Below are 57,233 nucleotides of genomic sequence, written 5' to 3' on the forward strand. Positions count from 1 at the left end.
TATGCAGTAACGTCCAGAACCCCGGTGTCTCCGAAAGAGAACCGGGGTTCTGGCGTTTGGGCGTCGTAAACAAGCATTCACGGGTCCACACGCTCCCTGACGAATTCGGCACGGATGCTCATGTGCACATCGTCCCCGACAGCGGAGGACCATTTCGTTAGCCCGAAAGCCGCCCGGCTGAAATGGCCGTCGGCGGAGAAGGCCAGCGTTTGGCGAGTGCCCGCAGGCTCGCGCGGGTCTGAGTCGAAGGTCACAGCGAGTGTGACGGGACGTGTCGTCGTGCGGATCGTTAGGTCACCTGTCAAAAGGCAATTCAACGGACCGGTCCGGACAAGGCGAGTGCTGACGAAGCGAATGGCCGGATAGTGCATCACGTCCAGCATGCCACCGCCTTCAACAATTCCGGTGACAAACGGCGCGTTCGCTTCGAGGCTTGTCGCGTCGATCGTCACCATGACCCGGCCTGAAGCCACGCCCTCGAATCCATCGAGCTCGGCACCTATGCGGCTGAAGTGCATCGTGAGACTCGAGTGCCAGACGTTCGTGACGTCGAACGTCACACCCGAACGGCCGGGATCGAGTCGATACTGTGCCAGCGGAGAAGACACATCGACCGGATCGGCGCTAACCCCGGCCGCCGCACACGCAGTGCAGACAAACGTCGCGATTGCAATTGTGTGTGGCCTGAGACGACCGATGGACAGGCCACGTCGACAGATGGGGTTACGTTCCCGCACGCTCTACCTCCACTTTTCGGGATGCCCGCCAAGCGCGCTGCAGAAGTCGACAGCTATCGTGCGCAATTGACCCTCAGCCATCTGTGCTCGAGTCACTCGCACGGCCCCGTGACGTGCTGAGGGCACCGGGAAAACGCTCCGCATGCCCTCTTTATTCCGTCGCGTTTGAAAGTCGAAGCATTTTGTTGTGAATCTGTAAGGAAAAAATTTTCAGCAGCTGTGGAATAGGCATGCACGTGCGAGGTTTACCCACCAACACGGTGCGACCTCGGAACGAGCGAGCCAGGTCTGATCGCAGACGAACCACTTCCACGAAGCCTGCAAATGAGCCGAACGACAATTCAGCCTCTCTGGGTCCGCACGACACACTGGATCAACGCGGTGGCAGTCGTGCTGATGGTGACAAGCGGCTGGCAGATCTATGATGCCTCGCCTATCTTTGCCCGACTGACCTTTCCCGCGAGTGTGACATTGGGCGGATGGTTGGGCGGCGCGTTGCAGTGGCACTTCGCGATCATGTGGTTGCTGGTCGCGAATTATCTCGTCTACATGTTCCTCAATATCCTGTCGAAGCGCCTCTGGAGAAAGCTTCTGCCGATTCGAATCGGGGCGCTAGCAAGGGATCTTGCCGCCGCGCTGCGCGGCAAGCTGAAGCATGAAGATCTAGCGCGCTACAACGCCGTTCAAAAGCTGGCATACGTGGTGGTTATCGTGGACATCGCGATCCTGATCCTTTCCGGGTTGGCGGTCTGGAAATCGGTTCAGTTCCCCCTGCTGCGAACGCTCATGGGGGGATACGACAACGCGCGTGTCGTCCACTTCTTCGCCATGAGCATTCTCGTAGCGTTTTTCGTCGTGCACGTCGTCATGGTCGCATTCGTGCCGCGCTCGCTGCTCCTGATGATTCGCGGACGGTAATTGCCCATGCGCTCCGGCAAAAGACAACCCAATGCCTTTCTCGTCTCGAACGCAGATTCGATCATCAAGGACGCGCGTAGCGAATTGAAGAGTCCCGCGCGCAGATTGCTCGGCAGACAGATACTCACGCTCGGCGGCATTGCCATGCTTTCGGGCTGCGATCTCTCGAGCGACAAGTCGGTGAACACCATGCTGCGCAAGATGTCGTTCTTCAACGACCGCGTGCAGGCGCTGCTCTTCGATCCGAACAAGATGGCGCCGACGTATCCAGAGTCGATGATCACGCGACCTTTCCCGTTCAACGCGTTCTATGACATCGACGACGTACCGGAAGTCGACCCCGCAACCTGGCGACTTCAGGTAGGCGGACTCGCGAACGGCAAACGCACATGGACGCTCGCCGAACTGCAAGCGATGCCCCAGGAAAGTCAGATCACACGTCACATCTGCATCGAGGGATGGAGTGCGATTGGACATTGGGGCGGCGTGCGCTTTTCCGAATTCCTGCGCCGCGCCGGAGCAGACACGACTGCGAAGTACGTCGCGCTCCATTGCGCCGATAACTACTGGACCAGCATTGATATGCCGACAGCGCTGCACGCGCAGACGTTGCTGACGTTGACCTACGACGGGGACGTGCTGCCGCCGAAGTACGGCTTTCCCGCGAAGCTGCGCATGCCGACCAAACTCGGCTACAAAAATCCCAAGCACATCGTCGCAATCACGGTGACGAACGAGTATCCCGGCGGTTATTGGGAGAACCAGGGATACAACTGGTTTGGCGGTTCCTGAAGGGGAATCGGCCTTTTCCTCAACGCGTATCTGCTATACGGAGTATTCATGACCATTCGACTGAAGGTTGGCGCGGCCATTGCCGCAATGGCGCTTGCCGGCGGCGCGCTGGCACAAACGCCCGATGCCAAGCCAACGCGTATTCGCGGCAATGTCGTGTCTCTCGACGGCGATGTTCTCAAGGTCCATCGCCGCAGTGGCGATACGGTCTCGATCGCCCTCGCGGCAAATGTTCCCGTGTCGGCCGTCAAGGCGATGCAGCTCTCCGACATCAAGCCGGGAACGTTCGTCGGCACGGCCGCGACGACCGGCACGGACGGCAAGCTGACTGCAACGGAAGTCGTCGTTTTCCCGGAAGCCGCACGCGGCACGGGGGAGGGCCACTACGCGTGGGACCTCGGCCCGAACAGCACGATGACCAATGCGAATGTCGATACCGTCGTGCAGGGCACGGACGGCCGCAATCTCAAGCTGTCGTACAAGGGCGGCAGCAATGAGGTAACGGTGCCGCCGAATGTACCCATCGTTACGTTCATGCCAGCGGCGCGCACAGATCTGGCGCCGGGCAAGCAAGTCTTCGTGGTCGCGAAACCCGCGTCACAGGGCACGTATACCGCGCAGCGCGTGGTGGTCGAAAAAGACGGCGTCGTCCCGCCAATGTAAGCGACAGCGTCGCGGCTCTCCCACCTGGGCGATGACTTTTGCCGAAAGCATGCTCATCGCCAGGTCGGAATGAGGGATGCTGCGAGCAGCACGCCCATCGCGAGATTGAGCATGCGCCAGTGACGCGGCGTTCGAAAGAACCGCGCGAGTAGCACGCCGAGCGCACACCAGAGCGCGAGCGACGCGCACGCAGCAACGCCGAATGCCGTGCCGAGCAGCATTGCGAGGCGGTTCGGATTGCTCGCGAACAGCGTGAACGACGCCGCCGCACCGACCGTCATCGCCCAGCTCTTTGGGTTGAGCCAGAGCAGCAGCAAACCGTTGACGAGCGTAACCGGACGCGCGGGGCCGTTGCCTGCACCCGGCGGCCCGCTACGCGCGATACGCCACGCGAGCCACAACAGATACGCAGTGCCGAGCACCTTCACCGCCGTTTGCAGCGACGGGAGGGCGAGCAGCAAACCGCCTAGTCCAAGTGCAGCGACCGCAGCGAGCAAGGCAAGGCCTATCGCGATGCCTAGCATCAGTGGAATCGAACGTACGAAGCCGAAGCGCGCGCCCGACGCGGTGGCGAGCGTGGTAGCTCCGCCGGGCGTCACGGTCGAGACGGCGACGAAAAGCACGAGCGGCAGAATCGAGGTCATGGGTGCCCATCTGTGTGAGTGAGAGGTGCACTGTACGGATCGGCAACGCATCGTGAAAGGTAATAATATTGATGCGCTCCATTACGCGGAATAATGCATCGATGAGCAGGAACCTGGACCTCGACCTCATACGTACCTTCGTTGCCGTTGCCGATAGCGGCAGCATGACGGTTGCCGCGAATTTGCTGCACATGACGCAAGGCGCCGTGAGCCAGCAGGTGAAGCGCCTCGAAGACGTGCTGGATTGCCTTTTATTCGTACGCAAGACGCGCAAGCTGGAGCTTTCGCGCGAGGGCGAGGCGTTTCTCGTGAAAGCACGCCAACTGCTGCGGCTCAACGATGAAATCTGGGCCGACATGACCGGCCAGCCGCTGCGTGGCGCCCTGCGTGTGGGCGTGCCTTACGACCTCGTGACGCGGCTCGCGCCCGCGATGAAGGCATTCGCCGAAGCCCATCCAGACGTTGACATATCGCTGGTCTGCGCGGCCTCACCGGAACTCAGCGATGCAGTCGATAGCGGTCATGTGGACGTGTCGTTGCTCGAATATGTCGCGAGCGAAGCCGAAGGCGAAGTGGTCGGCATCGAGCCCCTGGTGTGGGCCAATGGGCGCGGCAGCGATGCGTGGCGCAAGCGGCCATTGCCACTGTCGATGGTGGACGAGCACTGTGCGTTCCGGCAGGTTGTACTCGGCGCGCTCGCGGACAAGGGCATTGCGTGGCGCACCGTGTTCGAGAGCGGCAACATCGAGGCGACCGCTGCGACGGTGCGCGCAGGCCTTGCGATCACGGCCTGGCTCGCCTCCACGGTGCCGGCCGGTGTGGAGATGCTCACGCCTGAAGCAACCGGCTTGCCTGCGCTGCCTGCGTTCGCGATCTGCCTGCGATTTCCAGCGACAGTTCAACCCGCAGCGCAGGAATTCGCGCGCTACGTACGCGAATCGATGGGGAATGAATCAGGCGCTCGGCGCGTGCAGCTAGCGAACATTGCGTGACGCACCCTACAAGCGCTGCGGCACCGCCTGCGCAAAGAAGTCGGTGACCCGGCGCACTCGCGCAGGCACGAAACGGCGTCTCGGCCAGACGATACTCACGTCGCGAGCGTCCCGAATGAAATCGTCGAGCACGGTCACGATGTCGGGATGCTTGAGTTCGTCGGTAAGCGAGAGCTTCGCGAAGAGTCCGATTCCCACACCCGCGAGCACGGCAGAACGTATCGTCTCGACGCTATTCGACGACAGGTTGCCTCGCACGGGTACGCTGAACCGGCCGCGCGGCCCATGAAACGGCCAGTTCGCCGATTCGAGCAGACCGCCATAGAGCAGGCAATTGTGACTGGTGAGTTCCGCAGGGTCCTTCGGTATGCCGTGTTGCTCGAAATAGCGACGCGATCCGACGCAGACCAGCGGGGTGCTGGCGATACGCCTCACGACCGCATCCGGGTCATTGACGGCGCCCACTCGAATCGCGAGATCGATACGATCCTCCACCATATCGCGCACGAAATCCGACAACACCAGATCGACCTGAAGACCTGGATGGCGCGACAGTAGCTCGGGAATGAGCGGCAGAACATGCAGGCGGCCGAACGTCGAAGCGGCGGCGATCCGGACAAGGCCCGAGACGTCCAGCGTACTGCTCGTCAGTTCGCCGTCGGCCAGTTCGATTTCGTCCAGCAACGGCTTGGTCCGCTCATAGTACTTCTGCCCCTGGTCCGTCAACGTCACGCTGCGCGTGCTTCGGTTGAGTAACAGCACGCCGAGGCGCCTCTCCAGCGCGCCGATCGCCTTGCTGATGGCGGACTGTGACTCGCCCGTTCGACGCGCCGCGGCGGAAAAGCCACCCGCTTCGACAACGGCAATGAAGGCGTTCAATTCGTGAAACCGATCCATTGCATGTCTCTCGTGCCACCTATTCTCTCGAGGAATGGGTCTTATGATAACTCTGCTAATTATCAGCTGCCGGGGCGGGAATTACGATGTCACTTCCGATCACCAACAGGCAGAAGGTTCCAATGTCCACACTCGCAGGAAAGATCGCCGTCGTTAGCGGCGCAACGACGGGTATCGGCCTCGCGATCGCCCAGCGGTTCGTCGCCGAAGGTGCTTACGTCTTTATCTTCGGCCGTCGGCAAGGCCCGCTCGACGAAGCCGTCGAACGGATTGGGCGCAACGTAACCGCGATCCAGGCCGACGCAGCGGACCTCGACGATCTCGACCGTGTTGCTGCAGCAGTCAGGAACGAAAAGGGTGTCGTCGACATCATTGTGTCGAACGCGGGCTACACCGAGCAGGCTTCGATCGACACCATCACGCCCGAGCATTTCGACAAGGCATTCAACCTCATGGCGCGCGGTCCCGTATTTCTGGTGCAGAAACTGCTGCCGATGATGACAGGTGGCGGATCGATCATCCTGGTCTCATCGGCCATGCACGTGATGGGCATTCCAGGTCATACCGCTTACGCGGCGACCAAGGCCGCATTGCGTTCCTATGCTCGCACGTGGGCCGCCGAATTCAAGGATCGCGGCATTCGCGTCAATATGCTCAGCCCTGGTGTCACCGACACTCCGATTCTCGACGCCCAGTCGGCGACACGCGAGGAACTGGTGAGCATGTACAAGAGCATGGTTCCGATCGGCCGACTGGCCCGGGCCGAGGAGATGGCAAGCGCTGCGCTCTTTCTCGCCTCCGACCAGAGTTCCTATATGACGGGCGCGGATTTGATGAATGACGGCGGCATTGGCCAGGTCTGAGGCAAGCAGGTCGCCATCCACGGTGGAGTCGTCTGACGTAGCAGATTTCGGCATGCGTCCGAGCAACTTTGTTATAGAGGATAACTAAAGGAGCATTCAATGAGCTACGCAATCATCGGGCTTGGCAAGATCGGCACGGCCATCGCGCAAGCATTCGCCGATCAAGGTATCGAAGTCGCCGTGGCAGGCAGGCGGCCGGTGGACGCGCTCGCAGCGCGGATTGGGCCGTCGCTCGTTCCAAAGCGCATCGAGGACGCATTCAAGGCCGACATTGTGATTCTGGCCGTCCCCTTCGGTGCTCACGAGGACGTCGCCCGGCTTGTCGGGAACTGGGAGGGGAAAATCGTGATCGACGCAATGAACGCGTACGGCGTGCCCGTGAAGGAGTTGGACGGTCTGCCTTCGAGCGCGGTCGTTGCAAAGTCGTTTCCGGGCGCGAAGCTGGTGAAAGCCTTCAACCACCTGCCTGCAGCCACGCTGGCACAGGGGCCGACGCCGCCGCATGGCGGCAGGCGGGTCGTGTTCGTCTCTAGCGACGACGAAGCGGCTAGCGCCTCGGTGTCGGCCCTCATCGACCGGCTCGGCTTCGCGCCGGTCGAGCTCGGGAAGATCGGCGAGGGCGGCCTCCTCGTGCAGGCGCGCGGCAATACGTGGGCCCAGCTTATCTTCCAGGATCTGGTCAAGTTCGACTGATAGACGGCGCGAAAACGTGCCGGACGGCGTTCTGATGAGCCAAAGTATTCGCGCGGGATGCGGGTCGAGGCATCTCGCCGACTAAGGCGCGATCCAGGTGCCGCACCATTTCCCTTCATCAAACACGAGACTGGCCCGCATATGCCCCGCGGGATTCAGATCGAGGTAGTCGATTCTCGATACGGTCACTTCGACCAGGCAGAAGTTTTCGAACCCGTCTGTTGGGTCGAGATCTTCGCCATGCGCCGCAGCATGCGCTTCAGCGGGAGACGCAACCGGCGTCGCGGGCGCAAGCGGCGTGCGATAGACGATCAACGTTCGAGGTCGGCTTGCGTTCCATGCTGCTGTCGTTTCCGACGGCGCCTCGACAAGTCGTGCAACGCCATAGAGTCGTATTTGCACTCCGGCGTCGAGATCGCAGCCGACAAGCGATATGCGCGAGTCGCGCCGCAATTCAGCCACTTTCGTAGAGCGCACGTCGGTATGAAACATGACTGAACGCTGCTCGCGAGCGGCGCGTCGCAGCACAACCGTCCGCACGGCGGGTGCGCCATCGAGCCCGATCGTCGCGGCCTGCAGCATCGTAAAGGGCGAGCGCTCCTTGCCGGCGTTTGCGCCGGCGTGCAGGCGTGCCCAGACCGCGTCGACGATCTGATCCATATCTGGCGCGTTACAGACCACGCACGATACCGCCATCGACTCGGATGTTTTGCCCCGTGATGTACCCCGCGGCATCCGACAAGAGGAACGCCACCGTTTGCGCGATCTCCTGTGTCTTGCCGAAGCGGCCAACCGGAATGCGGGCGACGATCTCGGGCGTTTCGGGCCAACTGTCGATAAATCCCGGCAGAACGGAATTGATTCGAATATTGTCCTTGGCGTAGCGATCGGCGTAGAGGCGTGTGAACGAACTCAACGCGGCGCGCAGCGCAGAAGAAACGGGCATGGCCTGCTCGGGCGCATCGGCGGCGAAGCTCGAAATATTCACCACCGCGCCGCCGCCTTGTTCGAGAAATGCAGGCGTCACACGGCGCAGCACGCGTGCGACGTTGAGCACGATGAGATCGAGCCCGAGATGCCACTGTTCGTCGGCGATAGAAAGCAGATCGCCCTTCGGTGGGTGCCCCGTGTTGTTCACCACGGCGTCGATGCGGCCGTACTTTTCGAGCGTTTCGCTAACGAACCGGTCGATACAGTCCGGATCGGTTACCGAGCCCGTAAAGCCGAATCCACCCAGCTCTTTCGCCAGCTCGGCCGCGCTGCCAGAGGGCGACATCAAGGCCAGACGGTAGCCGCTGGCTGCCAGTTCGCGCGCGATCGCCGCACCCATGCCCTTGCCGGCCGCCGTGACGAGTGCTACTTTTTCTACTGCCATGTTGCTCTCTCCTTGAATGGATTCAGCGCCGCAACGCTGCGCTGCATGGGACTTCGTGCAGAAACTGTATGGCGTTATGATTGAATTGTCGAATGATGTTTCTTATAGTCTGACAATAAAATTTCTACTGGCTCGCTATTGAATCGCTGCTGGCGAATTGCCGACCTTTCAATAGCCAATATATCCGTTGAAGCACTCATTGAAGCCACGCCACCTGCCGCCGCTGAATGCGCTCCGCGCGTTCGACGCATCCGCCCGGCACCTCAATTTCCGGCTCGCGTCGGAGGAACTCGGCGTGACGCAGGGCGCTGTCGCGCAACAGGTGCGGGTGTTGGAGGAAGCCCTGAATTTGCCCCTTTTCGCAAGGGGGCCGCGGGGGCTCGCGCTCACGACCGAGGGGCATACTTACTTTACTGCCGTCCAGCGGGCGCTCACGATCGTCGCCGACGCGACCGAGGCGCTGAACCGGCGTTCGACGTCCCTCACGATCAGCACGACGCCGTCATTTGCTTCGAAGTGGCTGATACCCAGGCTAGCAGAGTTTGCCGAAACACATCCGGAAATCGACGTCCGGATTATTGCTGATGCAACGCTGTGCAACTTCAAATCCGATGGCGTGGATATCGCGGTTCGGCTCGGCAAGCCACCGTTCGCGAAAGGTCTCGTCAGCGACCTGCTATTTCCGCTACAGGTGTTCGCCGTAGCCAGTCCGCAACTGCTCAAGCACGACTGCCCGGTGCGCATGATCGCGGACCTGGAAAACTATGTGCTGCTGCACGATTCTCATGACCTGTGGCCGGAGTTTTTCAACGCACTGGGCTACGCAAACGGCATCGACACGCTGAAAGGGCCGCGCTTCAGTCAGTCGTCGCTTGCCATCGACGCCGCCATTGCGGGGCAGGGCGTCGCGCTCACGAGCGAGCATCTTGTCGCGCGCGATATCGCAGCCGGAAGATTGCAACGCCTGTTCGACTTTTCGCTGCCACTGTCGCTCGGTTATTACGTGGTCCTCCCCCAGGGCAGCGTCCGATGGGAGACAAGCCAAAAGCTTCGCACCTGGCTGCTCGCCCAATTCCATCTGGCTTCGAAAGCGGCTCCTTAGCGCGTTGACGCAGGCGTTCGCCGTTCGCAAGTTCTGCGCCAACATCCGCAACGCAACGCAACGCAACGCAGCGCGCGAGCGTGCAATGCCTCGCGGTGGGGCAGATCGTGCGCACGCATTCATCGTTCGATCACTTTACCGGTGCATAATGACTGAACCGCCGATGCAGTCGATGACTATCCGCCAAGGAGTTCGTCATGCTAGCGAGGAACGAAGAATTCGTCGCCCATCTGCTCTCCGACGTCGTGGAATTTGCGCGGGCGCGCTTGCCCGAGCCTACGTTCCAGATCGTCGAACCTTTCCTGCGGCACTACTACGATTTCGCCGACGCTGAAGATCTGCGCAGCCGCAGCATTGCCGACCTCTACGGCGCTGCCATGGCGCACTGGCGAACCGCGCAGCGCTTTGTGCCGGGCAGCGAGCGCATGCAGGTCTACAACCCGATCCTCGAACAGCATGGTTGGCATTCGGACCACACGGTCATTGAAATCGTCAACGACGACATGCCGTTTCTCGTCGATTCGGTTTCCATGGCCGTCAACCGCCTGGGTCTTGCGCTGCATTCCGCGCTGCACCCTGTATTCCGGATCTGGCGCGACAAGGACGGCGCAATTGAGCGCGTCGGCGAGGCCGGCGCCAGCGCCGGTGACGGGCAATCGCAACTCGCGTCGTTCATCCATTTCGAAGTCGACCGCTGCGGCGACGCAGCAAAGCTCGACGAATTGCGCCGCGATATAACCAAGGTGCTTGGCGACGTGCGGGCGTCCGTAGAAGACTGGCCGAACCTCCTCGAGGCCGCGCGCACCACCATCAAGACGATGAAAGCGCGCGAAACGAGCGCAGAGGACATCGAAGCGCGCGCATTTCTCGAATGGATGGTGGCCGACCATTTCACGTTCCTCGGCCAACGCGATTACGCGCTGGTTTCGCACGACGGCGGCTATGCCCTGCGCGGCGTGGAAGGCTCGGGTCTAGGCATTCTGCGCGAATCGCTGCGCGCGCCGGGCACGCCCGACATCACGCCGTTGCCTCCCGCGGCGCAAGAGATCATCGCAGGCGCGTGGCCCATTTTCCTGACGAAAGCGAACTCGCGCGCGACAGTCCACCGGCCCGGCTATCTCGACTACGTGGGCGTGAAGCTCGTCGGCGCAGATGGCAAGGTCTGCGGCGAGCGCCGCTTCGTGGGCCTCTACACGTCGACGGCCTATATGGTGTCCACCGCCGAAATCCCGATCGTGCGGCGCAAATGCGCGAATATCGTGCGACGCGCGGGTTTCCTGCCCAAAGGCCATCTCGGCAAATCGCTGGTGACGGTGCTAGAGACCTATCCGCGCGACGAGCTGCTGCAGGCGAGTGAAGACGAACTTTTCGACATTGCGCTCGGCGTGCTGCGCTTGCAGGAACACCAGCGCACGCGCCTATTCGTGCGGCGCGACCGTTTCAATCGCTTCGTTTCGTGCCTCGTATATGTCTCGCGCGACAAGTACAACACCGATTTGCGGCGGCGCATTGCGAACCTGCTCGTGGAGGCGTTCAACGGCGTTTCCGTGGAGTTCACGCCGCTGCTTTCGGAGTCGGCCATTGCGCGGATTCACTTCGTCGTGCACGCCGAGCCCGGCACGATGCCCGAAGTCGACACGAACGAACTGGAAGCGCGGCTCGTGCAGGTCACGCGCCGCTGGCAGGACGATCTGGCCGACGCGCTGCTCGACGCATTCGGCGAAGAGCAGGGCACACGTCTGCTGCATCGCTACGCCGATTCATTTCCGCCCGGCTATCGCGACGACTACCCCGCGCGCACGGCGGTACGCGACATCGAACTGATCGAGCGCGTGCAGGGAACGCAGCGCATCGCCATGAATCTGTATCGGCCCATCGAGGCGGGGCCGCGTACGTTCCGCTTCAAGGTGTATTGTGCGGGCGACGCCATTGCGCTCTCGCGCAGCCTGCCGATGCTCGAACATCTCGGCGTGCGCGTGGACGAAGAGCGGCCCTATGTGATCGAGGCGCCGTCCTGTGAGCCCGCGTGGGTCCACGATTTCGGCCTTGAACTTGCGGACGATGCCGAATTCGATATCGAACGCGTGAAGAGCCTGTTCGAAGACGCGTTCGAAAGCGTCTGGACCGCGCGCATCGAAAACGACGATTTCAACCGGCTGGTGCTGCGCGCCTACCTGAGCGCGCGCGAAGTCACGATCTTGCGCGCCTATGCGAAGTATCTGCGTCAGGTGGGCTCGACCTTCAGCGACGCCTATATCGAGCGCGCGCTAACTGGAAATCCGGCGATCGCAAGGCAGTTCGTCGAACTGTTCGTACTCCGTTTCGATCCGCGCGATGCAGCGGCGCGTGAGGAACGCACGGCGCTCATGCTCAAGGCCATCGAAAGCGCGCTGGACCAGGTGCCCAATCTCGACGAAGACCGCATCCTGCGACAGTTCCTCGGCGTGATCAACGCCACGGTGCGCACGAACTATTTCCGGCGCGAAGCCAATGGCGCGGAGCGGCCCTCGCTCTCGTTCAAATTCGATCCGTCGAAAGTGCCCGGCCTGCCCGAGCCCAAACCCATGTTCGAGATCTGGGTCTATTCGCCGCGCGTGGAAGGCGTGCACTTGCGCGGCGGGCGCGTCGCGCGCGGCGGCCTGCGCTGGTCGGATCGCCGCGAGGACTTCCGCACTGAAGTGCTCGGCCTCATGAAAGCCCAGATGGTGAAGAACGTCGTGATCGTGCCTGTGGGATCGAAGGGCGGCTTCGTCGTGAAGAATCCGCCGCCGGCGAGCGAGCGCGAAGCGTGGATGCGTGAAGGCGTCGCGTGCTATCAAACCTTCCTGCGCGGCCTGCTCGATCTCACCGACAATCTCGTGAACAACGCGATTCAGCCGCCGCCCGATGTCGTGCGCCACGACCCCGACGACCCGTACCTCGTCGTGGCCGCCGACAAGGGCACGGCGACGTTCTCGGACTATGCGAACGCGATATCCGTCGAATACGGCTTCTGGCTCGACGACGCCTTCGCCTCCGGCGGCTCGGTGGGCTACGACCACAAGAAGATGGCGATCACGGCGCGCGGCGCGTGGGAGTCGGTCAAGCGGCACTTCCGCGAAATGGGCGTGGATACGCAAGCCACCGATTTCACCGTGGTCGGCATCGGCGACATGTCGGGCGACGTGTTCGGCAACGGCATGCTGCTTTCGCCGCATATCAAACTCGTCGCGGCGTTCGATCACCGGCACATTTTCCTCGACCCCAACCCCGACCCGGCCGTGAGTCTCGCCGAACGGGCGCGGCTTTTCGCGCTCGAACGCTCGAGTTGGGCCGACTACGATCCCGCCACGATTTCGGCTGGCGGCGGCGTGTTCGCGCGCACCATGAAAACGATCCCGCTCTCAGCCGCAGTCCGAACGGCGCTCGGCATCGAGGCGGCGGCACTCTCGCCAACCGAGTTGATTCGCGCGATCCTGCTTGCGAACGTCGATCTGCTCTATAACGGCGGCATCGGCACTTATGTGAAGGCCGCGCGCGAGACCAACTTGCAGGTCGGCGACCGCGCCAACGACGCCGTGCGCGTGAACGGCTCGGAACTGCGTTGCAAGGTCGTGGGCGAGGGCGGCAATCTCGGAGTCACGCAACTCGGCCGGATCGAATTCGCCCAGCACGGCGGCCGCATCAACACAGACGCGATCGACAACTCAGCAGGCGTGGATTGTTCGGATCACGAAGTGAACATCAAGATCCTGCTCGGAATCGTGGTCGCCGACGGCGAGATGACAACGAAGCAGCGCAACACGTTGCTGGCGGAGATGACCGACGAAGTCGGCCTGCTGGTGCTGAGTGACAACTACTACCAGACGCAGGCGCTTTCGATCGCGGGCCGCTACGCCGTGGAGCTGCTCGATGCCGAATCGCGCCTGATGCGCTGGCTCGAACGCGCAGGACGTCTGAATCGCCATATCGAATTCCTGCCGACCGACGACGAAATCGCCGAACGCCAGGTCGCCAAACTCGGGCTCACGTCGCCGGAGCGGGCCGTGCTGCTCGCGTACAGCAAAATGTGGCTCTACGATGCACTGCTCGATTCGTCCGTGCCGGAAGATCCGCTCGTTGCGAACCTGCTGATCGACTACTTCCCGCAGCCGCTGCAGCAGCGCTTTAGCGAACCGATGCATCGGCATCCGCTGCGGCGGGAAATCCTGGCGACGCATTTGACGAATGCGCTTGTGAACCGCGTGGGTTGCGAATTCGTGCACCGCTTGATGGAGGAAACCGATGCGCAGCCCGGCGAAATCGTGCGCGCGTGCGTCATGGCACAGGACGTATTCGGCCTCAACGATATCTGGCGCGCCATCGACGCGCTCGACAACCGGGTCGCCGACGACGTGCAGGCGCGCATGTTTGTCGCCGTCGCGCGACTGCTCGAACGTGCGGCGCTTTGGTTCCTGCGGCACCTGCAGGCGGCTACAGTCAGCAACGACGGTGTGAGTACGCTGCTGGCGCGTTGCCGCGACGCCGTGCAGCGCCTCGCGCCGCAATTGCCGGCGCTGTTGCCCGAAACAGATCTCGAAGCGCTCTCGGCACGCCAGGGTGAACTCGTGAACGCGGGTGTTGAAAACGTGCTCGCACTGCGCGTGGCTAGCGGCGATATTTCAGTAGCACTGCTAGACATTGCCGATGTGGCTGCCGCGTGCGATCAACCGCTCGAGCGTGTTGCGGCAGTGTATTTTGCCTTGGGCACGCGGCTCAATTACGGCTGGATTAGCGAGCGAGCCGCAACGTTGCCCACGCCGACGCATTGGGACACCATGGCGCGCGCGGCGGCGCTTGCCGAGGTGGCGCACCTCAAGCGCGCGCTGACCACGAGCGTGCTTGCGCAAGGCGCCGATTCCGCGGACCCGCAAACGCTTGTGGACGCATGGTGCGCACAGCACGAAGCAGCGCTCGAGCGTTATGCGCAGTTGCTTACGGAGCTGCGCGCGTCCACTGGCGTGAGTCTTTCCGTGCTGCTCGTTATCGTGAGAGCGATGGCGGCCCTTGAAAGGGGCTGAGGGGCTGAGGACCTGAACGACGGCGCAGCAAGCGGCCGCTCAAGCGGCGGCCGCTTCGGTCACCGCGTGCGTGCTCGCCACGGCCGCCGCATGCTCGCGAATCAGACGATAGACCGTTTCGCCGGGCACCGTCTCCGACTCGAGTAGCTGATCGGCGATCGCGCGCAGCACCGGCTCGTTCGCACGCAGCAACGCGAAGCACGCGCCGTTGAGCTCGTGCAGCAGCGCGTTGGCGTGCTCGATCGCGCTCTTTAACTGCAAGCCCGCGACCTGCTGCGGCAGCGCTGCGAGGCTGAACAGATTTCCGTCCGCGTTGAAGCCGTGCTTCGACACCATATCGAGGCTGATGCGCGAAGCCTCCTGCAGATCCTGCGCAGCGCCGCTCGAGGCTTCGCTGAACATGAGCAGTTCCGCGTTGCGGCCACCCAGCAGCACCTGGATCTCGTTGCGCATTTCCGTCTCGCGATACAGGTACTTGTCCTGCATTTTCGTGATCAGCGCCACGCCCAGCGCGCCGCCGCGCGGCAAAATCGTGACTTCTTCGAGCACGCCAGTGCCGAGGAGGGCGGCGACGAGGCCATGTCCCGCTTCATGGATCGCAATGCGCGTGCGCTCGTCGTCCGAAAGCGCGCGCTCGGCGCCGTTGACGTCGCCAATGCGCGCAATCTTGATCGCTTCGAGAAAATCCACCGCGGCCACATGCTGCTTGCCGGCCTTGCGCGCAACGAGACCCGCCTGATTCACGATCATCGAGAGCGTGGCCGGCGAAAGGCCCGTGGTTAGCCGCGCGAGCTGGTTGAAATCGATGTCGTTGGCTTTCGTCTTCAGATTGCCGGCGTAGAAGCGCAGAATCTCGGCGCGATCCTCCAGGTCGGGCAAACGCACCTGCACCGTGCGGTCGAAACGGCCGGGGCGGCGCAGCGCTTCGTCGAGATTGTCCGGGTGATTGGTCGCGGCGACGATGATCACGCCTTCGTTCGATTCGAACCCATCCATCTCCGCGAGCAGCTGGTTGATGATGCGGTTGCTTTCCGCCTCGACCGGGCCGCCGCCGGTATCGGTGCGCTTGCCGAGACCGTCCGCCTCGTCGATGAAGATGACCGTAGGCGCGTTTTTGCGCGCGAGTTCGAACAGGCGCTTGACCTTCTGAATGCCCACGCCGTAATACTTCGCGCTGAAATAGCTGCCAGTGATGGCGATGAAGTTCGCGCCGCATTCGCCTGCAAGCGCCTGCGCGAGGCGCGTCTTGCCAACGCCCGGGCCACCGGTCATCAAAACGCCGCATGGCGCGCGCACGCCCATGCCCGTGAATTGCGCCGGCTCGGTGAGCCACGCACGCACGTCGGCGAGCGCGGCTTTGGCCTCGCCAGCGCCAATCACGTCGTCGAAGCGCAACGCGGGGGACTCGCCGAGCAATTGCGCGCCGCCGCCCATTTCGCGGCGCATGAACCAGAACAGACCGCCCACCATCAGCACGGGCAGCAGCAGACTGAGTGCATCGCGCAGGCCGTCCAACGCTTCGGTCCACCGTGCGGCGCCGACGCGCACATCGGCGTGAGGCAGCCAGACGAGCTGCCAGGGCGGCGTGGCGCCCGGCTTCAGATCGCCGAGCAGCAGGGCGTTCGAGAACGCACCGTTATGATCGGCCACATAATATTTTTCGCCTTTGAGCGTCGAGACGAGAATCGCTTCGCGGCTCACACCGATAGCGGCGACATCGCGGTCGTGAATATCGCGCAGCAATTCCGAGGCGTCTTTCTCTCGCTTCGTCCAGGGCGATGTGTCATGCCGCATTTCGCTGGCAATGCCGCCAAGCGCCGCAGACTGGGACTGCGTGAGATCCGCATCATACCGCCAGTAGAAGAAGCCAGCCGTTGCCGCGACTGCGGCCGCACAAACACCCAACGCAATGTATCGGCCAAAGCGTGACCACCGCGAATTACTTGCCGGTTTCATGAATCTATTCCTGCCTCGCGCCGCGATGGCGACGCCAGATAATCTATCGTGGGACCGGAGGCGCAAGAACGTCTCGCCTTGCGTAGTCCGTAGATATTCAGGAATACGAAAACGACCCTTTTAATCGCGCTGCTCCATTGGAATTATGCCTGCGTTGTGCGGCGCGCGAAAAAAGGGATTGGCGGATAAATGCCTTTTAATCCGGCGATTTAGCGCGGTTGTGTGTTTTTTTGAGGGGCGGGATCGGTGCTATGTGTATGTGCGTGATTGAGGTGATGAGGGGACATTAATCTGTTGCGATATTATTTGACATAACATAAATTATCGAAGTTTTTGATGTAGGTCCCAAGTAGAAATGTCGGGTTTCCGCTAAATAGAAGTGTCGTGTTCTGGGTAGTTTGAGCGCCGGACATCCACAAGGAGCGCCGGCGATGAACGCGACTGGGACGATCACGATGACGATGCGGGAAGTCGACCGGTTCAAGGTCATCCAGGCGGTGACCGAGGCACGGCTCAGGCCTGGCCAGGCGGCTGATCGGCTGGGCCTGAGCGTGCGCCAGGTTGAGCGGCTGGTGCTGCGCTACCGGGCCGCTGGCGTGGCGGGACTGGTGTCGGGCAAGCGTGGACGCCCCAGCAACCATCAGTTGCCAGCCGGCAAGGCGCAGCGGGCGCTGGCACTGATCCGCGAGCGTTACGCCGATGTCGGGCCCGACGCTGGCGTGCGAGAAGCTCGCTGAATGCCATGAAATCTGGCTGGCAAAGGAGACCGTACGTCGATGGATGCGCGATGCGAGTCTGTGGATTCCGCGCGCAGCGTCCACCGAAGGTCTACCAGCCGCGGGCCCGACGCGCGTGTCTGGGCGAACTCGTCCAGATCGACGGCAGCAATCACCGCTGGTTCGAGGAGCGCGCACCGGCCTGCACGCTGCTGGTGTACGTGGACGACGCGACGAGCCGCCTGATGCACCTGCACTTCACGCAGACCGAATCGACCTTCAGCTATTTCGAGGCCACGCGTGCGTATCTGGAGCGTTACGGCAAGCCGGTGGCGCTGTACAGCGACAAGGCCAGCGTGTTCCGCAGTGTCAGGGCCCACGAGACCGGGCGCAGCGTGACGCACTTCGGGCGCGCGATGTACGGACTGAACATTGAGACGTTCTGCGCCAATAGCAGCTCGGCCAAGGGCCGCGTGGAGCGCGCCAACCTGACGCTGCAGGACCGTCTGGTGAAGGAACTGCGCCTGCGCGGCATCAGCACGGTGGCGGACGCGAATGCGTATGCGCCTGCCTTCATGGCGGCCTACAACGTGCGCTTTGCGAAGCCGCCCAGGAGCACGTTCGATGCGCACCGGCCGTTGCGTGAGGACGAGGATCTGGACGCCCTGCTCACCTGGCGCGAGACGCGGCGCGTGACGAAGTCGCTCACGGTGCAGTACGACCGCGTGATGTACCTGCTCGACGACACGCCGCAGAACCGCAAGCTGGTGCACCGTTACATCGAGGTCTGGGAGTACCCGGACGGACGCATCGAGTTGCGGGCCGACACGCGGATACTGCCGTACCGCGAGTATGACCGCCTGACCGAGGTGGACCAGGGTGCGGTAGTCGAGCACAAGCGTCTGGCGCAAGCACTGGAGGTGGCGCAGGCGCTGCAGGCACAGCGCGATGACCGGCGCGCCTCGGGCTCGCCCTCGCGCACGAACCGCGGCATCGAGGTGCGCAGGGCCGAACGGGTGCCGGGCTCGAAGAAGACGCGCGAGTTCACGCAGGCGGACATGGAAGCGGTGATCGTGAAGCTGGCGCAGACCTCAAAGCCAGATTCAAAACCTGGGCGGCGGTCTGCGAGGGCTCGCTGAACGCACACCACCGCCCTGCTGCTCCAGACGCTATCCTTCAACACGGAATGGAGATCAACACCGGGAAAGACAGAAGCAAACCTCTCTAAAACCGGACATTTCTATTGAGCCGGAGACCAGACATCTGTATCTGGCCATGGCATTTGATGTGGGTCCGCGGGTCGCCCGATGCGCTCGCAGCGGGAATTAAAGCCGACGGAATACCAGGCTGGCGTTGACGCCCCCGAAACCAAAACCATTGGAGATCGCATATTCCGTCGATATTCTTCGGGCCGATCCGCCGACAATGTCGATGCCGTCCGTTGCCGAATCAGGCTGCGTCAAGTTGAGCGTAGGCGGCGCAAGCTGGTCTCGCAGCGCGAGCACCGTGAAAATGGCTTCCACGCCGCCAGCGGCCCCAAGCAAATGTCCTGTCGAAGATTTGGTGGCTGATACGGCGGGACCGCGATCTGTTCCAAATATCGCCTTAATGGCCGCCAACTCACTGATGTCGCCTACGGGCGTGGACGTCGCATGGGCGTTCAAATGCCCGATCAGCCTGGGTTCAAGGTTCGCCTGCTGGATTGCCAGCTCCATCGCCCGACGTCCGCCGGCGCCGTCCTCGGGCGGAGAGGTCATATGGTGTGCGTCGGCGCTCGTGCCATACCCCATCACTTCCGCAAGCGGAGTAGCGCCCCGCTGCAATGCGTGCTCCAGGTCTTCTATGACGAGCATGCCGGCGCCCTCTCCCATGACAAAGCCGTCTCGCCCAGCATCGAACGGGCGGGACGCCTGAGCGGGTTGATCATTAAAGCCTGTGGACATGGTTCTTGCCGCGGCGAATGCCCCCAGGCTGACGCGATCGATACAGGCCTCGGCTCCGCCACACACGGCAATATCGGCTTCGCCAGCGCGAATCAGGCGCGCTGCGTCGCCAATGGCCTGTGCGCTGGCTGCACAGGCAGTGACCGGTGCGCCCAGGGGACCACGAAAGCCGTGGCGAATAGATATATGGCCCGCCGCCATATTGGCCAGGAAACTCGGAACGGTGAAAGGAGAAAGTCGCCTTGGACCCCGTTCGTCAGTAGTCCGGACGGCCTCTACAATCGCACCGAACCCACCTACGCCGGATGCCACGATTGTTGCTGTCCTTTGGCGGGCGCTTTCTGTTGCAGGTTGCCACCCCGATTGATTCAAAGCCTCTTGCGCTGCAGTCAACGCAAAGAGGCTGAACCGGTCCATCTTCTTCTGGTCCTTGGGTTCCACCGCGAGAGCGGGATCGAATCCCCATGGGCAGTCTGATGTCAACACAGGCACGACGCCACCGACCTTCGATGCAATCCCATCGGTGACGTCGCCAGGCAAACCGGCCAGGCCTGAATGCCCCTTCAAGAGGCGGCTCCATACGGATTCAACGCCACATCCCAATGGCGACACCATACCCATGCCAGTCACAACGATCCGTCTCGTGCTCAAACCATGCTCCCTTTTGACCGACGAAGAAACGCCGCCAGAAATTGGCTCAACGCGCCATCTAGCAGCTATCGCAAACTTCAGGCGTAGCAGAATTTCCCGGTCAGTATAGGCGCAGGGCTAGCAGAGAACTGGCGCATCGCGCCAATCAATGTGCAAAATGCGCCATAATGGACGAACCATGAAATTGTCCTCGCAAAGCCCTCTCACGCTTTCCGCCCACTTCTTGCACGGGATGCTGCGCGTCATTCGTGCCCGTCACGGAGAAGGCGTAGCAGCACAAGCACTCGCCAGCGCCGCCATCCCCCCGTCCCTTCTCAATCAGCCTGACGCTCGAATGACACGTCAGCAATACGTCGCGTTGTACAGGACAGTCGCGGCGACGCTCGATGACGAGATGCTGGGACTATGGTCCAGGCCGATCCGGGGTGGCACGTTGAAGTACCTGATGCTCAGCTTGCTGGACGCGCCTACCGTGCTGGTGGCGTTCAATCGTTTTGTCCGCTTCTGGAATTTGTTGCTGGATGACTACCGGTTGCAGATATCAACGAAGAAGGATCTGGTGCGACTGGCTCTGGCGGAGCGAACGTCTGGCACACAGGTCACGCCACTTGGGCATGAGTTGATGATGAAGCTCGTTCACGGCATCGCATCATGGCTGCTTGGCAGGGAGATCAACCTGCATCGGGTCGAGTTCAGTTTCGCCAAGCCGAGGCATGTAGAGGACTACGCATTCTTGTTCCCAGGTCCAGCGCACTTTGATTCAGAGGTGACGAGCATTTATTTCTTGTACCAGGATTGTGCGGAGCCGTTCAAACGCGAGAAACACGAGCTATGGGAATTCCTGAAGCGTGCTCCCGGAGACTGGACATTCACCGCACTTCACTACGGATCCATTGTGGCTAAGACGCGCGAGTATCTTGAACAGAATATTGCGCAGCCGGTGACGATACAGGATCTTGCACAGGCGCTGCACACGTCTGTACGCACGCTCAACCGCAGATACGCAGAGGAAGGAACGCATTTCCAGCTGGTGAAAGACGGACTACGACGGGATATCGCAGTCCATCGGCTGACAAACTCGAACACGAGCGTGGCCGCGCTCGCATTTGATCTCGGCTTTTCCGACGCCACCGTTTTTTGCCGCGCATTTAAACACTGGACCGGCAGTAGTCCTACTGACTATCGCAAAGGCACCCGGCAGGGTGAATGACGTGGCAGTCCACACGCACAGAACAGCACTGCACGCCACGCCGTCCCAGGCGGGGGCGGCATGGGACTCTTCGTAATGGTCCACCTCCTGGTGAGTTGCTGTGGCTGACTCGCGCCTGGCTCTTGCGCTCAGACGATCGACGATCAGGCTTGTTTTGGCGCCGCTCGCGCCCGCGTTACCGGGCGGCCGCCCTCGGGCCGAGGTAGTCGGAAGTGCAGCGATATTTCCTGACCACCCCTCCCAGTCTAATTTCGCCCGCGCCCGCTGACCTCCATCACTTGATGGAGATCGACCAGAAATGCGCAGCATGGCGTGCCTGCATTGATCATGCCTGGACGGTTGGCTGGAGCGGGTGCCGCCGACGTTCGAGAGCTGCTCTTTCGACATCCTGAATAATCTCACCTCAGTTGGGTGCCGACGGTTTTGACCCTCCAATCTACAGATCAATTCGCTGCAAAGCGGCAAACGTCGATGGCCACAGCGAAAGCGGGTGTTCGACTGGTTGATCGTGCGACTTTGCGCTTAAGATGAACTTCTGCGCGCATCACCTTGTGCACGCCCGCGAATGGCGGGAGCCAGGGCAGCGCCTGGATCAACGCCAACAGGTGTTTTCATCATGCATGCGAGCGTGCCCGCCGCGGTCGCCGGTCGTGCGGCTGCAATGAGGCCAAGGAGCGCGGCGCTGGCGACGTTTGGCCTGCCTGGCTGGTCGGCCCGGCTTCGCCACGCCTTGCTCGCAGCGGCATGCGCGCTGGGCGCGGCACCGGGCGCGCTCGCCGACACACCCGACAATACAGTCGATTCGGGCCACACGGCGGGCACCGTCACCACCGCGAGCCGCACCGGTCTCACCGTTTCGCCACGAGACGCCGCCGTGCGCCAGGTCGTGCTCGGAATCATCAGCTTTACGCACTGGCCGACGCCGCCTGGCCACCTGCACCTGTGCGTGACGGGCAGGCCCGACTACGCACAAGGCCTGGTCGACACGCTGCAGGCCGGCTCGACGCCGCTCGAGGTGCAGCATCTCCCCTTTGATGATTCCGCCCTTGGCGCAGCCTGTGAAGTCGTCTATCTCGGCGACCTGAACGGTGCCGAGAGACAGCGGGTCAGCGCCACCGTGGCGGGCCGCCCGGTCCTGACGATTGCGGAACACGATCCGACCTGCACCGCGGGCAGCATGTTCTGCCTGAATGTCGATGGCGAGCGCGTTACGTTCGACATCAATCTCGATGCCGTAGCGCGCAGCGGCGTACGCGTCCAGCCCAATGTCCTCAATCTCGCGCGGCGGCCGGTGACGCCATGAGACGGCCCACGCCCCCCGCTTTCCCTGCGCGCCCGACGCTGCAAAGCGTATTGCGCCGCGCGCATCTGCGTCTGGCGTTCGTTGCCGTCACGATGGCCGCAGTGTCGTTGATCATGGTCGCCGTGATCGCATTGCGTGCCTATGCCGGCAACAACCTGAACCTGCTGGCCCGCTCGCTCGCCTATACAGTCGAGGCGGCATTGGTGTTCGGCGACCGCATTGCGGCGACCCAGGCGATCGTGCTGATCGCCAAAGAAGAAGACGTGGCCGAGATCGTGGTCTCGGACAGCACGGGTCGACCCTTCGCCGCATGGCAGTCGCCAGCCGCCAATGCGATCGCCAGGCTCGAGCGGTCGGTCGCCGACATTGCGCTGCCTGGCCCCGTCACCGTGCCGGTGGTCCACGACGGCGTCGTCGTCGGTTACGTCGAAGTGCGTGGCCAGGGGCACCAGTTCTTCGGTTTCCTGCTCGGCGGCGTCGGTGGCATCCTCGCGTGCCTCGCCGTTAGCGTGCTTGGCGCTTATGTCAGCTCGAAGCGCGTGCTGCGCAGCATCGTCGCTCCGCTGCACGCGCTGGCAGGCGTTGCCCACGCAGTGCGGCGCGAGCGTGCGTTCGAGCAGCGGGTCGAGCCCGCGGCAATCGCTGAACTCAACGAGCTCGGCAACGACTTCAACGCCTTGCTCGACGAATTCGAAGACTGGCAAAACACCCTGCGCCACGAAAACGCGTCGCTCGAACACAAGGCGACCCACGACGCGCTCACCGGCCTGCCCAATCGTTGGCAATTCGAGGCTCGCCTCATGCGTGCGCTCGACGAGGCCATGGTGACAAGGCAGCGCGTCGCCGTCCTCTATCTCGACTGCGACCGCTTCAAGGAGATCAACGACGGCCTCGGCCATGAAGCCGGCGATGCGGTGCTGATCGGTATCGCGGCGCGGTTGCGTACGCAGTTGCGCGAGGTCGATCTGGTGGCACGCCTCGGCGGCGACGAATTCGCCGTGATGCTGGCGCCGATGCGCGAACTGGCCAGCGCCACCCGTATCGCCGAGGACATACTGTCGAGCATGACACCGTCGATCACCTTGCCCGATGGCCGTACGGTGGCCACCATGATGAGCGTCGGGATTGCGTTGTATCCCGATCACGCGTGTGACGCGAACGGCTTGCTGCGGGCCGCAGATGCCGCGATGTACCGGGCCAAGCGTGCGCGGCCGGGCTCGTGGCAATTTGCTGAAGGTGTCGCAGGACAGGCTTGACGTTATGGCATGGCCCACCGGCCGGGTCTGTCGCAAGAATTTGCAACCGTGCGCGCAACGCCGGCGCGCTCGAGGGGAATGCGATGAAAAAACACTCGTCTCCTGCAGGTAGCTGGCGGGTTGGCATCGGGAGCGCACTGCTCCTGTGTATGCTGCTTGGGGCCTGCAAGACGCCGCCGCTTTACCGTGGTCTGACGCAGACGCAAGTCCAGGCACTCACGTCGGCGGGCTTCGAGGAGACCGAGCAAGGTTTCGAGTTCGGCTCGACTGGACCCATTCTGTTCGACTTCGACCGCTACAACCTCAAGCCCGACAGCCGCAGGATTGTCGAGCACATCGGCCATACGCTTATGTCGGCGGGGCTGACCAGCGTGCGAGTCTATGGCTACAGCGACGGAGAAGGCGCGAATGCCTATAACTTCGAGTTGTCCAGACGCCGCGCGGAGGTCGTGGCGCTCGAACTGATCGACACCGGCCTGCCTGCCGGGGATGTCGAGATCATCGGGAAAGGTAAGCGTGATCCGGTGGCGGATAACCGCACGGAAGCCGGCCGGGCTCAAAACCGCCGGGTCGCGATTGTCGTCTCGCCACGCTGAGAGTCTATGGAAAATAACCGATTGCTCCAGTTCACGCAGACCTCATTCCCTGGCTGCCGGTTTCACGATGCCTTCCAGTTGATAAAGCTCGATCTTTCGATAAAGTGTGCTTCGCGAGACACCGAGCGCGCGTGCGGCTTGCGCGAGGTTACCGTGTGTATTGTGCACCGCGCGTGCAATGGCCAAACGCTCGGTTGCCTCGAGACTTGCCGCCTCGTCACGCAGCGAGGGGATGGCGCCGGACATCGAGATTTCATCAAGCAATTCGACAGGCAAATCGTCGAGTGAAACGGCAGGTTCGCTGGACGTCAACAGCATATTCTCGATTACGTTGCGCATTTCCCTCACATTGCCGGGCCACGAGTAGGCACGCAGCACGGCCATCACCTCCGTGCCGAGTTGTCGTTCGGGGACACCATGGCGCAAGGCAAGCTTGCGGTTAAAGTGCTCGACTAGCAGATCGATATCGATGTCCCGTTCGCGTAGCGGCGGAATACGTAGGCGCGTAACACTGATCCGGTAATACAGATCGCGGCGAAAGCGACCGGACTCGACCTCTTCGCGCAGATTGCGATTGGTCATTGCCAGCAAGCGCACATCCACGCGGCGCGGTTGCGTATCGCCCAGGCGGTAAATGACGCCCTCTTCCAGTACGCGCAACAGAACGGGTTGAAGTTCGAGCGGCATTTCACCGATCTCGTCGAGACAAAGCGTCCCGCCGTGAGCCAGTTCGAAACGGCCGGGCCGCCCTTCCGTTGTCGCGCCGGTAAAAGCGCCACGCACGTGACCAAACAGTTCGCTGGCAATCAGTTCCTTCGATGCCGCACCGCAGTTATACGCGACAAACGGGCCGGTGCCGCCCTCTTCACCATGAATCGCGCGCGCGAACAACTCTTTGCCAACGCCCGTTTCACCCTCGATGAGCACCGGAACACGCCTGCTGGCAAGCTGACGCCCGCGATTGACGGCAGCCTGCATCGCGGAACTTTGCCCCTGGATTTGCGCGAAGCCGTTGCGCTGTGGATCAGCTTCGCCGCGACCGGCGAGTCGCACACTCACAGGCCGCGTCCTGGCCGGCACGACCAGCATCGCCCCAATCGGGCTGCCGTCGACGACGACAGGGTTGAACCATTCGGCGCTCAAGCCCGCGGGCAAATGTTGCGCCCAGTCTTCAACGGCAGAGGTCTCGCTCATGCCAGGAAAACGCTCGCCAATACCGACCGGCAACGTGACTCTGCCAGTGGTATGCACGAGCCGGCCACTGCGATCGATCGCGACCATCCCGGTCGCGTCCGACGACGACACCCGCTGCAGGCAAAACGCCAGCAAACGCATATGTTCGCGAGCGGCCTGCTCGGCGAGCACCATTTCGATTTGACGCGCGGCGGTCACCGCCAACGTAAGATTGTTGATCTGGTAAGTGGAAGGCGGCCCGGAAATATCGAGTACGCCGATCACCGCGCCCGTGCCCGGCTCGCAAATTGGCGCGGCCGCGCAACTCCATGCCTTGATGCCTTCGCAGAAGTGCTCCGACGCATGAATATAGGTCGGCTCACGCGTTGCCAGCGCGGTGCCGATACCATTGGTACCCGCACTGCCCTCGCACCAGTCGCCGCCAATCGTCAAATGGATTTTTTCGCCGGCCGCCTGCGTGCGCAAATCGCCGGCTGCTTTCAGGATGACACCGTCCTGATTCGTGAGCAGCAGGATTGAATGTGAATCTGCGAACAGGTCGGCTGTGACAGTGAACAGGCGATCAGCCGCAGCCAGCAGATCGCGATGGCGCCAGAGCAGCGCCGCAACTTCGTTGCCATGTACCGCGATAGGCGCTGAAACCGCAGTCGGACTCACGCCCGAGCGCAAGCTGCGTTGCCATGAGTCGATGAGCGCCGGGGGAGCGGAAGTCGAGGATTCGCCCGCCAGAAAGCGCTCCCAGGCGAGCATCGTGCCCCGATCGGAGTGACGGAGGTTAGCGCGCTGCGCGTTGGCCACGATGCCACGCATCGCAGCCTGATGACCAGGATCCGACATGCTGCCAAGCTGATGTCTCCTCGCCACAACGTCCTCCTGGGCGATGGGTCAACGCGGAGCCGGGCCCTGCGGCCGGCTTCGTCATGACTAGCTAGAATATTGTGGCTGGACGAATCTTGCCGACTTCTATTTTCAAACCCAGCAGCGAACGCGCTCGCAGTATATGCCTGAATCCTCAACAAGTCTTTTGGGGGAAACACGGTCAGCAAACCGCGTACCCCGCCTCGCCTTGCACTTTCATTAATCTCTTTGTCACGCGTTTGTCAGCTCCCCCAGCCGGGAATACCAACGCCACATGTTTGCAGCACCAGCACGACGTTGAACGATAAAACCACCAGCGCGGCCACGCTGGCGATGACCGTCGTAACCGTGCGATTTGCGTAGTCGCCCATCACTGCATCGCAGCGCGTAAACCACAGCAAGGCTGCCATCGGCAGCGGCAGCGCGAGACTCAAAACCACCTGACTCAAGATAAGCGCACGGGTTGCGTCGACACCGAGCGCCACCACCGCGAACGCGGGCACCATTGTGACGGCTCTGCGCAACCACAGCGGAAATTTGAAGCCGACAAACCCCTGCATGATCATCTGGCCCGCCATGGTGCCCACCACCGAACTGGATACGCCCGAAGCAATCAGCGATATCAGAAAGATGCTCGCCGCGCCTGCGCCGAGCAGCGGCGCAAGCGTGCGGTACGCGTCCTGGATTTCAGCGACCTCGGCATGGCCATGATGAAACGCACTCGCAGCCATGATCACCATCGCCATATTGATGACGCCGGCAATGCTCAGCGCGACCATCACTTCGAGGTTCGAAAACTTCAATAGTTGCTTACGCTCCTTCCCGCTGCGCGCGACCACGCGATTCTGCGTCAGGGCCGAATGCAGGAACAACGTATGCGGCATGACCGTTGCACCGACGATACCGACCGAGATCGTCAATGCATCCCTGTCCGGCAGGCTTGGCGAAAACGCATGGAGCAGAACGTTCGGCCAGACCACCGGCGCGATGAACAACTCGGCGAGATACGAGAGGCCAATTACGCCCACCAGTGCGCCGATAGCGAGTTCAAGTGGTCGAAACCCGGCGCTTTCGAACAACAGGAGTCCGTATGTCACCAACGCAGTAATCGCCATTCCCACGAGCAACGGCAGATGGAACAGCAATGCGAGCCCGATCGCGCCGCCGAGAAATTCGGCCAGATCGGTGGCCATGGCTGCGATCTCGCTCGCCCCCCACATCAACAGCACAACCGGTTTAGGGAACCGTTCCCGACACAATTGCGCGAGGTTTTTACCCGTGACAATGCCAAGTTTCGCCGACATCGCCTGAAACAACATGGCCACGAGGTTCGCCAGCACCACCACCCACAGCAATGTGTAGCCGTATCGGGCGCCCGCCTGTATATTCGTCGCGAAGTTGCCGGGGTCCATGTAGGCCACGGAAACGACGACGGCCGGACCGGCAAACGGCAGCAGCTTCAAGGCGCCACGCCGGCGCCCTTCCAGTACCTCTCGCGCAGCAAGCATCGTGCGGGCAGTACTTGCCCCCGAAGTCGCCAGACTCTCTGGCCGAACGCGATCATCCATGCGTGCGCTCCCGTTGTTCCCGCGATTCGCAGGAGCGCCCTTCCGGGCAGGCATGCATGGCAATCACGCTATGGCTTTGAGGATCGCACTGGCAACGCCGTGCATCAACGCAGCGGTCGTTGCGCTCACATCGCATAGCAAAACCGACAGCCCACACACGGTGATGCTCCAACCCAGCGTGACCTTGAGCACGCGTATCGTGGGCATCGCGCCTACATGCCGGACCGTCGTCGCAGTCGCACCGAAGTGACGGCTGGTATCTATTGCCATTGTTCGTCTCCCCACGGCGGCGCCTGCCCGGACTGCGCGGGCCGCGGCCCTGCCAGGCCGGCCTCCGGATACCGAAGGCCGGCTACGCCAGTCTTGTCTTCTATGCCCGGCCGAGCCGCTCGGCGCCTGCGCCGAGCGCGGGTCCGGCGGTCGGATCGATCGTTTCCGGTTTTTTGGCGATCAGCGTCTGGGTGGTGAGAATCAGCCCTGCTACCGAGGCCGCATTTCGCACCGCACTGTAGCTGACCTTGACCGGGTCGATGATGCCGGCTTCGGCGAGGTTCACGAAGGCGCCGCGTCGCGCGTCGAGTCCCATTCCGGGTTTGGCGCGCACCGCTGCGCTGACGATCGCCGCGCCGTCGAGGCCGCAATTCGTGGCAATGTGAAAGAGCGGCTTTGCCAAGGCGCTCTGCAAGAGCCGCGCACCTTGCTGCACGCTGCCATGGCTACGCGCGATGACACCCTCCAGTTCGGACGAGACCTGCAGCAAGGCCATGCCGCCACCCGGCACGACCCCTTCGGCAATCGCCGCGCGCGCCGCGTGAATCGCGTCGTCGATCAGATGCAGCCGGCGCTTCTGTTCGACCGGGGTTGCGCCACCCGCGAGAATCAGCGCGGTGCCGCCCGACAGCTTGGCAAGCCGCACCTGAAACTTGTCGCGCTCGACATTCTCCGGCGCCATCTCGTACTGGCGCGCCACCTGTTGCCGCCGCGCCGCTACTGCCGTGGGATCGCCGCCGCCCGCGGTGATGATGGTCTGGTTCGACGAGATGCGTACCTGCCGCGCTCCCCCCAGGTCGCCCAATTGTGTGGCTTCCAGCTTTCCACCCAGGTCGCGGGCAACGACCTTGCCGCCTGTCACGATGGCGATGTCTTCGAGCATCGCCTTGCGCCAGTGTCCGTACTCCGGTGGATGAATCGCCGCCACGGGCATGCCGCCGTTGTCACGCCATGCGAGCAGCGTCATCACGCAGGCTGGCGCGACCTCTTCGGCGATGATCAGCAGCGGCCGTTTGCTCTGCGTCGCGAGCGCCTGCAGCGCCGCCACTTCTTCCTGCGACTGCAGCCGTTGATCGGTCATCAGAATGAGCGGGTTGTCCAGCACCACCTGCATTCTTTCGATGTCGGTCACCATGTGGTGAGACAGGTAGCCGCGATCGAACGCCATCCCGTCCACCACTTCGAGACGGGTTTCGACGGTATTGCCGTATTCCACGTCGACAATGCCGTCGGCGCCCACACGTTCCAGTGCTTGCGCCACAAGGTTGCCGGTAAACTCGTCGTTGGCTGCCACCACAGCCACGGCGCGCACTTCGTCACTGCTGCGCAGGGGCATTGCCGAGCGCTTGAGCGACTCGATTGCCTCGTTGACGGCCAGTTCCAGCCCCTGCACCAGCTCGACCGGGTTGGCGCCCTGCGAGAGGCACGCGAGGCCCTCCTGAACCAGTGCGTCGGCGAGCACAGTCGCGGTGGTCGTGCCGTCACCGGCGACTTCGTTGGTCTGCCTGGAGACTTCGCGCACGACTTGCGCGCCAATGTTCTCGAATGGATCTTCGAGCTCGATCTCGCTGGCAATGCTCACACCGTCGCGCGAGATGATCGGCGAGCCGATTGGCCGGTCGATGATCGCGTTCATTCCACGCGGGCCCAGCGTGCCTCGCACTGCCTTGGCCAGTTTCGCGATACCCCGACCTAGCGCCATGCGCGCTTCGTCGTCATGCAGCATGATATTCGGCATGATCCTGTCCCTCCTGATCCGGTTAGTTCTGGTTGCTCTTGTTTACTCTGCTGCGCGAGGCGCCTCTCGTGCAGGCGCGAACGACCCGCCGGGCTTCGCATCGCGAGTGCGCACGAAGTGCACCGGTTTGATCTCGACTGCCGGTGCGGATGTGCAACCCTCGCCGTAGCGGGCAGCCAGCAGACCGCGGCAAAGCGCGCCATTGAATTCGGCATTGACGCCGACCCTTCGCAACGCTCGCAGGTATGCGCCTAGCTCGTCTGCCACCAACGCTTCACCTTGCGCGTCGACGAATGCCAGCGCCTCTTCCTGCTCTGCTTCGGCATTGGCACCACGCCGTGCAACGAATCGCCGCTCGACGTATCGCGCTACGAGCCGCCACGTTTTCTCATCGTCCGTGCTCTCACCTGCCAGCTCTGACAACTGCGCCATGCTCAGGCACACCAGCTTTGCGGGCTCGTTGCCTTGCCCCAGCAGCCAGCTTAAAAGCGCCTCCTGCCGCCGCTGGAAAGCTTTGACGAGAAAAATGCGCCGTACGTCCTCCACCTCGCCATTGGCCTCGCCGCCGAAGGTCTGCTGGAACGATCGTCCGGCGGCTACACCTCGATTGATTTCGGCGGCGTACATATGCTCGTCGAGCGTAATAGTGATGTTCGTCGCCCATGGCAAGCCCGCTATCGCCCGCCGCATGTCGTCGGCCATCAGGTAGGCGAAATTCGCCGCGCACCAGTAGGTCGGCAAGCGGAAACCGATCGACACACGGCCGCCCTCGACCTCGACCGTGGTGACGAAACCCAGCTCCGTCACCGACTCGTCGAGTTCGGGGTCAGCAACCGTCGCGAGCCGGGACCAGACCTCGGCGACGCGGTCCGATGCGACCTCCGCCCCGATTGCGGCCGAAGCTTGCACAACGAGCGGCGTGCTCATGCGCCTGCCGCTGCCGGTTGCCGGACATCCTCCAGCAAGGCTTTTTGCGCCTCGACATCGATGCCATACAGGCGCGCCGCGTTGAGCCCGAGGATCTTTTTCTTGGCCGTCAACGACAACTGCACACCGGTTTCCTTGCTGACCGACTCGGGCAATTCGAAGGCCATGAATTTTTCGATCAGCCATTTCGGCGACCAGATGCCGTAGTCGCTGCCGTAAAGAATCTTGTCCTCGCCGATCCAGAACAGCAGCTCCGAGATCACATGCGCGAAGTATTCCGGCCGCGTATGGATGAACGGCAGCACCACGGCGAGGCCGCCGTAGACGTTCGTCTCCTGGGTCGCGATCCAGCAGAAGTCGTCGAGTCGCGGCAAACCACAGTGCTCGACAATGAAATTCAGGTTCTGAAAACTGGTCGCGGCATCGTCGACATCGGCCACGTCGAACGCATCGCGATTCAGCGGCAGAATCGTCGGTCCCTTGTGAACGTGGATGTTCTTGATCCCCAACTTCTCGCAGCGTTCGAAATAGCGTTGCACGCCTGGGTCCGACAGCTTGTAGCCTTTGCTGTCGCCGCGCCATTCCGCCGTGTAAAGCTTGACGCCCTGAATCTTGTAGAGCGACGCAAGCTCCTCGAGTCGATCGAGGCCGGCTTCCCCATCGCGTGGATCGAACGCACCGTTGACGATAAAACGGTGCGGATACTTCTTCTTCAAGACGTAGTTGGCCTCGGTCGTGTTGAAGCCGTTTTTGTAGAAGTCGGTCAGATACGTTGGCTGACAGATCGCCATGTCGTCGTAACCCGTGACGAACAGGTCGTCGACCATCGCCTCTTCGCCGTACTTGTCGAACTTCTCCTTGGGCCACAAATACTCCTTGGGGCTCAGGTTCGAGTGATACGCGTAGAAGCAGTCAATGAATTGCTGGCCGTGCACGTTCTTGACGTTGGCCTTGCTGCCGTCCCATAGATGAACGTGGCCGTCGATGATGAAGACTTCTTCACCGTCCGAGGTTCGATACATGGCATTCGTCTCCTTGGTTGTACGAACGGCCCTTCGCCATAGCGGGAAACGGGCCGTATGGTTGGATCGGGGTGGGTTCGCTCACTCGTAAGCCATCGCATCGTCCATATTGCCGAACAGCACGACCGTCTCGTCGTCGATCATCACCATGCGCCCGTAATGGGTCGAGGTGGAGATCTCGAACAGATGCGGCGTCATCTCGCGGCCTAGCGCTTCGCTGATCTCGCCCATCTTGAACTCGATCTTGCCCTGGCCGTCGATGCGAATCATCGCTGGCAGATACGTCACCGTGATGCCCGGTTTCGCAGCCATCAGTTCGGCGATCGCCCGCGCCTCGACGCTATCGTTCATCGTCACACCGCATTGGTGCGAGATGGTCTGCTCGAAGCGAACGTCCTTCATCGACTTGAAAATGTTGTCGGTATGCACTGACATTGCGTACTCCTCTGCGCGGTGGGTTCGAATGGTTCGAGCGGCGCTCAGGCGCGGATCGACGAAGGAAAGTGAACGCCGACCTCTCTCGCGATCATCTCCGCCCGTTCTATCGCGCTGTTCAGACAGTCGTTGAACTGGGCCGTTTTCACGTGCGGAATCGACCAGATCGGCTGCAACTGTTTCGCAGCGGCGAGAGCCAGCACGCCGTGTTTCTCCAGCCATTCGCCGAAGAGCTTGCGATTGGCTTCGCCGTACTGCGGGTCGTTCGTGAGCATATGGAACAGCTCGACGGCATTGGCCAGATTGCGTTCGTAGTCGCCTTCGGCAGCCGACACGACGGTCGGCGTCAGAAAGTCGTTTTGCGCCGCCGCGACCTGCATGATGAATCCGCTGCGAAACAGGTCCGCAACGAGCGGCTCGAACACAACGTTCACGGCGAAGTACTTCTCGAGAAAGTCGGTGGCCCCGCCGATGGCTTCCACCGCACGACGCGTGTCCTGCCAGATGGGATCGGTGAGCCAGTGCTGCTTGCCCGCGTCGAGGTCGAGATTGGGCAGGTCGAGCGCGATCTCGCCGAGGTAGAGTGTCAAGTCCTGAGCGAAGCGCAGCTTGTACGACGCATTGGTGAGGATCGCGCTATTGATCATCTGCGTGTAGCCGTAGCGCTGCGCATGCATTGTGGACGTGCCCAAACCGAACTCGGCATGCTTGTATGCGCCCAAATGCGCTTCCAGCACCTTGATCCACGTTTTGTCGAAGCGCTTGACTGCCCCGGAGCGCCGCGCGTTCTGGATCGCGCCGCTGATCATCCCGACGATGGTCGACTGACGCTGGTAGTGCGTGCGCTCCCACTCTTCGTCGACGGCGCGGAACTTGTGCCAGTCCGAGCTTTTGGCAGCCGTCCACGTTTGCGAATACGTCGGCGTGCCGTCGGCGAATGAAAGAATCCAGTCTTGCAGCAGATAGCGATGCGGATCTGGCTGCACGTCTACGGTCATGTCTTCGTAGTGGCTGGCCTTGCGGCCCTTCGGCTCGAAGTAGTTGTACTTGCGGCTGTCCCAGCCGGCAAACTGGGCCGCGCCGGCCGCGCCCGATTTCACCGGCGACTGCTCTGCCAACGTACTCATGTTAGTCCTCCTTCACGTTTCGGTTATAGACATCCTGTCAGCGAACCGCCTGCGTAAACTTGTCGAAATACAGCCGCTCGGGCGCGACACCGGCCATTTGAAGAACCGGCATCACCGCCTCGATCATGGGAGTGGGGCCGCACGCGTAAGCGTCGATCTCACCCGCGAGCGCTTCCTCTCGCAGGGTGCGCCCGACCACCTCGTGAATAAAGCCGGTCTCGCCCGTCCAGCCGTCATCCGCTTCGGCGTTCGAAAGCGCCGGAATAAAGCGGAAATCCGGCAGCCTCTGCTCCAGATCTGCGAACTCGTCGAGATAGAACAGATCGCGCCGGCTGCGCGCACCGTAGAAAAAGCGGATGGGGCGCTCCTCGCCGCTTTGCACGTGATCACTCAGGATCGACCACAGCGGCGACATGCCTGACCCTCCGCCTACGAGCACCATGGGCCCGGGCTGATCCTCGCGCCGGAAGCAGGTGCCGTACGGGCCCTTCGCAATCAGCCTGTCCCCTGGACTGAGCCCGCCATCCAGTTGCGACGAGAATGCGCCGTTGGGATACTTCTTGATGATGAATTGCAGCGTCGGTTCACCGTCGGGCGTATTGGCCATGGAAAACGATCGCGTGATGCCCGCGCCAGGAATCGTCAGGTCGACGTATTGCCCGGCCCAGAAGCGCAAAGGCCTCGAAAGCTTCACCTCCAGCAGCCTGATGTCGTGCGTGAGCGCCGTGATCTTCGTGAGCGTCGCGTCATATTCGCTGACCGCGATCGAGCGGCGCATCAGGTCTTCGTCGTAATTCAGCAGTTCGACGGTCAGATCGCTATAGGCGAGCGTGCGGCATAGCAGGATATGGCCGGATTCGCGTTCGTAGTCGGGCAGCGCGAAGGTCGAATACTTCTTGAGTTCGACATCGCCTTCGATCAGCAGCGACTTGCAGCTGCTGCACTGCCCCTCCTTGCATCCATGCATCACCGCAATGCCTTGGCGAAACGCGGCGTCTAGCACGGTTTCGCCTTCCGCCACCGACATCTGCACGCCGACTGGCTCGAAGTACACGGTATGGAATATCTTGTCGTCGCCCTGGTCCGCCATCTCGCGCCTCGTTTCTTGCGTGTCGCTCATCGTGTGCTCCTGATCCGTCCGGCGGCAAACTGCGCGCCGCCGGACCGGACGCCCTGGTCAGCTCACCGGATTGATCTTGAAGCCGGCGCGATACTCGGCAATGTGTTTCTCGCGCTGTTCCGGTGTCATGCCCCGCAGCAAGACAAGCGGGCTCTGGATCGTGTAGCCGCGCACATGGTCGAGCGTCCACATTTGCCGGTCGTCGAAGCGCAGATGCGGTTGCGGCACGAGCGTCTTGCCGTCGCTGCGCACGAAGCCCAGATCCTTGATGCAATCGGCGAGATCCCAGCCGTGGTAGCACTCTTCCCATTGACGGCGCCCGCTGAAGCGCCCCATTGCCGGTGTCGGTCTGCCCTCGTATTCGTCGGCGAACGCGACCTTGTGCGTCCAGCGGCACAGCTCCGAGCAATAGGTGTACAGCTGGCCGTCGACTTCATCGACCACGAAGTCTTCGCGAATCAGGCAAGGCACGAGACAACTCCAGCAACGGTGTGGATAGACGTACCCGTTTTCCTGATCGAACAGCATGTTGGTTTCGCCCGGCACGCTCTTCTTCGCATACCACTTCCAGTAGTCGCCGAATTCGGCGTACCAGCCGGGGTACTTGTGCTCGAACCATTCGAAGTCTTTTTCGGTCTGTGCTTCGATGCGCCAGAAGTTCACGGGCCAGCCCACCGAGAAGAACTGCGCGACCTTGTGAACATAGTTCTGCTTGACGATGCGATCCCAGGCGGCGGCGACGTCATCGTGATGAATCTTGATGCCGTACTTCTCCAGCGGCAGCATGTAGGTACGGTAGTAATCCTCGTAGATCCACCGGTGCCACAACTCGGCGTACGATTCCTTGTTCTTGTCGCGGTCCGTGGTGCCGTATTCGATGAAGGTGCCAATAGCGGCGTCGACGATCGCATGGTTCTGCCAGAATGCGTAGCGCAGATCGCGTTCCAGCAGCAGATGGTTGTCCGGATCGTTGATGATCGACATGACGAGCGAATGGCCATTGCCGATATGGCGGCTTTCATCCGACTGCACGGAAAGGAATACCGTCGGCAACGCATAGTCGCCGTTGCGGGCAGCCTCCGACGGCATTGCCACAAACAGCGTATTCGTGAACGCCGTTTCGGCCACCACCTGCAGGAACACGTTGGCAGCCGTCACCGCGTCACCAGTGAGGAAGCCCTCGGCGAACTGGCGGCCGATCGTGGTGGCATAGCACTTGCCAAACGCGGCTTCCGTAATATCGAACCCAGCCGGATCGATGTAGTTTTCCATGTACCACTTTTTCAGGTTCATCTGGATCGTGGAGTGCCGGAACTCGTCGACCATTTGCATCGTAAAGCCGGTGCGTAAATCTTCGCCGGGCGCGAGCCGGCCGAGCATCGCCATTGAACGCGCAGCCGAGATTTCGGGGAAAGGAATGATCGCGAGGAACAGCTTCATCCATTCCACCCAGCGGGGCTCGACGTTGCGGAACATGTCGCCGCGCAATGCCGCGTCGAGTGCGCCGTACACGCGGTTGTCCTTCTCCTCCTGCATCGGGAAATAAGAGCGCAGCACCTGTTTCATTGGGTCGCGTGGCGCCTTGCTGATCTTGTAGTCCGTCGGGAAGGTCATGGCTTCCTGGACGTAACTCGGAGTCCAGCCAAGATCGGCAACGCGGCGCGCCGCTTCGCCAATGCTGATACCGCGCTGGGACGTGATCTTGTTGAGCGTTAATCCATCAGACATTGAGCTCTCCTGGTTTCATTTCGATAACTGCCGCAATGCGACGCTTCGGGCAGGGCCGGCTAGCGTCACGACCAGAGTCAACAACGCGGGCGGGCCGTCTCGTTGGCAAGCGAAAAGGTCGCAGAGATATCGAAGTGCAGGCCTGATGGGCCTGACTTCATGATCGCGTCTCCTGCTGTTTTCGTTTTGCGCTTCTTGACGTCAACGCTTTCGGATTGACCTGTGCTTATAGAGCGATAAGCGTGCCAGACGTCGTTATTTCTTCCGGGTCAAGCCTGGTAATGGGCGCAGACTCTTGCTATAAAATCCCGCAGTGCGCCATGTTTTGTTCTGCGACAACGCCGGTTCACGATGCTGTCCGATATTGGGACGTCCGGTTGAATCGATTCTTAATGTAAATTCGGATACCTTATTGAATAAAACGAATATCGAAGTACGGTGCGTGGCACATCTACCGGGCTACGTCACCTTGGCTTTCTGTGGCAAGAATCGAGCTTTGACCGCTCTTTCCAGGGGATTTTCCTTCAGCGACAAAGCGTGCCGTGAGAATGAGCGCCCCTAGTGCGAAATCCTTGCCGTACGCCTCGATCATCTCGTCCGCCACCGCGCCCAGGCGCTCGAAGCATTGTTCCTTGGAAGTGAGTCCGGTATTCATGGTTGTCTCTCTTTGGATATGTGGGAGGGAGCACTGCCGGCTTACCTGCGCCGTCCGAAGCGAAACAATTCTTCCGGCAGAAACACCAGCGCCAGCTCGCCCGCCTCGGTTCCCAGCGCGAGGCGCCGGCCGTCCGGTGCCCAGGCGATCGCGCTTACGGCACTGTTGCCAGAACCCTTGATGAGCAAGATGTCGCTGCTGCCCGGCTGACACAGCAATACCTCGCCGCTGTGATACGCGACGGCTATGAGCGGATCAACGGGATGGCAGGCCGCGATGCTGACCGGCGTCTTGCCCGCGATACCGCATTCATGCGGCTCGTCATTGGCTCTGGGCGGATCGAACCGCCAGCACACCGCGCGCATGCCGCCGCTCGTGGCAAGAAAGCGGCCATCAGCGGAAAACGACAACGAACGCGGCTGCCCTGGGTAGCCGCCCATGTCGATGTCCGCGCCATCGGGCAGCCGCCAGCCGTGCAAAGCGTTTTCCTCCATGCCGGTCACGAGATAGCGGCCGTCCGGACTCCACACCACGTTGCGGTGATAGCCCGGCCACACAAGCTGACGCTCGCGCAGCGTGTCAGCCGCCCATAGCGTGACGCCGCCGTGATGCGAAATGGCCAAACGCTTACCCGCTGGGTCGAACGCCATGAAGGTCGCCGATCCCGGCAGCATCAGACACGCGGGTCTCGGTCCCAGCCAATGGACCCTGCGGCCGCTGGCATAGGCTCGGCCACCGACCGGACTCGCCGCCACCCGGTCGATCCATGCCCCGGCCTCATGCGCGACGAGTTCGCTCGTGCCATCGAGCCGCAGATGGACGAGGCGTCCGTCGTCGCCACCGCTGAGGAATCCCCCACCGGGGTCGGCGGCAAGGGCGAGGCACGTGCCCGCGTGCACGCTGAAGCGCGCGAGCGGCGCAGGCGGCGCTTGCGCCTGCACGAACTCGACGCCGCCGCCCTCGCGTGGCTTGAGGCGCGGACCGCCCGGCCAGCCACCCGTGGCGAGCGCAAGCGTGCCGTCGCCCAGCGCGAATCCAGCGCATTGCCCCGACGTGTCCCACACGACATCGACGACAGGCGCGTCGCTTTGCCAGCGCGCCCCAAGCAGATCGATCAGAAATTGCGGCGCGTTCATGCGTCGATCTCGCAGTAGCGAATGCTTTCGCGCAATTCGCGCCGGTCGAGATGGCGGCCGATCAATACCAGGCGGCTATCGCGCGGCTCGCCGTCGCGCCATGGTCGGTCGAAGGCTGTATCCATCGTCATGTGCACGCCCTGAAACACGAAGCGGCGCTCCGATCCGGCGAGGTCGACAATACCCTTTGCACGCATCAGGTCCTGGCCTTGCTCGGCCACCAGTTGCTGCAGCCAGGAGAGAAAGCGCGTTCGTTCGAGCGGCCGCTCGACACGCAGCGATACGCTATCGATGCCGTGACTATGGCGGCCTTGCTTGACAGTCGCGCCAGCGCGAAGCGGCACCGCTCGATAAGGCCGCTCGCCGCGCGGCGCGTCGCTGCTTTCACCCGGCGACGCAACAAGCTGCAGGCGCTTGAGATCGAACGCGCCGCGATCGAGCAGCGCGGCAAGCGGTATTTCGCAGCGCACACTGGTCAACCATTCGGCAGTCGGATTGATGCGCCGCACGGCGTCTCGAACCGAAGCGAGGCCGGCCGCATCGACAAGGTCGATCTTGTTGACCAGCACGATGTCGGCCTGCGCGAGTTGCTCCGCGGCCTCACGGCTGTCCGCGAGACGCGCCGCCAGATGCGCCCCGTCGGCCACGCAGATCACGCTGTCAAGCCTCGTGCGCTGGCGGATCTCATCGTCGATAAAGAAGGTTTGCACTACCGGCGCGGGGTCGGCCAAACCGGAAGTCTCGATCAGAATCCCGTCGAAGCCATCCTTGCGCTTGACCAGCGACGACACCACGCGAATCAGATCGCCGCGCACCTTGCAGCAAACGCAGCCATTATTCAATTCGATGACCTCGTCCTCTGCGCCGACGACGAGAGCCCCGTCAATGCCGATGGCCCCGAACTCGTTGACGATCACGGCATAGCGCCGGCCATGCTGCTCGCGCAGAATGCGATTGAGCAACGTGGTTTTGCCAGCGCCGAGAAAACCGGTGAGCACGGTAACCGGAATGCGGTTCATTGCCAGCCCCCTTGTGTGCCGGACGTCATTCGGCTGTCGAGGCGACCCAGTTCGCCTTCAAGCCGATCCCGCTCGGATTCGATCGCCCGCAACGCGCTTTCGGCCTCGCGAAAACGCCCGCGCAATTGCTCGATATGCGCTGCTCCTTCCGGTGAGGCGCCATCGCGCTCTTCGCAGGCGAGCGCGCATGCCAGTTCGATCTCCGCGCCCGCGCGTCGGCTTTCCCCGCGCAAATGGCGGGAATTCACTTCGGTTAGCGCAATGATCAAATGCATGCGATCGAAAAGCGAGGCTGCGTCGCGCTCCATAGTCACGGCAATCTCCACGCTGAAGTCGTCCCGTCGAAGCCGTTACGGAATCAACACCGCCCGCCCTTTGACCTTCCCGTGATGCAGATCCTTGAGCGCCTGGTTCGCCTCGCTCAAGCGATACTCCCGTGTGGACAGATGGACGAGTCCACGATCGGCGAGCGCCATCAGTTCCACGAGTTCGGGATACGTGCCGACCAGATTGCCGACAATGGTCTTCTCGCTGGTGATCATGTCGATGGTCGGCAATTCGATTTTTCCGCCATAACCCACGATGTAGTAGAAGCCGCCGTTGCGCGTCATGGCGAGACCTTTGGCGATCGCGTCTCCTTCGCCAACAAAATCGATGACGGCTTCCGCGCCATTGCCACCGGTAAGTTCCAGGACGTGTTCGACTTCTTCTCCGCCGCCCTTGACCATGTGATGCGCGCCGCATTCCTTCGCAAGCTGCAGCGCAACATCGGAGCGATCGACCACGATGATTTCAGCCGCGCAGAGTGCCTTTAAAACCTGAATGCCAATATGCCCGAGGCCTCCGGCGCCGATCACGACGGCAAACTGGCCGGGCAGCAAATGGCGCGAGGCTTTTTTTGCGGCGCGGTATGCGGTCAAGCCAGCGTCCGTATAAGGCGCAACGTCCTTCGGTGCGAGCGATTTCGGCAACTGGATCAGCGAGCGCTCGCCCGTTAGCAGATACTGCGCGTAGCCACCGTTGGCGTTGATACCGGGAAAGCGGCTGTCCGTGGCGTGCATATCGTCACCGCGCCGGCAAGCGAGACAATGTCCGCTCGTCACCAGCGGATGGCAGATGACCGGATCGCCCACCTTCACACTCTCCACGCCGCGCCCCACCTCTTCGACCCAGCCGGCATTTTCATGACCCATGATGTAGGGCAGCGCCACATCGACCTTGCTGCGCCAGATGCCTTCCACGACGTGCAGATCGGTGCGGCACACACCCGCACCGCCAATCCTCACGACGACATCGGTGGGCCGCACGATCCTGGGATCGTCCACCTCTTCGTAGCGCACGAATTCTTCGCGAGTCAGCGACTCATCGTACTGATGCAGCACGGCAGCTTTCACTTTTTGTCTCCTCCGTTCAAGAATGGCCGGACAATGCACGAGCCATCGGGGCTAGCGTTGTTGCGCACGTCGAGAGCCGGTTACGCAATGTCCATGCCAAAAGAAGTAGAAAGCAACGAAGCCGTCCGCAGTCGATGCGCTGGCTTAGAGAAGATGTGTCACCTGCAGCGGCGAACCAGCGGACCACCCAGCGAACCCGCCGACCAACTGTCGCAAAATCGGACGCTCAACGAGCGTGAGGATCGACAGGGTGTCCGAAAATGAGACGCGCCCAGCGGAAAGTGCGTGCACGACGACGCCGAACGCAGTGGCATTCGAGGGTAAGTCCCGACACCGATTTAGCCGGCCATTACCTGCCCTCCGTTCGCGCGCCTAAACTGACATCACTGCGCACAACGCAAGCCACCCGCAGTGGCCACCGCCGCAGACCGAGGAGACAACGCATGCCCAAGCTTGTTCACACGATGATTCGCGTGCAGGACCTGTCGCGCTCGCTCGACTTCTACGACAAGGTTTTCGACTTCAAGGTCTCGCACCGGCTCGACTTCCCCGATTTCACGCTCGCCTATTTGCGCAACGACGAGGCCGACACGGAAATCGAACTCACCTGGAACAAGGGACGCGCCGATCCGTATTCGCACGGCGACGGGTACGGCCATGTAGCCTTCGTCGTCGACGACGCAAAGGCCGATCGACAGCGCCTTCTCGACATGGGTCTAGCGCCAAACGACCTGCGCGAATTCCACGCGGACGACGGCTCGCTGATCGCCCGTTACTTCTTTATTCAGGACCCGGACGGCTACAAGATCGAAGTCCTGGAAAGGCATGGCCACTATCGCTAGCGACCGTGCGCAGGGCCGCGTTTGTTTGATGCATGGCATGAGACCAACACAGGAGACAACAATGAGCCCCACGATCATACCGATAGCGCACGAACCGGACGCGCACGCGGTGGAAAGCGCAATGCGCATCAAGCTCACGCGGCGCGAGTTGCTCAAAGGCACGGGAGTCCTGACGGGCACGCTGGCGCTGACTTCCACGCTCGCGATGTTCGCGCCCAGCCGGGTCTGGGCCCTCGAACTTCAGGGCCTCGACACGCACCAGGGCGACGTCCTGCTCGCGTTCACGCGCCAGCTCTATCCGCACCCCACGCTCGACAATGCGGTCTACGCGCTCGTCGTCAAGGACCTCGACGCAAAGGCGCAAAAGGACCCCGCCGTGCGCAAGCAACTGGCCGATGGCGTAAAGCAGCTCGACGCGGGCGCCGGCGGCTCGGACTGGTCCAGGCGCGAGAGCGCGGCACAGGCGCGCGACGTTGCCGCGCTGGCCGGCACGCCTTTCTTCACTACGGTGCGCAGCACGGCAATCGTCTCGCTGTACAGCAACACGCTGGCTTACCAGCACTTCGGCTATGGGGCGGCCGAAGGCGACGGCGGCTACCTGTACAAGGGTTTCAACAACTTGTCCTGGCTGCCCAATCCCCCAGCCGACGAGAGCGGCCCGCTTCCCAAAGACAGTTGAGCACAGGAGACCGAACATGGATCTGAACCAGAAGCGCTTCCCGCTCAACGACAGCAACGTGGTCGTCGTCGTGGGCTCCGGCGCGGGCGGCGGCACGCTCGCGAACGAACTCGCCCAGAAAGGCATCGACGTTGTCGTGCTCGAAGCGGGCGCCATGCATACGCAGGCCGACTATGTCACCGACGAATGGGGCTCGTTCCAGTTGCTCTCATGGCTGGACAATCGCACGACCTCGGGCACGTGGCGCGTCGCCAAGGACTTCCCGAATCTGCCCGCGTGGATCTGCAAGACGGTGGGCGGCACGTCAACGCATTGGGCCGGCGCGAGCCTGCGAATCCAGCCGCACGAATTCAAGGCGCGCACGACCTATGGCGACATTCAAGGCGCGACGCTGCTCGACTGGCCGCTCACGCGCGAGGAACTCGACCCGTACTACGACCGCGCCGAGAAGAAGCTTGGCGTCACCCGCACCAACGGGCTGCCGGGCCTGCCGGGCAACAACAACTTCAAGGTGATGGCGGCAGGCGCGACGAAGGTCGGCTACACGCAATGCAACACAGGCCACATGGCGATCAACAGCGTGGTGCGCGACGATCGCAGTCACTGCTTCCAGCGTGGTTTCTGCTTTCAGGGCTGCCGCACCGGCGCGAAATGGTCGACGCTCTATACGGAACTGCCGCGCGGCCAGGCCACGGGCCATCTTGAACTGCGTACGCAAGCCCATGTGGTGCGCATCGAGCACGACACGCGAGGCAGAGCCACCGGTGTCGTCTATTACGACGCGCAGGGCAAGCTGCAACGCCAGAAGGCGCGAGTCGTGGCAGTCGCGGGCAACTCGATCGAGACGCCGCGACTGTTGCTGAACTCGCATTCCGGAAAGTTTGCCAATGGCCTCGCCAACGCTTCCGGGCAGGTCGGACGCAACTATATGCGGCACACAACGGGCTCCGTGTATGCGACGTTCGACCAGAAGGTGGACATGTACAAGGGCACGACAATGGCCGGCATCATCGAGGACGAGGCGAAGAACGATCCGAAACGCGGATTTGTCGGCGGCTACCACATGGAAACCATCTCGCTCGGACTGCCGTTCTATGCCGCGTTCCTGAATCCGGGCGCCTGGGGGCCGTCGTTTGCGCAAGCCATGGATCAGTATGCTTACACGGCCGGCATGTGGATCGTCGGTGAAGACATGCCGCGCGCCAACAATCGCGTGACGCTCAACGACAGCGTCAAGGACCAGTATGGTCAGCCCGTCCCGAACGTCCATTTCGACGATCACCCGAACGACGAAGCCATGCGCGAGCATGCGTTCAAGCAGGGTTCGGCGGTGTACGAGGCGGTCGGCGCGAAGACGGTCTACCGCGTGCCGCCCTATCCTTCGACGCACAATCTCGGCACCTGCCGGATGAGCGCGAGGCCGGAGGATGGCGTGTGCAACGCGCATGGACAGACGCACGACGTGGCTAACCTGTTCGTGTCCGATGGCAGTCAGTTCACAACAGGCGCCGCCGAGAACCCGACGCTCACGATCGTCACGCTCGCGATCCGCCAGTCCGATTACATCGCAGGGCAAATGAAGCGCCGCGCGATCTGATGACAGGCGCCCCTTGGCTGGCAAACGCAGCTCGGGAGGGTTGCGTTTGCCAGCCAGGAAGCTTGCGCGTATGTTGGCAGGGCAAGACTTCTCCCAATGAAGACTGAAGGAGATCGAGCATGTGCAGAATCTACGTCAACGCAGACCCGATCCTCTACGAATCGCGCACACGATCGTTGCGTATTCACGGCGTGATCACGACCGTGAGGCTGGAAAACCTGTTCTGGGATGTGCTGCAGGAAATCGCCGCGCGCGAAAACATGACGACGAGCCAATTCGCGGTCAAACTGTACGACGAACTGATTGCGCTGCGCGGCGAGCCGCCGACCAACTTCGCATCGTTTCTGCGGGTGTGCTGTTTGCGGTACCTGTCATTACGCTCTGCAAAGGAAGATGCGCCTGCAAGCCCGGCGATGCCGGGCAGCGACTTGCGGCCGCGCATTCTGAAAACGGTTTGAACCGGCTTTGAGCCGGGATGTCCATTTTCATCGCTTCGAACGCAGGGATGTCGAAACCCGGCACGCGCCAGTCGAGGTACTGCTCGCGCGGGGCGCACACCGTGACCGCCGCATACGGCCGCGCGAACCGGTGACACTGGCGATGCCCGAGGCAAACCGTCATTGCGCCTGTTGCTGAGCCGCCTGCTCAATGAGCGCAGCCACTTCCTTCGGATGCGACTCATACACCGAATGGCTCGCACCATCGATTTCCACCGTCTGGGCGTGAGCGCGCTTCGCGTACATGCGCTCGAGGTCCGGGTTGATGATCTTGTCCGCCTTCGCGACCATATAAAACGCCGGCTTGGTCTTCCATGCCGGATCAGGGATCTGCGCAGCGAATACGCTTGCCGAAGTCGGCATTTGTTCGTGGGCTTCGAATTCGGCCTGAGCGATCGGAAGGTCGGCCGCGAAATCGCGCGGATAGTCCGCCGGATTCAGATAAAGGTAGTCGTCCGCCGTTTTCACGATGTCCTCGTGGGGCGTCGCGTTTGGATAACGCTTGCCATTCGAGACTTCAGTCTCGCCCACATCCAGTGCATGAGCCGCAATGTACACAAGCGACTTCACGTGCTCGTCGTTGCCCGCCTCGGTGATGATGGCGCCGCCGTAGCTATGGCCGACGAGCACGCACGGGCCGTCGAGGCTGTCGATCACACGCTTCGTCGCTGTCACATCGTCCTTGAATGACGTGAGCGGCTCTTGTACGAGCGTCACGTTGTAGCCGTCCTTCGTGAGAATGTCGTACACCGGACGCCATCCGGCGCCACCCACGAAAGCGCCGTGCACGAGAACAACGTTCTTGATGGGCGCGGCCTGCGCCGTCGTCACGGCGCCAGCGACCAGACAAAGCGCGGCGGCGGCGTGTGCAATAGCGGAACGGAAAGTGGGCAAAGACATGGAAGCTCCCTGGAATGGCGTGAAGTGGATCAATCGATTAACAACACGGCCAGTCTAAAAAGCGGTCTCGAACGAGAGGGTTACCCAGTCATTACGAAAAAATGACGTCGCTGCATCGGTGAGTCGAATCAAAGGGCCGGAAGGCTTGTTATTTTCTTGTAACGACTCGGTAACCCTGCCGATGGAGGCGCCTCCCTACACTGCAACCACGCAGTCACGCTTTGCCTCGCTTAGCCACGTTGCAAGTTGTCCCTCCTAAGCCTGTCTTCGCGTCCATGCACAGTCGATGCTGCGGCTTTCTTTCCCGACTCATCCGATTTTCAGATATATAGGAGTGTTGATCATGTCCAAGCTTCTTCTCAGCGTTCTCGTTGCGGCTTCCGCCGTCGCCGTTCCGGCCTATAGCTTCGCGCAGTCCACCCAACCGCTCACCCGCGCCGAAGTCCGTGCGGACCTCGTGCGCGTCGAGCAAGCCGGATACAGCCCGGGCCGCGGCGACGACATCAACTATCCGGCCGACATTCAGGCAGCCGAGGCCAAGGTCGCAGCGGGCCAATACGCACAAAATTCAGCGCAAACCGATATGGGTGGCGTATCGATGGCGAGCACCTCGGCTGCTGGCTCGCGCACGCATATGCCTTCACAGTCCGACTGTGTTGGCCCAGCCAGCTTTTGCTCGGTCTTTTTCGGTAGTTGAGCCGGCGGGCGCGCCGTATTCAATGGTCCTGGTGAGACGGTGCGCCCTCCAGTGACGGCGCACCGATCTCGCCCGTTGCCAGGGCGAGCGTCGCGGCAGCGGAAAGCGCGGCGCTGTAGCTGTCCGCATACGCGTTCTGCGCGGCGAGCAGCTGGTTCTGCGTGAGGAGCGCGTCGGTAATGGTGCCGACGCCGTGCCGGTACGCGGAGAATGCCGCGTCGTAGGTCGTCTGCGCGGCTTCGACCAGCGCCTTCGCGGCGTCGTTCGACGCGAGGCTCGTGGAAAGCCCGTTCTGCGCGGCCACGATCTGCCTGACGGCTTCCTGCTTCGTATGGGTCAGCTGCGCAGACGCACTGTCCGCGTCGTTGCGCGCCTGCATCAGCACGGCGGAACGCAAGCCGCCGTCGTATAAGGGAATCGTCACGCCGAGGAAGATGCTGCCGCTGCGGCGGCTGCCGTTCAGGTTCACCGTGGCCGCCTGATCGCCAACCGGCGGAATCGCGGTGATCGACGTCGTGCCGGTACCGTATGCGGCCGCGGCGGAGAGAAATATCTTCGGCATGAACGCCGATTCGGCTGCGCGGATCTTCGCCTGGTTGGCCTCCTCCAGCGCGTAGGCGCCCTGCACGTCCGGCCGTCGCGCGATCGCATCGGCGACGATTTCGTCGACGCTCTGATGCAGCGCCGGCGTGAGCGTGCGTGCCGGCAACGCAGCGATCTGAGGTTTCGACAACGGCGAAATGCCGAGCGCAGAGACGAGGCTCAGATAGCTGTCGCTCACGGCGCCGTCGGCCTGCACCTTCAGCAGATTGGCTTGTGCGCGATTCTGCGTGGCCTGTGCGACTTCGACCACCGTGCCCACGCCCTGCTTTCGCCGGGCGCGCGCGGCGCTGAGAATGCCGTCCGCGTTGTCGAGCGCCTGCTGCGCGGTTTGCTCCCTCGCGCTGGCGGCTTCGTAGGCGTAGTACGCGATGCTCACCTCGTGGATCACGTGCTGGTGAACCGACGTGAACGCGACGTTTGCCGCCAGGGAAAGCTGCTTCGCCGCATCGAGGCGGGCGCGGCGGCCACCGAAATCGAATAGCAGCCATTGCAGCGACAGCACCGAAACGGTGCCGTGAATGTTCGAGCTGGTCGAGGTGTTGCCGAGCAGCGGCGTCGACGTCGCACCGCTCGCCGCCTCGTAGCCGCCCATGGCGGTGGCGGTAAGCTGCGGCAAATACGCGGTCTTCGCAACGCCCGCCGCGAGCGCCGCGTTGCGTGCGTCGTTCCAGGCGATGCGCGTGAGCGGGTTCGTGGACTCCGCGAGATCGATCAGCTCGGGCAGCGTGTACGCGTGATTCGCATCGAACGCCGCGGCGGGTTCGATCGAGGCCAGCGCGGCGCTGCGCGGCAACGTGTAGCCAGCCTGCGCCGCGTCGCTGGCGTTGCGTGGCGGGCCGGGCACGATGTTGCCGTCGGCGTCCGTCTGCGGTTGCCACGGTCGGTCCGCCGCGGGCGGCGCGAGATCGATCGACGACGTCGCGCAGCCTTCGAGTCCCGAGATCGCCAACGCGGCAACCAACGCGGCGGCCAACGCGACAAGCCGGGCCATCGGTTCAGGGGCGCGCATCGGTCGTCGTCTCCCCGTCCGAAGCTGGGCGCGCGATGTCGGCGATCTGTCCAAAGCGCTTTGCGATAACGTTCTGGAGCGCATCGAGTGCGGGGTCGGCCGTGCGGTCCTTTGCGGCCTCGGCGGCATGCTGTGGGGCCTGCAAGTGCGCGTCGTCGCCAGCGGCGAGACGTTCGGCGATTTCACCCAGCCGCGCCGCGCCCGCACGTCCTGCCGCGAGGACCAGCGGCGCCTCCAGCGCCTCGAGCTCCGCGAGCGCGCGCCGCCGGCTCGCCACCCAGCCGGGCTCGGGGCGCACCCACGATGGCTCGTAGTGAATCAGGCCGAGATCCTGGCGCAGTCCGCCGTACTGGGCCAGCGCACCGCCCGCGAGCGCGCTGCGCGACCGGGCGTCCGTTGCCTGCGCGATGCGGGTCCACTGTGCCACGAGCGCCTTGAGCGTTGCGTCGATGCGGCTCGCGATGCTCACGGGCCAGACGCGCGTAAAGACCAGATAGATCACGACGTTGCCGATCAGGATGCCGATCACGCGGTCGCGTGCGAGCGTGAGGTCGAACGCGGGCGCTGCGCCCTGGATCACGCACAGAAAGAAGGCAAACGCGATCTGCATGCCCGCGTACGAGATCCGCGCCGACCCCATCGCCACCCATGCGGCGAGCCACGCGCCTGCGAACACCAGCGCCATCAATTCGCCCGCCGAGGTGAGACGCGGCGTCACGAACACGATCGCCGCCGTGCCGAGCAAAGCGCCAATGAGACAGCCCGTGATCCGCAGTGTCGACTTCTCGACGGTCTCGGCCGTGGTATTGAGCGAGACCATATAGCAGGTGATGAAGCACGTATGGATGCCCTGCCAGTCGAGCTGCTGATACAGCACATAGCAGAACATTGCCGCAGCCGTGGTTTTGAGCGCATAGCGGACGTGATCGGGATTCGAAAAGGCATCGGCGTCGAAAAAGCCGCTGCGCGCGGGCGGCTCGGCGGTTCTCTCATGAGCAGGATCCGGAACCGGCGCTGCGGCGGCCTCAGCAGACGGCACCGCGAAGCCCTCCAGCGCGGCGCGCAGGTCTGCGAGCACGAGCGCCTGCAGCGCGGTTGGCTCAGGCACCTTTGGCACGTCGAGCGTGATGTCCACAGGGTAGCCGCCCGCTTCGAGCATCGCGGCCATCTGCGTCATCGTTTCGGCAAGCTGCGCCGCGCATGCGTCGGGCAGGCGCGCGCCGGGTTCGCTCGCCGCGAATTCCGTTGCGACCAGAATCGCCGTTGTGGACGCCGCCGCCTGGCGCAGCGGCGCAGCGTCGGCCGGCGCCAACGTGCCTTCGAGTTTCGAGAGCTTGAGCCACGCGAGAATCTGATGGTCGCCCTCGCGCATGCACGCTTCGAACGCGGCGCGCTCCTCGTCCGTCGCCGTGCCCGTGAGGCGGCGCGCGGCGAGCTTCAGGCGCCGCGCAAGCTGCGAGGTGGCGAGCCGGCGCGGCGACGGCGCGCTCACGAGGTTCACGACGATCGCCACGCCAATCGGAATCGCGACCATCAGCCACGCGTACAACAGGCCGCGCGTGGCCGCTTCGCCGATCGGCGCGAGGCCAAGCTCGTCGAGCCCGAAGCCGACGATCATCGCAAGAATGGCGCCGATTGGCCGTAGCTTGCTCGCCGAGGTGGCGAATAGCAGTCCGAACGATAGCAGCGCCATGCTCGCGACCCGCAGCGGCGGCTGGTCGATGGTGAGGATTGCGAAGATCATCACGATGCCGATGATCACCGTCACGATCAGCATCAAGGCGAACGACATGACGATGCTCGTCATACGGTCGGGCCGGTTCAGGAAGAACACGATATACACGGAAGTCGCGGCATCGGGCGTGGCGTAGCCGGTCGTCACGAGCACCGTGAGCGCGCAGATCAGCGCAATGCGCGTGACGATCGCGGCGCGCCCCGGAAACGGCGCGAGCAGCTTCGCGATTTCCCGCGGACCGGGCCGCCTGATGTCACCGGCAAGACTGGCCATGCCGGACCTCGACGATCGCGCTGGCGCCAATGCGCACCAGCTTGTTGACCGGCGCGTCGATGCGCACGCGAACCGGGAAACGTTGGGCCACGCGCACCCAGTTCACCGACTGCTGCACGTACGGCAGGCTGCGCGGCAGGTTCACGCGGTCCGTGTCCAGTATCCCGGCGCCGATGCCGATCACCTTGCCGCTCATCGGCTGTTTTCGGTCGATCATCGAGTACACGGTCGCGCAGTCGCCGACTTCGATCGCGCCGAGCGCCGTCTCGCGAAAATTCGCCACCGCGAACCATTCGCCCGAATGAACCAGCGTGAAGATGGACTGGTTCGGCGCGACCGTCTCGCCCGCGAGGATTGTCAGGCCTGCCACGTAGCCGTCGAACGGCGCGCGCACGACCGTGTCGTCGAGCGCGCGCTGGGCGATCGCGAGCGCGGCCTCGCGCGCATGCAGCGCCGCTATGGCGTCGGCGTCGTCGCCTATCGTCTGTGCAGAAGCGCGCTGTTGCACCCGCGCCTGCGCGAGCGATACGTTCGCATCGCGCTGCGCGACGACCGCCTGATCGAGTTGCTGTGCTGAAACATAGCCTTGCTCCGCGAGCGGACGCAGCCGGTCGACGCTGCGTGTCGCGAGGTCGTAGTTGTGGGTGGCGCGGCGGGTCTGGTCGGCCGCGATGGTCGCGTTCGACGTCTCGCCGATCAGCGTGCGGCGGCGTGTGGCGAGCGAGGCGCGCGCCAGTTCGACTTCGGCCTGCGCCTGTGCAACGCCGAGCCGGTACGGCACCGGGTCGATCTCGAACAGCACGTCGCCCTTCGAGACATGCTGGTTCTCCTCCACGGGAACGCGGATGATCCGGCCGCCCACGGGCGACGCGACGTGAACGACGTCCGCGTCGATGGACGCGTCGTCGGTGGACGGATAGCGCGACGAGCGATCGTACGCATACCAGAGTGCCGCCGCGCCGAGCAGGACGATTACGGCCGCAATGACGCGGCCCTTCCATGCATGTCGAGGATTCTGGCCGGCCATTTTCATGTCAGAGCTGCCCCGTTCCCCACAGCCAGGCCAGCACCCCGACGACGATGCCGATCGAGGTACACACGGAAAGCTGGTACGGCACCCGGCGAACCCAGCCGGTCCCGACGAACACGCGATGCGCGACGATCGCGCCCACGACGCCGATCACGGCACTCACGAGCCAATACGGGAAGTACGCGCCGAAGAGCGACCAGGACGGCGCGCCGCGGGCCACGCAACCCGCAAGCGGCATGAAAGCCAGGAATGAACAAACGACAGCGTATCTGGGCCATGTACGTTGTTTCATCGCTTATTCGATGCTTCGTGACTGGAATACATGCTGAATTCCACTCGTACGAACAACCCATGCGCGCACCGATGGGTTGCGTCCCGCATTCCCGATTCAAGGCAGCCCATCATAGCGCGGTTTGCCGCACCGCCGCCCATGGGGTGCTTATCGGCCCCGCTGCTCGCGCTGCCGCGGGAACACGAGCGTAAAGCGCGTCACGCCGTTGCTGCTCGACGCGCGCCACGCGCCGCCGTGCAGCTGCATGATGCTGCGCACGATCGAAAGCCCGAGCCCGCTCGACTCCGATGAGCGATGCCGCGACGGATCGGCCCGGTAGAAGCGATCGAAAATCCGTTCGAGATGATGCGGCTCGATCGTCGGCCCGCGGTTCTCGACATGCAGCGTCGTGGCCTCCGGTCCCTGATCCGCCACGGTCGAGATTGCCGAGCCCGGTTCCGCATACCGCAAGGCATTCGCAAGCAAATTCCCCAGCGCGCGGCGCAGCAGATCCGGGTCCGCGCACACGTCGCCCTCGCCGCGCCACTCGAGGCTCACGTTGCGGTCCTCCGCGAGACCTTCGAAGTACTCCTGCATACGCTCGAATTCCACGGCGAGCGGCAACGCCTTGCGCTCGATAGCGTTGTCGGCCTGCTCGGTGCGCGCCAGAAAAAGCATGTTGTCGATCATCTTCGACAGGCGCTGCAGTTCCTCGTAATTCGAGCCGAGCAACCGCTGGTAGTACACGGTGTCGCGCGTCTGGCTCAGGCCGACTTCGGTCTGCCCCAACAGATTGCCAATTGGCGTGCGCAGGTCGTGCGCCATGTCCGCCGACACTTGCTTTAACTGCGTGAACCCGCGTTCGAGCCGGTCGAGCATGCCGTTGAACGCGGCGATCAGGGCGTCGAGTTCGGGGGGCGCAGCGCGCTGCTCGATGCGCGTCGACAGCGTGCTGATGCCGATCGCCCCGGTTTGCGCGGCGAGCACGCGCAATGGCTGCATATTGCGGCGCGCGACGACAAAAGCGAGCAAGGCGGCGATGGTCGCGCCAGCGGAGGCGAATAGCAGTATCCGGTTACGGTAGGCCCGCAACAACAGCGTGCGCTCGGTCAGCAGGCGGCCTGAGAGGATCTGCAGATCCTGCTTCCCGGCTGCGTCGTGCGCCGCGGCGGCGACGTAGATGAACGGCGTTCCATCGGCCGCAAGCGTATGGCGGACGGCGCCGAGCGTGAGTGGCGCGTCCACCGGCACAGGCGTCACGTCGGGCACCGCCCTGTGCCCCGGATTCACCGTAATGAGCGGCGCCTCACCCGGAAAGCCCACGATCAGCAGCGATTCCGTATTGCCGAGCATGTTCGCGAAGAGATGAGGCTTGTCCCGAATCAGCTCGCGCACGTCGACATCGTTCATGAGCGTGCGAAGCTGGTCCACCCGCGTCACCAGCGCCGCGTCGTCGCGCACACTCAGTTGCTGCTCCAGGCCGCGGTATAGCAAAGCGCCGAGCAAAGCCATCGCCGTAAATACGATGAGTGCGTACAACAACGCAAGGCGCGTGGTGAGCGAAAGCCGCATCATGCTTCGTACTCGAAACGGTACCCCACACCGTGTATCGTATGAATCAGGCGAACGGGGAACGGGTCGTCGATCTTCTGCCGCAGCCGGCGCACCGCGACATCGACCACGTTGCTATCGCTGTCGAAATTCATGTCCCACACGCGCGAAGCGATCAGGGCGCGCGAGAGCACCTGGCCTTGATGCTCCAGAAAGAACGCCAGCAGGTTGAATTCCTTGTTGGTGAGCGTAAGGCGCACGCCGCCCCGGTCGACGCGCCGCTTCGGCACATCCACGCGCAGATCCCCGACTTCGAAGACCTGTTCATCCGGCTTTTGCGGCTGACCGCGCCGCAATATGATGCGGATGCGCGCGAGCAGCTCGGCAAACGAGAATGGCTTGACGAGATAATCGTCGGCGCCGAGATCGAGGCCCTTCAGCCGGTCTTCGAGCGTGCCGCGCGCGCTCAGGAACAACACCGGGGTTTTGGTGCGAGCGCCGAGCTTCTTCATGACGGTCCAGCCGTCCATCTCCGGCATCATCACGTCGAGCAGGATCAGGTCGTAGCCCATTTCCTGCGCAAGGTGCAGGCCGTCGATGCCGTTCGTGGCGACGTCCACCACGTAACCGGCTTCCGTCAAGCCGTTCTGGATGTACTCGCTGGTCTTCGCTTCGTCTTCGATGACGAGGATTTTCATGGCGTCCGATTCCTGCACGTTGATGCGCGTGTCACTGATTCTGTGCTCGTTTGCGCCCTTATACCAGCCGGGCACGCTTGCAGTCTAAGCAGTGTGCGCTAACAGGGCCGTTACCCAATCATTACAAGGAAATGACAAAACGCCGCCGTCGCAAACACGTAGGTCTGCGACGGCGGCGTGTGCTATTTCCTGCGCAACAAGCGCGCGTAATCAATGCTGCGGAATCTTCCCACCGAGTTCATCGTCAACAAACGCGCGGACGATATCCGTGAACGACGCATCGCCTTGCAGGCCGAGCTGCGTTGCGCGCGCGATGTCCCACTGCGCGGGCCAGCTGCCGACGATCTTCTCGACACGTTCGTCCGCCTTCCATTCGATCCGCGCCGCGACGGCTTCGCCCGCCACTTCGCGCAGTGCAGCGATCATCTCGTCGACCGTCACCGACACGCCCGGCAGGTTCACCGTGCGCCGGTTGCCGAGCGCCGCGCCGTCGATCTCGCAGCCCGCGATCAGGCATTCGATCGCCTTGCGCGGCGACAGCAGCCATAGCCGCGTCGAACCGCTCACCGGGCACACGGCCGGCTGCCCGTTCAGCGGCTCGCGAATGATGCCGCTGGCAAACGAGGACGCCGCCGCATTCGGCTTGCCCGGCCGTACGCTGATGGTCGGCAGGCGCAGCACGCGGCCATCGACGAAACCGCGCCGCGAGAAGTCGTTGAGCAGCAACTCGGCGACAGCCTTTTGCGCGCCATACGACGACTGCGGATTCAACGCGGTTTCATCGAGCACGACATTGGGCAGATCGCCGCCATAGACGGCGACCGAACTCGTGAACACCACGCGCGGCCGATGCCCACGCTCGCGGCACACGTCGAGCAGCAGGCGCGACGCGTCGAGATTGATGCGCATGCCGAGATCGAAGTCCGCTTCCGCCTGGCCGCTGACGATCGCCGCGAGATGGAAAATCGCCGCCGTCCTGTCGTCGATCAGACGCTCGAGCACGCTGCGCTCGGCAATGTCGCCGACTTCGACACGCACGCGCGCGTCGTTCGGACCCGGCGCCGCGACGACGTCGAGCAACACCAGTTCGGTGATCGGCTCGCGCTGTCCGTGCGCGCCCGTTAGTTCGCCGCGCGCCAGCAGTTCGCGCGCGAGACGCTGGCCGAGAAATCCCGCTCCGCCCGTGATCAGTACTTTCATGTTGCTGTGGTTCCTCAGTGTGTCTTTCGAATGCGCTCAGGCGCGCGCCTTCACATACGGCCGGATCCATCCCAGCCCTTGCGACGTGCCCGCGCGCGGCCGGTATTCGCAGCCGATCCAGCCTTCGTAGCCGAGTTCGTCGATCAGCGAGAACAGATACGGGTAGTTCACTTCGCCGATGTCCGGCTCGTGCCGCTCGGGCACGCCCGCGATCTGGATATGCCCGATGCCCTTCATGTCACGCTTGAGCTTGACTGCGAGATCGCCTTCGACGATCTGGCAGTGGTACAGATCGAACTGCACTTTCAGGTTTGGCGCGCCGACTTCCGCGCAGATCGCCTGCGCGTCGTCTTGCCGGTTCAGAAAGAAGCCGGGAATATCGCGCGTATTGATCGGCTCGATGACGACGGTGATACCGTCCGCTTCGGCTGCGTTCGCCGCATACGCGAGATTCTTCAGATACACGTCGCGGTGCGCGGCGCGCGATTGCTCAGGCTTGATCAAACCGGCCATCACGTGCAGCTTGTCGTTGCCGAGCACGCGCGCGTATTCGAGTGCCGTCTCTACGCTGCGGCGAAACTCGTCTTCGCGGCCCGGCAACGACGCGATGCCGCGCTCGCCTGCCGCCCAGTCGCCCGGCGGCGCGTTGAACAGCGCCTGCGTGAGGCCGTTTTCAGTCAGCCGCGCCTTGATGTCGGCGGCTGGAAACTCATAGGGGAACAGAAACTCCACGGCCTCGAAACCGTCGCGTGCGGCGGCGGCGAAACGATCGAGGAACGCGTGTTCGTTGTACATCATCGACAGATTGGCGGCGAAGCGTGGCATCGAAGCAACTCCTTAAATACGCGTGTTTAGCGGTTCACGAGCCGCGCGGGCGTCAGCCAGACGGCGAGCGCGCCGATCACGAGCATGGCGGCCAGCACATACATGCCTGACTGCGTGCTGTGCGTGAGATCCTTAAGATAGCCGATCATGTACGGGCTTGCGAAGCCCGCCAGATTGCCGATCGAATTGATGATCGCGATGCCCGCCGCCGCCGTTGCGCCGGACATGAACGCCGTGGGCAGCGACCAGAAGAGCGGCGCGCAGGTCAATACGCCCGCAGCCGCGATCGAGAGAAACACAATCGACACGGCCGTGTTGTTCGCGAACGAAGCCGCGACCGTGAAGCCGACCGCGCCCGCAAGCGCCGGCCCGATCAGATGCCAGCGGCGCTCGCGGCGCTTGTCCGCGCTGTGGCCCATGATATTCATCACGACGATGGCGACGAGAAACGGAATCGCGCTCAGCAGGCCGATTTCGAACGCGCCCGTCACGCCCGTCGACTTCACGAGCGTCGGCATCCAGAACGTGAGCCCGTACTGGCCCGTGACGAACGCGAAATAGATCAATGACATCCACCACGTGCGCGGGTCGCGAAACACCGCGCCGAGCGAATGCGACTTCGCTTCTTCCTGCGGCTGCGCGGCGATTTCGTCGGCGAGCAGCTGCTTTTCGCGCGGCGTCAGCCATTTCGCGCCGGCGATGCCGTTGTCGAGATACAGGATCGTCGCGATACCAATGGCGATGGCAGGCACCGCCTCGATCAGGAACATCCATTGCCAGCCTGCGAAGCCGTGATGGGAATCGAAGGTCTGCATGATCCAGCCCGACAACGGATTGCCGAAAATGCCCGAAACCGGAATCGCCGACATGAACACCGCGATGATTTTCGCGCGGCGATGCGACGGGAACCAGTACGTGAGATACAGAATGACGCCCGGATAGAAACCGGCTTCGGCAAGACCGAGCAGGAAGCGCAGCACGTAGAACTGCGTGGGAGTCCGAACGAATACGAACACGGCGGAAAGCAGGCCCCACGTGATCATGATGCGCGCAATCCAGATGCGTGCGCCGAGCCGGTGCATCAGGATGTTGCTGGGCAGCTCGAAGAGAAAGTAACCGACGAAGAACACACCCGCGCCGAGACCGAATACCGTCTCGCTGAACGCGAGGTCCTGCGACATCTGCAGCTTTGCAAAGCCCACATTGACGCGGTCCAGATACGCGACCACGTAGCACAGCATCAAAAATGGCACGATGCGCCAGAACACCTTGCCATAGGTGCGTTCGATTTCGGCCGCGCCGGGTTGCCCGGCTGCGGCGGCGGTGGATGCAGGGCGAACGGATGCCGCCTGATAGCTTGTCATGCGTTGTCTCCTTCGGGGTGGCGCTGGTTTTGGGCCACCCGCTTTTCGGCGGACGGCCCTCCGGCTTTTTATCCAAGGTGGGTGATACAGAGCGTGCGCGTGGGTGCGCGGCAAGCTCGATGGGCTCGAACGCGCTACCAGCGCGCGCCGAAGACCGTGCGCAACTCCTCGAGCGCGGTGTCGCTGAGCGGCGCGGGACGCGGGTTCGTCATGAGCCACAAGCGCGCCGTCTCTTCCAGTTCTTCGATCACGTATGAAGCCTGCGAAACGGAGCGCTCCCAAACGACCGGCCCGAGTCGTTCGAGCAGCACGCCGCGCACGCTTTCTGCGAGCGCGGCGATCTGTTGCGCGACTTGCGGATCGCCGGGCCGCCGGTAGCGAATCAGCGGAATGTGGCCGACTTTCATAACGTAGTACGGCGTGATGGGCGGCAGCACGTCGGCGTCGCTCCAGACGCCTGCGAGCGTGAGCGCGACCAGGTGCGTGGAATGCGTGTGCACGATGCCGCGCGCTTCGCGGTTACGCTCGTACACGCCGCGATGCAGCGCCAGCGTTTTCGACGGCTTGCCGCCCGAAACCGCGTTGCCATTCAGGTCGACCTTCGCGATCTCCGCCGGATCGAGCCGGCCGAGGCAGGCGTCGGTCGGCGTGATGAGCCAGCCGTCGTCGAGCCGCGCGCTGATGTTGCCCGCGCTGCCGACCGTGTAACCGCGCGCGTACAGGCTAGCGCCCGTCACGCAAATTTCTTCGCGGACGCGGGCTTCGCCGCTCGTGTGAATGGCTGCCGTCATGGCGCGTCTCCGTCAAGATGGCGTAGCGCCTTCGCGAAGAAGTCGACCGCGCCGAAGTTGCCGGATTTGAGCGCAAGCGCAAGCGGCTCCCCGCCGATCGTGGCGGTGGCGGGCACGCCCGGATCGATCTGCTT

51 protein-coding genes and 1 pseudogene (1 of these 52 running past the window's edge) are annotated in these 57,233 nt (G+C 62.7%); 18 read left to right on the forward strand and 34 right to left on the reverse strand.

Annotated elements, in window-relative coordinates:
- Positions 1-77: 77 nt before the first annotated feature.
- The gene (locus U5A58_RS32530) at positions 78-737 is read right to left on the reverse strand and encodes a YceI family protein (RefSeq protein ID WP_321964497.1); all 660 of its coding nucleotides are present in this window, start codon (positions 735-737) and stop codon (positions 78-80) included.
- 324 nt (positions 738-1,061) lie between these two features.
- On the opposite strand from U5A58_RS32530, the gene U5A58_RS32535 reads away from it, so the two are divergent.
- The 3 genes from U5A58_RS32535 to U5A58_RS32545 are packed head-to-tail and all read left to right on the forward strand — an operon-like array spanning position 1,062 to position 3,110.
- The gene (locus U5A58_RS32535) at positions 1,062-1,655 is read left to right on the forward strand and encodes a cytochrome b/b6 domain-containing protein (RefSeq protein ID WP_321964498.1); all 594 of its coding nucleotides are present in this window, start codon (positions 1,062-1,064) and stop codon (positions 1,653-1,655) included.
- Positions 1,656-1,661: 6 nt separating this feature from the next.
- The gene (locus U5A58_RS32540; protein WP_321964499.1) at positions 1,662-2,447 is read left to right on the forward strand and encodes a molybdopterin-dependent oxidoreductase; all 786 of its coding nucleotides are present in this window, start codon (positions 1,662-1,664) and stop codon (positions 2,445-2,447) included.
- A 48-nt stretch (positions 2,448-2,495) separates the two neighbouring features.
- Complete coding sequence (locus tag U5A58_RS32545; RefSeq protein ID WP_321964500.1) at positions 2,496-3,110, forward strand: hypothetical protein; 615 nt, start codon at positions 2,496-2,498, stop codon at positions 3,108-3,110.
- Between the two features lie 53 nt (positions 3,111-3,163).
- Here the strand turns inward: U5A58_RS32545 and U5A58_RS32550 are convergent, their stop codons facing one another.
- Entirely contained in the window at positions 3,164-3,754 is a 591-nt protein-coding gene (locus U5A58_RS32550) for a LysE family translocator (RefSeq protein WP_321964501.1), read from the reverse strand.
- Positions 3,755-3,855: 101 nt separating this feature from the next.
- On the opposite strand from U5A58_RS32550, the gene U5A58_RS32555 reads away from it, so the two are divergent.
- Positions 3,856-4,746, forward strand: coding sequence for a LysR substrate-binding domain-containing protein (locus U5A58_RS32555; protein WP_321964502.1), 891 nt, complete (start codon positions 3,856-3,858; stop codon positions 4,744-4,746).
- A 6-nt stretch (positions 4,747-4,752) separates the two neighbouring features.
- Here U5A58_RS32555 and U5A58_RS32560 read toward each other — a convergent pair whose 3' ends face one another.
- Positions 4,753-5,643 (reverse strand): LysR family transcriptional regulator, encoded by an 891-nt coding sequence (locus tag U5A58_RS32560; protein ID WP_321964503.1) that lies wholly within the window; start codon positions 5,641-5,643, stop codon positions 4,753-4,755.
- Positions 5,644-5,765: 122 nt separating this feature from the next.
- On the opposite strand from U5A58_RS32560, the gene U5A58_RS32565 reads away from it, so the two are divergent.
- Together U5A58_RS32565 and U5A58_RS32570 are read left to right on the forward strand one after the other, a co-directional pair.
- Positions 5,766-6,506: an SDR family NAD(P)-dependent oxidoreductase gene (locus U5A58_RS32565; protein WP_321964504.1), complete on the forward strand. Its 741-nt coding sequence runs from the start codon at positions 5,766-5,768 to the stop codon at positions 6,504-6,506.
- A gap of 99 nt (positions 6,507-6,605) precedes the next feature.
- Positions 6,606-7,199 (forward strand): NADPH-dependent F420 reductase, encoded by a 594-nt coding sequence (locus tag U5A58_RS32570; protein WP_321964505.1) that lies wholly within the window; start codon positions 6,606-6,608, stop codon positions 7,197-7,199.
- Between the two features lie 81 nt (positions 7,200-7,280).
- On the opposite strand, the gene U5A58_RS32575 is transcribed toward U5A58_RS32570, so the two are convergent.
- Positions 7,281-7,859, reverse strand: coding sequence for a pyridoxamine 5'-phosphate oxidase family protein (locus U5A58_RS32575; RefSeq protein ID WP_321964506.1), 579 nt, complete (start codon positions 7,857-7,859; stop codon positions 7,281-7,283).
- Between the two features lie 10 nt (positions 7,860-7,869).
- Entirely contained in the window at positions 7,870-8,574 is a 705-nt protein-coding gene (locus U5A58_RS32580; RefSeq protein WP_321917975.1) for an SDR family oxidoreductase, read from the reverse strand.
- 187 nt (positions 8,575-8,761) lie between these two features.
- Between U5A58_RS32580 and gcvA the strand changes: the two genes are divergently transcribed.
- A complete protein-coding gene (gene gcvA, locus U5A58_RS32585; RefSeq protein ID WP_415774326.1) occupies positions 8,762-9,676 on the forward strand; it encodes a transcriptional regulator GcvA in 915 nt (304 codons plus the stop codon).
- Positions 9,677-9,873: 197 nt separating this feature from the next.
- Positions 9,874-14,715, forward strand: coding sequence for an NAD-glutamate dehydrogenase (locus tag U5A58_RS32590; protein ID WP_321964508.1), 4,842 nt, complete (start codon positions 9,874-9,876; stop codon positions 14,713-14,715).
- 39 nt (positions 14,716-14,754) lie between these two features.
- On the opposite strand, the gene U5A58_RS32595 is transcribed toward U5A58_RS32590, so the two are convergent.
- Positions 14,755-16,671: an AAA family ATPase gene (locus tag U5A58_RS32595; protein WP_321964509.1), complete on the reverse strand. Its 1,917-nt coding sequence runs from the start codon at positions 16,669-16,671 to the stop codon at positions 14,755-14,757.
- Positions 16,672-17,102: 431 nt separating this feature from the next.
- Here U5A58_RS32595 and U5A58_RS32600 point away from each other — a divergent pair.
- Positions 17,103-18,526 (forward strand): annotated as a pseudogene (locus tag U5A58_RS32600) (ISNCY family transposase).
- 186 nt (positions 18,527-18,712) lie between these two features.
- Here the strand turns inward: U5A58_RS32600 and fabF are convergent.
- Entirely contained in the window at positions 18,713-19,951 is a 1,239-nt protein-coding gene (gene fabF, locus U5A58_RS32605) for a beta-ketoacyl-ACP synthase II (protein ID WP_415774327.1), read from the reverse strand.
- 208 nt (positions 19,952-20,159) lie between these two features.
- Between fabF and U5A58_RS32610 the strand changes: the two genes are divergently transcribed.
- The 4 genes from U5A58_RS32610 (at position 20,160) to U5A58_RS32625 (ending at position 24,346) form a co-directional block, all read left to right on the forward strand.
- Complete coding sequence (locus U5A58_RS32610) at positions 20,160-21,191, forward strand: AraC family transcriptional regulator ligand-binding domain-containing protein (RefSeq protein ID WP_321964511.1); 1,032 nt, start codon at positions 20,160-20,162, stop codon at positions 21,189-21,191.
- Between the two features lie 616 nt (positions 21,192-21,807).
- Positions 21,808-22,494, forward strand: a complete 687-nt coding sequence (locus U5A58_RS32615; protein WP_415774328.1) for a YfiR family protein — start codon at positions 21,808-21,810, stop codon at positions 22,492-22,494.
- Positions 22,491-23,750 (forward strand): diguanylate cyclase domain-containing protein, encoded by a 1,260-nt coding sequence (locus tag U5A58_RS32620; RefSeq protein WP_321964513.1) that lies wholly within the window; start codon positions 22,491-22,493, stop codon positions 23,748-23,750. Before U5A58_RS32615 ends, U5A58_RS32620 begins: the two co-directional genes overlap by 4 nt.
- Before the next feature lie 83 nt (positions 23,751-23,833).
- Entirely contained in the window at positions 23,834-24,346 is a 513-nt protein-coding gene (locus U5A58_RS32625; protein WP_321964514.1) for an OmpA family protein, read from the forward strand.
- Positions 24,347-24,388: 42 nt separating this feature from the next.
- On the opposite strand, the gene U5A58_RS32630 is transcribed toward U5A58_RS32625, so the two are convergent.
- From U5A58_RS32630 to U5A58_RS32700, 15 genes are all read right to left on the reverse strand, one after another.
- The gene (locus U5A58_RS32630) at positions 24,389-26,350 is read right to left on the reverse strand and encodes a sigma-54-dependent Fis family transcriptional regulator (RefSeq protein ID WP_415774330.1); all 1,962 of its coding nucleotides are present in this window, start codon (positions 26,348-26,350) and stop codon (positions 24,389-24,391) included.
- A gap of 290 nt (positions 26,351-26,640) precedes the next feature.
- Positions 26,641-27,966, reverse strand: a complete 1,326-nt coding sequence (locus tag U5A58_RS32635; protein ID WP_415774329.1) for an Nramp family divalent metal transporter — start codon at positions 27,964-27,966, stop codon at positions 26,641-26,643.
- Positions 27,967-28,029: 63 nt separating this feature from the next.
- Positions 28,030-28,236: a hypothetical protein gene (locus tag U5A58_RS32640; RefSeq protein ID WP_321964516.1), complete on the reverse strand. Its 207-nt coding sequence runs from the start codon at positions 28,234-28,236 to the stop codon at positions 28,030-28,032.
- A gap of 100 nt (positions 28,237-28,336) precedes the next feature.
- Positions 28,337-29,974, reverse strand: coding sequence for a molecular chaperone GroEL (locus tag U5A58_RS32645; RefSeq protein WP_321964517.1), 1,638 nt, complete (start codon positions 29,972-29,974; stop codon positions 28,337-28,339).
- 42 nt (positions 29,975-30,016) lie between these two features.
- Positions 30,017-30,901, reverse strand: coding sequence for an iron-sulfur cluster assembly protein (locus U5A58_RS32650; protein ID WP_321964518.1), 885 nt, complete (start codon positions 30,899-30,901; stop codon positions 30,017-30,019).
- On the reverse strand, positions 30,898-31,923 hold the full coding sequence (locus tag U5A58_RS32655; protein ID WP_321964519.1) for an amidohydrolase family protein: 1,026 nt from the start codon (positions 31,921-31,923) through the stop codon (positions 30,898-30,900). The genes U5A58_RS32650 and U5A58_RS32655 overlap by 4 nt, the downstream gene beginning before the upstream one ends.
- Before the next feature lie 81 nt (positions 31,924-32,004).
- Positions 32,005-32,358, reverse strand: a complete 354-nt coding sequence (locus tag U5A58_RS32660; protein WP_321916269.1) for an MmoB/DmpM family protein — start codon at positions 32,356-32,358, stop codon at positions 32,005-32,007.
- 44 nt (positions 32,359-32,402) lie between these two features.
- Complete coding sequence (locus tag U5A58_RS32665; RefSeq protein ID WP_321964520.1) at positions 32,403-33,485, reverse strand: aromatic/alkene monooxygenase hydroxylase subunit beta; 1,083 nt, start codon at positions 33,483-33,485, stop codon at positions 32,403-32,405.
- 37 nt (positions 33,486-33,522) lie between these two features.
- Positions 33,523-34,605 carry an NADH:ubiquinone reductase (Na(+)-transporting) subunit F gene (locus U5A58_RS32670; protein WP_321964521.1) on the reverse strand — a complete coding sequence of 361 codons (1,083 nt, stop codon included), beginning with the start codon at positions 34,603-34,605 and terminating at the stop codon, positions 33,523-33,525.
- Positions 34,606-34,662: 57 nt separating this feature from the next.
- On the reverse strand, positions 34,663-36,333 hold the full coding sequence (locus U5A58_RS32675) for an aromatic/alkene/methane monooxygenase hydroxylase/oxygenase subunit alpha (protein ID WP_321939055.1): 1,671 nt from the start codon (positions 36,331-36,333) through the stop codon (positions 34,663-34,665).
- A gap of 451 nt (positions 36,334-36,784) precedes the next feature.
- Positions 36,785-36,988, reverse strand: a complete 204-nt coding sequence (locus tag U5A58_RS32680; protein ID WP_321964522.1) for a hypothetical protein — start codon at positions 36,986-36,988, stop codon at positions 36,785-36,787.
- A 41-nt stretch (positions 36,989-37,029) separates the two neighbouring features.
- Positions 37,030-38,124 carry a WD40 repeat domain-containing protein gene (locus U5A58_RS32685; RefSeq protein ID WP_321964523.1) on the reverse strand — a complete coding sequence of 365 codons (1,095 nt, stop codon included), beginning with the start codon at positions 38,122-38,124 and terminating at the stop codon, positions 37,030-37,032.
- Positions 38,121-39,143 carry a GTP-binding protein gene (locus U5A58_RS32690; RefSeq protein WP_321964524.1) on the reverse strand — a complete coding sequence of 341 codons (1,023 nt, stop codon included), beginning with the start codon at positions 39,141-39,143 and terminating at the stop codon, positions 38,121-38,123. The genes U5A58_RS32685 and U5A58_RS32690 overlap by 4 nt, the downstream gene beginning before the upstream one ends.
- Complete coding sequence (locus U5A58_RS32695) at positions 39,140-39,451, reverse strand: hypothetical protein (protein ID WP_321964586.1); 312 nt, start codon at positions 39,449-39,451, stop codon at positions 39,140-39,142. The genes U5A58_RS32690 and U5A58_RS32695 overlap by 4 nt, the downstream gene beginning before the upstream one ends.
- A gap of 42 nt (positions 39,452-39,493) precedes the next feature.
- Positions 39,494-40,537, reverse strand: coding sequence for an NAD(P)-dependent alcohol dehydrogenase (locus tag U5A58_RS32700; RefSeq protein ID WP_321964525.1), 1,044 nt, complete (start codon positions 40,535-40,537; stop codon positions 39,494-39,496).
- 443 nt (positions 40,538-40,980) lie between these two features.
- Between U5A58_RS32700 and U5A58_RS32705 the strand changes: the two genes are divergently transcribed.
- The 4 genes from U5A58_RS32705 (at position 40,981) to U5A58_RS32720 (ending at position 44,113) form a co-directional block, all read left to right on the forward strand.
- Positions 40,981-41,379 (forward strand): VOC family protein, encoded by a 399-nt coding sequence (locus U5A58_RS32705; protein ID WP_321916277.1) that lies wholly within the window; start codon positions 40,981-40,983, stop codon positions 41,377-41,379.
- A gap of 61 nt (positions 41,380-41,440) precedes the next feature.
- Positions 41,441-42,058, forward strand: a complete 618-nt coding sequence (locus U5A58_RS32710; RefSeq protein WP_321964526.1) for a twin-arginine translocation signal domain-containing protein — start codon at positions 41,441-41,443, stop codon at positions 42,056-42,058.
- A gap of 16 nt (positions 42,059-42,074) precedes the next feature.
- On the forward strand, positions 42,075-43,655 hold the full coding sequence (locus tag U5A58_RS32715) for a GMC family oxidoreductase (RefSeq protein ID WP_321949432.1): 1,581 nt from the start codon (positions 42,075-42,077) through the stop codon (positions 43,653-43,655).
- Positions 43,656-43,774: 119 nt separating this feature from the next.
- Positions 43,775-44,113, forward strand: a complete 339-nt coding sequence (locus U5A58_RS32720) for a ribbon-helix-helix domain-containing protein (RefSeq protein ID WP_321916280.1) — start codon at positions 43,775-43,777, stop codon at positions 44,111-44,113.
- Positions 44,114-44,272: 159 nt separating this feature from the next.
- On the opposite strand, the gene U5A58_RS32725 is transcribed toward U5A58_RS32720, so the two are convergent.
- The gene (locus U5A58_RS32725; protein WP_321964527.1) at positions 44,273-45,052 is read right to left on the reverse strand and encodes an alpha/beta hydrolase; all 780 of its coding nucleotides are present in this window, start codon (positions 45,050-45,052) and stop codon (positions 44,273-44,275) included.
- Between the two features lie 343 nt (positions 45,053-45,395).
- Here U5A58_RS32725 and U5A58_RS32730 point away from each other — a divergent pair, with 343 nt between their 5' ends.
- Complete coding sequence (locus U5A58_RS32730) at positions 45,396-45,749, forward strand: DUF4148 domain-containing protein (protein ID WP_321964528.1); 354 nt, start codon at positions 45,396-45,398, stop codon at positions 45,747-45,749.
- 19 nt (positions 45,750-45,768) lie between these two features.
- On the opposite strand, the gene U5A58_RS32735 is transcribed toward U5A58_RS32730, so the two are convergent.
- The 11 genes from U5A58_RS32735 to otnK all read right to left on the reverse strand — a co-directional run.
- Positions 45,769-47,361 (reverse strand): TolC family protein, encoded by a 1,593-nt coding sequence (locus tag U5A58_RS32735; protein WP_321964529.1) that lies wholly within the window; start codon positions 47,359-47,361, stop codon positions 45,769-45,771.
- The gene (locus U5A58_RS32740; protein WP_321964530.1) at positions 47,348-49,369 is read right to left on the reverse strand and encodes an FUSC family protein; all 2,022 of its coding nucleotides are present in this window, start codon (positions 49,367-49,369) and stop codon (positions 47,348-47,350) included. The genes U5A58_RS32735 and U5A58_RS32740 overlap by 14 nt, the downstream gene beginning before the upstream one ends.
- On the reverse strand, positions 49,350-50,402 hold the full coding sequence (mdtN, locus tag U5A58_RS32745; protein WP_321964531.1) for a multidrug transporter subunit MdtN: 1,053 nt from the start codon (positions 50,400-50,402) through the stop codon (positions 49,350-49,352). The genes U5A58_RS32740 and mdtN overlap by 20 nt, the downstream gene beginning before the upstream one ends.
- A gap of 1 nt (position 50,403) precedes the next feature.
- The gene (locus U5A58_RS32750; RefSeq protein ID WP_321964532.1) at positions 50,404-50,691 is read right to left on the reverse strand and encodes a hypothetical protein; all 288 of its coding nucleotides are present in this window, start codon (positions 50,689-50,691) and stop codon (positions 50,404-50,406) included.
- A gap of 147 nt (positions 50,692-50,838) precedes the next feature.
- The gene (locus U5A58_RS32755; protein WP_321916288.1) at positions 50,839-52,245 is read right to left on the reverse strand and encodes a heavy metal sensor histidine kinase; all 1,407 of its coding nucleotides are present in this window, start codon (positions 52,243-52,245) and stop codon (positions 50,839-50,841) included.
- Entirely contained in the window at positions 52,242-52,919 is a 678-nt protein-coding gene (locus U5A58_RS32760; protein ID WP_321964533.1) for a heavy metal response regulator transcription factor, read from the reverse strand. Before U5A58_RS32760 ends, U5A58_RS32755 begins: the two co-directional genes overlap by 4 nt.
- Positions 52,920-53,129: 210 nt before the next feature.
- Positions 53,130-54,119, reverse strand: a complete 990-nt coding sequence (gene denD / locus U5A58_RS32765) for a D-erythronate dehydrogenase (protein WP_321964534.1) — start codon at positions 54,117-54,119, stop codon at positions 53,130-53,132.
- A gap of 36 nt (positions 54,120-54,155) precedes the next feature.
- A complete protein-coding gene (otnI, locus tag U5A58_RS32770; protein WP_321964535.1) occupies positions 54,156-54,944 on the reverse strand; it encodes a 2-oxo-tetronate isomerase in 789 nt (262 codons plus the stop codon).
- Positions 54,945-54,970: 26 nt separating this feature from the next.
- Positions 54,971-56,308, reverse strand: a complete 1,338-nt coding sequence (locus U5A58_RS32775) for an MFS transporter (RefSeq protein ID WP_321964536.1) — start codon at positions 56,306-56,308, stop codon at positions 54,971-54,973.
- A 134-nt stretch (positions 56,309-56,442) separates the two neighbouring features.
- A complete protein-coding gene (locus U5A58_RS32780; protein WP_321964537.1) occupies positions 56,443-57,099 on the reverse strand; it encodes an aldolase in 657 nt (218 codons plus the stop codon).
- Positions 57,096-57,233: the 3' end of a 3-oxo-tetronate kinase gene (otnK, locus tag U5A58_RS32785; protein ID WP_321964587.1), read on the reverse strand. 1,179 nt of this gene lie beyond the right edge of the window; only the last 138 of its 1,317 coding nucleotides appear in the window; the start codon falls outside the window, past its right edge — the gene reads right to left on this strand; it ends in the stop codon at positions 57,096-57,098. Before otnK ends, U5A58_RS32780 begins: the two co-directional genes overlap by 4 nt.

Source organism: Paraburkholderia sp. J7 (genome assembly GCF_905220155.1).
In the GTDB taxonomy this organism is placed as follows: domain Bacteria; phylum Pseudomonadota; class Gammaproteobacteria; order Burkholderiales; family Burkholderiaceae; genus Paraburkholderia.

What these genes read in the sequence shown, in the direction of transcription:
- U5A58_RS32775 (WP_321964536.1), bottom strand. Translation starts at nt 56,308, where the DNA reads ATGACAAGCTATCAGGCGGCATCCGTTCGCCCTGCATCCACCGCCGCC.
- U5A58_RS32595 (WP_321964509.1), bottom strand. Translation starts at nt 16,671, where the DNA reads ATGAAACCGGCAAGTAATTCGCGGTGGTCACGCTTTGGCCGATACATT.
- U5A58_RS32750 (WP_321964532.1), bottom strand. Translation starts at nt 50,691, where the DNA reads ATGAAACAACGTACATGGCCCAGATACGCTGTCGTTTGTTCATTCCTG.
- U5A58_RS32590 (WP_321964508.1), top strand. Translation starts at nt 9,874, where the DNA reads ATGCTAGCGAGGAACGAAGAATTCGTCGCCCATCTGCTCTCCGACGTC.
- U5A58_RS32655 (WP_321964519.1), bottom strand. Translation starts at nt 31,923, where the DNA reads ATGTATCGAACCTCGGACGGTGAAGAAGTCTTCATCATCGACGGCCAC.
- otnI (WP_321964535.1), bottom strand. Translation starts at nt 54,944, where the DNA reads ATGCCACGCTTCGCCGCCAATCTGTCGATGATGTACAACGAACACGCG.
- U5A58_RS32580 (WP_321917975.1), bottom strand. Translation starts at nt 8,574, where the DNA reads ATGGCAGTAGAAAAAGTAGCACTCGTCACGGCGGCCGGCAAGGGCATG.
- U5A58_RS32670 (WP_321964521.1), bottom strand. Translation starts at nt 34,605, where the DNA reads ATGAGCGACACGCAAGAAACGAGGCGCGAGATGGCGGACCAGGGCGAC.
- U5A58_RS32695 (WP_321964586.1), bottom strand. Translation starts at nt 39,451, where the DNA reads ATGGAGCGCGACGCAGCCTCGCTTTTCGATCGCATGCATTTGATCATT.
- U5A58_RS32705 (WP_321916277.1), top strand. Translation starts at nt 40,981, where the DNA reads ATGCCCAAGCTTGTTCACACGATGATTCGCGTGCAGGACCTGTCGCGC.
- U5A58_RS32725 (WP_321964527.1), bottom strand. Translation starts at nt 45,052, where the DNA reads ATGTCTTTGCCCACTTTCCGTTCCGCTATTGCACACGCCGCCGCCGCG.
- U5A58_RS32555 (WP_321964502.1), top strand. Translation starts at nt 3,856, where the DNA reads ATGAGCAGGAACCTGGACCTCGACCTCATACGTACCTTCGTTGCCGTT.
- U5A58_RS32550 (WP_321964501.1), bottom strand. Translation starts at nt 3,754, where the DNA reads ATGACCTCGATTCTGCCGCTCGTGCTTTTCGTCGCCGTCTCGACCGTG.
- U5A58_RS32570 (WP_321964505.1), top strand. Translation starts at nt 6,606, where the DNA reads ATGAGCTACGCAATCATCGGGCTTGGCAAGATCGGCACGGCCATCGCG.
- U5A58_RS32730 (WP_321964528.1), top strand. Translation starts at nt 45,396, where the DNA reads ATGTCCAAGCTTCTTCTCAGCGTTCTCGTTGCGGCTTCCGCCGTCGCC.
- U5A58_RS32540 (WP_321964499.1), top strand. Translation starts at nt 1,662, where the DNA reads ATGCGCTCCGGCAAAAGACAACCCAATGCCTTTCTCGTCTCGAACGCA.
- U5A58_RS32630 (WP_415774330.1), bottom strand. Translation starts at nt 26,350, where the DNA reads ATGCGTGGCATCGTGGCCAACGCGCAGCGCGCTAACCTCCGTCACTCC.
- U5A58_RS32535 (WP_321964498.1), top strand. Translation starts at nt 1,062, where the DNA reads ATGAGCCGAACGACAATTCAGCCTCTCTGGGTCCGCACGACACACTGG.
- U5A58_RS32685 (WP_321964523.1), bottom strand. Translation starts at nt 38,124, where the DNA reads ATGAACGCGCCGCAATTTCTGATCGATCTGCTTGGGGCGCGCTGGCAA.
- U5A58_RS32615 (WP_415774328.1), top strand. Translation starts at nt 21,808, where the DNA reads ATGCATGCGAGCGTGCCCGCCGCGGTCGCCGGTCGTGCGGCTGCAATG.
- U5A58_RS32625 (WP_321964514.1), top strand. Translation starts at nt 23,834, where the DNA reads ATGAAAAAACACTCGTCTCCTGCAGGTAGCTGGCGGGTTGGCATCGGG.
- U5A58_RS32675 (WP_321939055.1), bottom strand. Translation starts at nt 36,333, where the DNA reads ATGTCTGATGGATTAACGCTCAACAAGATCACGTCCCAGCGCGGTATC.
- U5A58_RS32760 (WP_321964533.1), bottom strand. Translation starts at nt 52,919, where the DNA reads ATGAAAATCCTCGTCATCGAAGACGAAGCGAAGACCAGCGAGTACATC.
- U5A58_RS32740 (WP_321964530.1), bottom strand. Translation starts at nt 49,369, where the DNA reads ATGGCCAGTCTTGCCGGTGACATCAGGCGGCCCGGTCCGCGGGAAATC.
- U5A58_RS32545 (WP_321964500.1), top strand. Translation starts at nt 2,496, where the DNA reads ATGACCATTCGACTGAAGGTTGGCGCGGCCATTGCCGCAATGGCGCTT.
- U5A58_RS32720 (WP_321916280.1), top strand. Translation starts at nt 43,775, where the DNA reads ATGTGCAGAATCTACGTCAACGCAGACCCGATCCTCTACGAATCGCGC.
- U5A58_RS32665 (WP_321964520.1), bottom strand. Translation starts at nt 33,485, where the DNA reads ATGAGTACGTTGGCAGAGCAGTCGCCGGTGAAATCGGGCGCGGCCGGC.
- U5A58_RS32560 (WP_321964503.1), bottom strand. Translation starts at nt 5,643, where the DNA reads ATGGATCGGTTTCACGAATTGAACGCCTTCATTGCCGTTGTCGAAGCG.
- fabF (WP_415774327.1), bottom strand. Translation starts at nt 19,951, where the DNA reads ATGGGTATGGTGTCGCCATTGGGATGTGGCGTTGAATCCGTATGGAGC.
- mdtN (WP_321964531.1), bottom strand. Translation starts at nt 50,402, where the DNA reads ATGAAAATGGCCGGCCAGAATCCTCGACATGCATGGAAGGGCCGCGTC.
- U5A58_RS32715 (WP_321949432.1), top strand. Translation starts at nt 42,075, where the DNA reads ATGGATCTGAACCAGAAGCGCTTCCCGCTCAACGACAGCAACGTGGTC.
- U5A58_RS32660 (WP_321916269.1), bottom strand. Translation starts at nt 32,358, where the DNA reads ATGTCAGTGCATACCGACAACATTTTCAAGTCGATGAAGGACGTTCGC.
- U5A58_RS32735 (WP_321964529.1), bottom strand. Translation starts at nt 47,361, where the DNA reads ATGCGCGCCCCTGAACCGATGGCCCGGCTTGTCGCGTTGGCCGCCGCG.
- U5A58_RS32680 (WP_321964522.1), bottom strand. Translation starts at nt 36,988, where the DNA reads ATGAATACCGGACTCACTTCCAAGGAACAATGCTTCGAGCGCCTGGGC.
- U5A58_RS32640 (WP_321964516.1), bottom strand. Translation starts at nt 28,236, where the DNA reads ATGGCAATAGATACCAGCCGTCACTTCGGTGCGACTGCGACGACGGTC.
- U5A58_RS32690 (WP_321964524.1), bottom strand. Translation starts at nt 39,143, where the DNA reads ATGAACCGCATTCCGGTTACCGTGCTCACCGGTTTTCTCGGCGCTGGC.
- U5A58_RS32650 (WP_321964518.1), bottom strand. Translation starts at nt 30,901, where the DNA reads ATGAGCACGCCGCTCGTTGTGCAAGCTTCGGCCGCAATCGGGGCGGAG.
- U5A58_RS32565 (WP_321964504.1), top strand. Translation starts at nt 5,766, where the DNA reads ATGTCCACACTCGCAGGAAAGATCGCCGTCGTTAGCGGCGCAACGACG.
- U5A58_RS32610 (WP_321964511.1), top strand. Translation starts at nt 20,160, where the DNA reads ATGAAATTGTCCTCGCAAAGCCCTCTCACGCTTTCCGCCCACTTCTTG.
- U5A58_RS32710 (WP_321964526.1), top strand. Translation starts at nt 41,441, where the DNA reads ATGAGCCCCACGATCATACCGATAGCGCACGAACCGGACGCGCACGCG.
- U5A58_RS32575 (WP_321964506.1), bottom strand. Translation starts at nt 7,859, where the DNA reads ATGGATCAGATCGTCGACGCGGTCTGGGCACGCCTGCACGCCGGCGCA.
- U5A58_RS32620 (WP_321964513.1), top strand. Translation starts at nt 22,491, where the DNA reads ATGAGACGGCCCACGCCCCCCGCTTTCCCTGCGCGCCCGACGCTGCAA.
- U5A58_RS32635 (WP_415774329.1), bottom strand. Translation starts at nt 27,966, where the DNA reads ATGGATGATCGCGTTCGGCCAGAGAGTCTGGCGACTTCGGGGGCAAGT.
- U5A58_RS32645 (WP_321964517.1), bottom strand. Translation starts at nt 29,974, where the DNA reads ATGCCGAATATCATGCTGCATGACGACGAAGCGCGCATGGCGCTAGGT.
- U5A58_RS32780 (WP_321964537.1), bottom strand. Translation starts at nt 57,099, where the DNA reads ATGACGGCAGCCATTCACACGAGCGGCGAAGCCCGCGTCCGCGAAGAA.
- U5A58_RS32755 (WP_321916288.1), bottom strand. Translation starts at nt 52,245, where the DNA reads ATGATGCGGCTTTCGCTCACCACGCGCCTTGCGTTGTTGTACGCACTC.
- denD (WP_321964534.1), bottom strand. Translation starts at nt 54,119, where the DNA reads ATGAAAGTACTGATCACGGGCGGAGCGGGATTTCTCGGCCAGCGTCTC.